The organism is Rheinheimera mesophila (assembly GCF_000986865.1).
Lineage (GTDB): Bacteria > Pseudomonadota > Gammaproteobacteria > Enterobacterales > Alteromonadaceae > Pararheinheimera > Pararheinheimera mesophila.
Genome location: NZ_LAVS01000025.1, coordinates 1 through 41,998, shown reverse-complemented (window position 1 = coordinate 41,998; position 41,998 = coordinate 1). Strand labels below are relative to the sequence as shown.

Here is a 41,998-nt window from a genome sequence, read left to right as displayed (position 1 = left end):
TTGAGAGAACGGAAAACAGTACAATTCTTTTTTTATGTGTCGGAATGTTGGTGCTATCAATTTCAGTTATTTATGGATGGAATAAGTCTAAAAAATAACTCCCCAAAGCCCTACTGGTGAAGTGGGGCTTTTTTATAACTGCTGATTTGGGTTATAAGTCGAGCTTCGGTGTTTTAAAATCATGCCCTCACGCAATGATTTAATCGCAAGTGTCGCAACAATCACGCTTTTTAATATGGGCAACTAGGACACTGAATTATTCAGTGCTTTTGGGAGTATAAAACTGCACAAAACCACCAGTAGCCTGGTCAGTCATTTCCAGTAGAACCGATCAGTAGTCACCAGCAGGTCTGTCATTTAGGTGCAGCGCCTACAAAGGGCATCATCACTCTCTGCTTTCCTTACTTGAATGACACTGGTAACTTATCGCTCTTTGTACTCTGGGGTGAGTTATGGAAAAAAGTCTGTCGTATCTTAATTGGAGCCTTGGGCAGTTAAAGTGGACCAGCTTAGGCAGTTTTGTGTTAGCGGCTGCTGCAGTGGCTGTGTTTGTATTTTTCCCAAAATACACAGTACAGAGCGATGGCTCCGACTTATTGCAGGTGCCAGCGGTGCTCAGTGGCATGAACTGTGATGCTGATTTGGGTGGCAAAGGCACTATTTATTTAAAAAGTAGCTTGTCGACTGAATGGTTGCCGCTACAGGGCAGGCAGGATTGCGACAATACGCAGCAGTTATATGGGTTTTTAAACAGAGAAAATCAGTTGATATTTTTTGTTGAAAATAAAGTGGGTGACTTTCTGATCCATGGGGTGCGCACTGCAGCGACCAATAAAAAACTATTGTGGCCTGACAATAACATCATAGTGATGAATAAATGGAACAGTCTGCCCCTGGTGCTGGCTTTTGTGTTCTTCGTCTGTGGCGTAATGTTTTGGCGGGCTTATGCACAGCGCACCGGGTTTTAGCCAGACGCTGGTTGTAGTTGTTCTGTCAGCCACTGAATAAAATGAGCCACAGCAGTACTTTGCACACTATCGGTTTTGTAATGCAACTGATATTGCCCCCAGGGTAGCTGATAGCTGAACTGGCGTAATGCCACCAACTGACCGCTGGCTAAAGCTGGCCCTGCGATAAAGTCATTCGACAAGGCAAAGCCGCTGCCTGCTGTGACAGCCTTTGTTGCCAATAACGCCAGATTGACATAACGCAGTTGCATAGCTGCCGGGCTGCGTAACTGTTGGTGCTGGCACCACAACTGCCAATCTTCGCCAGTTTCCGAGCTGTACAGCGGGTAGTGCAATAATTCTGCAGCATCAGCGCTGGTTAACAACTGAAACTGAGCTGGAGCACAGACTGGATACCAGAACTCGGTGCGCAGTTGCCGGCTGACAAAACCAGCCGGAGCAGGCCAGGTGCCTAGTATTATGTCGTACTGCTCCGGGTCGGCATTATTGGCCATCGAAGCCATATCCAATAAGGTATCCAACTCTGGATGTTGTTGTTTAAACAGCTCCAGACGAGGGGCCAGCCATTCTACTGCGATAGAGGTTTGTGCCAGAATTTTGAGTTGTACAGGCGGCTGATTGAGTAAATGTTGAGTGACAGAATTCAGTCGGACAAAACAGTCCCGCACCACTGAATACAACATATCGCCATACTGCGTCAGCTCCACACTTTTGTTTTGTCTTAGCAACAAAGGCTGACCAATAAAATCCTCCAGCAATTTCACCTGATGACTGACGGCGCTTTGCGTAACATAAAGTTGCTCTGCCGCTTTACTGAAACTTTTCAGTCGTGCCGTCGCTTCGAAGGCTTGTAATGCTTTGAGTGGAGGTAACATGGATGAATCCAATTCATGATGTGTTGAATTTATATCATTTTAATTCATGTAGGCAGGGTTGCATACTTTGAACTATGAACAGCAGAGTGGAGCAAAGAATGAGTCAGATCGGCGGTAAAACCAAACAACAGGCGCTGGATAGCTTAGAACCTATGACCGCAGGTGTCGAGGTCATCAGCGCCGCTGAGTACCAAGCCCGAATTAACAAAGCACAGCAGTTGATGCGGCAGCAGGGGATTGATGCCTTGTATCTGAATGCCGGTACCAATTTAGCTTACTTCACCGGTACAGTCTGGTACGCCAGCGAACGTTTAGTCGGCGCTTTGCTGCCAGCTACTGGCGAGTTAGTCTATATCAGTCCAGTGTTTGAGATCCCTACGCTCAGTGGTTTTCAGGTGATCCAGGGGGAGGTTTTGGGCTGGCATGAGCACGAAAACCCTTATGAGCTATTGCTGAGTGCGTTAAAACAACGCTGCACTGAAGCCAAACCGGTATTGGCGCTGGATGACAGCAGTGCATTTTTTATTTTTGAAGGCTTGCGTCAGGCGGATCCACAGCAGCAGATCGTCAGTGGTAAAGTCATTACACAAGGTTGCAGGGCACAAAAATCGGCGGCTGAATTAGCCATTATGCAGCGTGCTATGGACATGACGCTGGCCGTGCACAAAGCTGCAGCCAGTATTTTGTATGACGGCATCAGTACTGCGGAAGTGGAAGCTTTTATCGATGAAGCCCATCGTAAAGTCGGCGCCAGCGGTTCCTATTTCTGCATCGTTTTATTTGGGCCAGATTCGGCGTTTCCGCATGGGGTGAAAACGCCGAAAAACCTTGAAAAAGGTGATATGGTGCTGATTGATACGGGATGTCGTCTATTGGGGTATGTCTCTGATATCACCCGAAGTTATGTCTTTGGTGAGCCGACAGCCCGTCAACGTGAAATCTGGTCCGCAGAAAAGGCCGCGCAGGCGGCAGCTTTCGCTGCGGCACAACCTGGCGTAGCTTGTGGTCTGGTGGATGCTGCGGCGCGGGAAGTGCTTGAGTCTTATGGCTTAGGACCAGAGTATGCTTTGCCTGGTTTACCACACAGAACAGGCCATGGCATCGGCATGGATATCCACGAGGGGCCTTATTTAGTGCGAAATGAACAGACACTATTATCTGAGGGGATGTGTTTTAGTAACGAACCTATGATCTGCGTACCAGGTGAATTTGGCGTACGGCTTGAAGATCATTTTTATATGACAGCCAGCGGTCCACGCTGGTTTACTGAACCCGCCATCAGCTTAGAGCAACCCTTCCCACTTTAATCCATCGCGGACCACTCTTTCTCGAACCAGCCACTTTGTGTGGCTGGTTTTACCTTTTCCTGATATTCGGTAACTTTTGTCAACCGAACCATTACAAATGGTCACAGGGTTTTTCCTCGTTGCTCTTAGACTAGGCATAACTGAAGGAGATCTGTGATGAAGCATTTGGCTTTAGTGATAGGCTTGAGTGGTGTGCTGCTGTCTGGATGCAATATGGAGTTGCTCAGCGCTGATAAGGCTTTTAATTTTGATTTCAATACAGGCAGTCATGGCTGGACTGCAGGCTTTTCAGATTACCCGGCAGATAATGCAGAGATTTATCAGTTAGAGTCGGGGCTGCGTGTTCTGCCAGGGAATGCCGGTAAAAAAGCTTTTTATCTGTCTGGAATGAATCGCAGTGACGATTTATTTATGTATATCAAGAACCAGTTCTCTGGGCTTGAACCCTCGACTAAATATTACGCCAGAGTCAGGCTGACGTTTTTATCCAATGCCGGAGTAGGTTGCGCCGGAGTGGGAGGCGCGCCGGGAGAAAGTGTGTATCTGAAGTTTGGTTATGGTGATAAAGAACCTAAGCAAGAAGGTTACTACCTGAATCTGGATAAAGGACAGCAATCCCAATCCGGCACTCAGGCCAAAGTGATCGGCAATGTCGCTACTACGGGGGCAGCCTGCGATGGCTCTAACTTTGCTGAAAAAACAGTACAAACCACCACCAGTGAACGTGTTCCTGTCTACAGTGACGGTCAGGGACGAGTCTGGGTGTTTATTGGCACCGACTCAGGTTATGAAGGTTTAACCTCCTTGTATTACAAAAATATAGAAATAGCTCTGGAAAGCTTGTAAGACTACCGATTAATTTCCTGCCGGCCTGATGTGTCGATGTGGCATCTGGCCGGTTTTTTTAAAGTCAGGAATGGCACATTCCTGCTTATTCCATATTCAGCTCTTTGAGTTTACGCGTCAGCGTATTACGACCCCAGCCTAAACGCTTCGCTGCGTCCTGTTTATGCCCATGGGTGTAATGCAACGCCTGTTGCAACACTATTTTTTCAAACTCCGGCCCGGCTTCGGCCAGGATATTTTCTTCACCGGCATTAAGCTTTTGACTAACCCAGGCGGCTAACGCCTCCTGCCAGCTTTGTTGACCACCGGCCGTAGCGCTCACCACCACTTTAGGTGCTGTGGTGAGTTCTGGCGGTAAGTCCGATAACAGAATTTGTTTGCCACTGGCCATCACGGTCAGCCAACGACAGCTATTTTCCAGTTGGCGCACATTACCGGGCCAGTCGAGCTGAGCTAAAAATTTTTCGGTTTCAGGCGCCAGATTTTTCGCTTCCACATTCAGCTCGCGAGCCGCCTGTTGCAGGAAATGTTGTGCCAGTTTCGGAATATCTTGCTTGCGATCTTTCAGTGCCGGAATTTGAATGCGGATCACGTTCAGGCGGTGGAATAAATCTTCACGGAATTTACCTTCCGCCACCAAAATCTCCAGATTCTGGTGCGTCGCGGCAATAATACGCACATCGACACTGATACCCTGATGACCACCGACCCGATAAAACTGACCGTCCGCCAATACCCTTAATAAACGGGTTTGCACATCCAGCGGCATATCGCCAATTTCATCGAGGAACAAAGTGCCGCCATCGGCTTGTTCAAAACGACCTTTACGCAAATTGGCTGCGCCGGTAAAGGCGCCTTTTTCATGACCAAACAGCTCTGATTCGATTAAATCTTTTGGAATAGCGGCCATATTCAGCGCAATAAAAGGCTGCTCCGAACGAGGACTGTGTTTGTGCAGTGCATGAGCCACTAACTCTTTGCCCGTGCCGGATTGACCATTGATCAGCACACTGATACTGGAACGCGATAAACGGCCAATAGCCCGAAACACTTCCTGCATGGCAGGGGCTTCGCCGATAATTTCCGGCACTTCGGTTTGCGCTACAGTTTGCTGTTTCGGTTGTTTGGCCTGACTATGGGCCAAAGCACGCTGAATAAGCGATACCGCCTCGTTGACATCAAAAGGTTTGGGCAGGTATTCAAAAGCGCCTTTTTTAAAGGCATTGACGGCGCTGTCCAGATCTGAATGGGCTGTCATGATAATGACTGGCAGCTCAGGCGATAATTCCTGCAACTTGGTCAGCAAAGCCATACCGTCAGTGCCCGGCATCCGGATATCGGACACTACAACAGTCGGCTGTTCATACTGCAGGCGCTGCAACATTAAATCGGCCGAAGCATAACTTTCGCAGGCAATATCAGCCCGGGCTAATGCTTTTTCCAACACCCAGCGGATCGAATTGTCATCATCAATAATCCAGACTACTTGCTGCATTGTTCTTCTCCAGAGTTATTGAGCGGTAAATACAAAGTAAAAGCGGTTTGCCCGGGCCAGCTTTCGCAGTCAATCCAGCCACCATGCTGGTGAATTAAGGTTTGAGCGATAGACAACCCCAAACCTGTACCACCGGGTTTGCCTGTGACCATAGGGAAAAATAAGGTGTCTTTAATTTCTGGCGGAATACCAGGGCCGTTATCTGTCACTTTAACGGCTGCCACTAAACGGTGACGACGGCCATGAATGGTATGCTGATTTAAAATCCGGGTCTGCAAGGTGATTTGCCCCCCTTCTGTCAGTACCTGTTGGGCATTACCTACAATGTTCAGCAGGGCCTGTTCTATCAGCTCAGGGTCAAAGGAAAAATCCGGAATACTGGGGTCGTAGTCCCTGACAAACTGCACCTGAGTCGGGTTGTCCATTTGTGCCAGTTGGCTGACTCTTTCCAGCACCTGATGCACATTGGATGGTTTTTTATTCGGCGCTTTGTAAGGGCCTAATAAGCGATCCACCAGATTTCGTAGTCTGTCTGCCTGGGCAATAATTAACTGAGTGTATTCTTTTTGATCGTCATTTAAAGACTCCTCCAACAACTGAGCTGCGCCCCGCAGGCCACCTAAAGGATTTTTAATTTCATGAGCTAAACCACGGATCAGTTCCCGTGCTGCTAAATGCTGGTGCTGCTGCAAACTTTCCAGACTGATTTTGCGCTGTTGATCGACCTGACGTAATTCCAGCATCAGGGCTAAATGGGGTTGTTCAATCAGGTTAACGGTTACGTCCAGCAAAATATGCCGGCCATCCAGCAATACCGCCTGCACGTCGCTGATGCCAAACCCCTGCCGGTTTTGCAGGGCGGTTAAAAAGAAACTGGAGGTTAAATCTGTGTATTGAAACAAGGTAAAAAAATACTGCTGCGCCAGTCGTTTTTCGCCCACACCAAACATCGCCGAACTGGCGGTATTAAAATACTGCACCTGTAACTGGCTATCGAGCACCAAAATAGCGGTGCTGAGTTGATCGGTAAAGTCGGTGGTGGAAAAATCCATCGTCTTTGATTGTTGGGTCACTGCGCTCACCTATTGCACCAAAATGGTGCCCTGTTTTCACAGTGTACTGTAAAACAGGACGGACTACCGTCAAATTGCACTATTTTGGTGAAGCTATTGTCGTTTTACGTAAATAAAAGGTTGTGACAGGACTTTCTGCAATTAGCTTGCCGTTTTGATCGAGCGCTTGTAACTGCAATTGATGTTCTCCCCGTTCCACACCAAGCAGACGGAAGTTGCCTTGGCGCTGCAGTGGGCTTTGCTGACTATTGTTCAGTACTAAACGCAGTTTGTGTTGTTCTGCCAGCGCCGGGCTGACTTCGGTTTGGATGATCACTTCGCCCTGATTGGAGATCACTGTATCGTCCATTGCCGGGGTGACGATGCTCAGTTGGTAGGGAATAGCCGTTTCAGTAGGGGCAGCTAAGGGTTGAATGGGTGTCACTTGTGGTGGGGACTGACTTTGCTGCGACACCTTAAGTTCCAACTTTTTGGCACCGGCAACAGGTTGGTCTGAGTACAGAGGCACACCATTTTTATCGATGCTGAGATAAACCTGCTGTGCCTGCAATGAGCTGCAGAACAATGCAAAACAACAAAGCAGTCTAGTCATATCGGCCTTGTGCTGACGACAGGGATGTTATTACTCTAATCCGTCCTGCGCCTGATCTCAAATAGCCAAAAAGAAAAACCCGCGGCAAGCGCGGGTTTTCAGGCATTTTACAGGCGATGTTATACGCTGTAGTACAGTTCGTATTCCAGTGGGTGAACTGCGATAGAAACACGTTTGGCTTCAGCACGTTTCAGTTCGATGTACGCATCGATCATCGCATCAGACATGACGCCACCTTTCGTGAAGATAGCGCGGTTTGCATCCAGTGCATCCAGAGCTTCGTCTAAAGAACCACAGACCTGAGGGATCAGTGCTTCTTCTTCTGGTGGCAGGTCATACAAGTCTTTATCCATCGCATCGCCTGGGTGGATCTTGTTCTGAATACCATCTAAACCAGCCATTAACTGAGCTACGAAAGCTAAGTACGGGTTCGCTGCCGGATCCGGGAAACGCACTTCGATACGACGTGCTTTTGCACTTGGTACCAGTGGGATACGGATAGAGGCTGAACGGTTACGGGCTGAGTAAGCCAGCATTACAGGAGCTTCGAAGTGTGGCACTAAACGCTTGTACGAGTTAGTCGACGGGTTAGTGAAGGCATTGATTGCCTTCGCGTGTTTAATGATACCGCCGATGTAGTACAGAGCAGTTTCTGACAAACCCGCATATTTATCACCAGCAAACAGGTTTACACCGTCTTTTGCTAGGGACTGGTGACAGTGCATACCTGAACCGTTATCGCCAACCAATGGTTTTGGCATAAAGGTGACAGTTTTGCCGTACAGGTTAGCTACGTTGTGAACCACGTATTTCAGAACCTGAATTTCGTCAGCTTTCTTAGTTAAGGTGTTGAAACGGGTAGCGATTTCGTTCTGACCCGCAGTAGCTACTTCATGGTGGTGAGCTTCAACCACCTGACCCATTTCTTCCAACACGACACACATAGCGCTACGGATATCGTGGTGTTGATCGACTGGTGGTACCGGGAAGTAACCGCCTTTCACGCCAGGACGGTGCGCTTTGTTACCGCCTTCATAGACTTTGTCTGAGTTCCAGGCTGCTTCAGCAGAATCAATAGCAAAGAAAGCAGTAGACATTGTGTTTTTGAAACGCACGTCGTCAAACATGAACCACTCTGGTTCAGGTCCAAACAAGACAGTGTCAGCAATACCGGTAGACTTCAGGTACTCTTCAGCGCGTTTAGCGATAGAACGCGGGCAACGCTCATAACCTTGCATTGTGCTTGGTTCGATTACGTCACAGGTAATGTTAACAGTGGTCTCTTCAGAGAACGGGTCCAGCAGCATAGTGTCTGCTTGAGGCATCAGGATCATGTCTGAGTCGTTAATACCTTTCCAGCCGGCGATGGAAGAACCGTCGAACATTTTGCCATCTTCAAAGAAATCTTCGTTGATTTGACTGGCTGGAATAGTCACGTGTTGTTCTTTACCTTTGGTATCTGTAAAGCGTAAATCAACGAATCTTACGTCGTTCTCTTTGATAAAACTCAGTACTGTAGATGCAGACATGCATTCCTCCGGTTTGTGCTGTTGACGGGTGCGGTCAGGCACCTGTTTTTATAATGCTGGCTTAGGCCAAAGCTTTGCGCATTCCAATGCGATTCCTGTGCCAAAGATTTAGTGTATTGATTTATATGGTTTTTTTGTAAAGGGGCCTCATGGTGATGCAGGGTTTTGCATTCATTTGGTGCAATGCTGCCTCATTATGAGGCAAAAGCCCCAGCTTGGTGCTTTTTTTAGCTGCACCGCAGTTAAAATAGCAAGTTTCATCACGCTGTCACTGAAAAACGATGAAATAAGCGGGCCGGTGGTCAGGATGTAAAAATAAGCTGCTTTTGATCACAGTTAATTTTTCTTTCTGCGTAAAAACAGAGTAGAATACGCGCCCTTGAATTCGAGCAACTTTTAGTCAATGCCTAGTGGTCAGGTTTATGGTCAGCTAGTGCCACAGAGGAAATACAAATGAGCGGAACCGCTTCAGCAATAGAAAAACTGCGTAATATCGCCATTATCGCGCACGTTGACCATGGTAAAACAACTTTGGTTGATAAGTTACTGCAACAATCAGGTACTTTTGACTCCCGTGCCAAGTTGCAGGAACGCGTGATGGACTCCAACGCTCAGGAATCCGAGCGTGGTATCACTATTTTGGCAAAAAACACTTCAGTTCGCTGGAACGGTTACCACATCAACATTCTGGATACGCCAGGCCACGCCGATTTCGGTGGTGAAGTTGAACGTGTATTGTCTATGGCTGACTCTGTATTGTTATTGGTTGATGCGGTTGAAGGCCCTATGCCTCAAACTCGTTTCGTTACGCAAAAAGCCTTCGCCCACGGTTTAAAGCCTATCGTTGTGGTGAACAAAATTGACCGTCCAGGCGCACGTCCTGATTGGGTGATTGACCAGGTATTCGACCTGTTTGACAACCTGGGTGCCACTGACGAGCAGCTAGATTTCCCAATCGTTTATGCATCAGCCATTAATGGCTGGGCAACTCTGGATTACAACGAACCTAAATCAGATATCAACGATCTGTTTGCTGCTATCGTAGAGCACGTTGCTCCTCCTGCGGTTGAACTGGATGGTGATACTCAGTTACAAGTATCTCAGTTGGATTACTCCAGTTACTTAGGCATTATCGGTATTGGCCGGATCAAACGTGGTACCTTAAAGCCAAACCAACAAGTGACTATCTTAGGTGCTGATGGCTCGAAGCGTAACGGTAAAGTCGGTCAGGTTTTTGGTTATTTAGGTTTGGAGCGTATTGAAGCGACTGAAGCCAACGCGGGTGACATCGTTGCCTTCACTGGTTTAGGTGAGCTGAAAATCTCTGATACCATTTGTGCCCCGACGAACCTGGAAGCATTGCCAGCCCTTCAGGTTGACGAGCCAACAGTGACTATGACTTTCCAGGTCAACACCTCTCCGTTTGCTGGTAAAGAAGGTAAATTTGTTACTTCACGTCAGATTTTAGAGCGTCTGAACAACGAACTGAAGCACAACGTTGCATTACGTGTTGAAGAAACTGAAGATGGTGACAAGTTCAAAGTATCAGGCCGCGGTGAACTGCACTTAGGTGTTCTGATTGAAAACATGCGCCGTGAAGGTTTCGAACTGGCTGTATCTCGTCCTGAAGTGATCATGAAAGTGATTGATGGCGAAAAAATGGAGCCGATGGAAAACGTGACCATCGACGTGGAAGAGCAGCACCAGGGCTCTATCATGGAGAAAATGGGCGAGCGTAAAGCTGAAATGACCAATATGCAACCAGATGGCAAGGGCCGTATTCGTATGGACTTTCTGATGCCAAGCCGTGGTTTGATCGGTTTCCGTACTGAGTTCATGACTATTACTTCTGGTACAGGTCTGATGTACAACAGCTTCGATCACTATGGTCCTTACAAAGGCGGCACTATAGGTCAGCGCACCAATGGCGTATTGATTTCTAATGCGATGGGCAAAGCTGCTGGTTATGCAATTTTCTCTCTGCAGGAGCGCGGTCGCATGTTTATCGGTCACGCAGAAGAAGTGTATGAAGGTCAGGTGATTGGTATTCACAGCCGCAGCAACGACTTAACTGTAAACTGCTTAAAAGGTAAACAGTTAACTAACGTTCGTGCGTCTGGTACTGACGAAGCGATCAACCTGGTTCCGCCTATCCGCTACACTCTGGAGCAGGCTCTGGAATTTATCGATGACGATGAACTGGTTGAAGTGACGCCATTGTCTATCCGTATTCGTAAGCGTCATTTAACAGAAAACGATCGTAAACGCGCCAGCCGCGCTTAATGGTCTGTATGACAATAAAAAAACCGCCGCAAGGCGGTTTTTTTATTGCGGGAAGAGCAAGGATGGCCGCGATACTCTGTAAAGCAACGTCAGGAGCGCATTACATCTGCATACGTCTACACACAATTAATCACTTCAGACAAGGCAACTTACTGAGCTATAGTGATGTCTGTAGGAGTAACATAACTACTGTGTTCCGGATGAGTTAAGAGCAATGGCATTGCTCTGGTGGCTGATCGCAATAAGAAGAGGTGAATGATGCGTTTTGTAAAAACTAGTGTGCTGATGCTTTCTCTGTTGCTCGCTGGAGTAGCCGCAGCGGCAGAAGTGAAGGTGGAATACAAAGACTATAAAAAGTTTACGGATATGAAACCAGCCAATGAACCTCGTGGCAGCTTTGAAAAACGCACTATGGCTAACTTTGATAAGATTTTTGCGGATTTAGCGAAAAAGTTACCGGAGGGCTATAGCTGGAATGTTGTGGTCACCGATATAGATTTGGCAGGTGATGTGAATCATATGTTTACGCAGACAGGCCAGCAGATCCGCGTGATTAAAGACATCTTCATCCCACGTATTCATTTTAGCTATACCCTGGTGGACCAAAACAAAGCTGTGGTTGCGGAAGAAAAAGATCTGAAACTCAAAGATATGGGCTTTATGAGCAGGATCAGTAATACCAGAGCAGATCAACCTCTGGAACATGAGAAGATTATGTTAGAGCGTTGGTTCAAGGATAGCTTAGCGCCAGCGGTCGTCGCACATCAACAGGCTCAGGTTAAAGCAGGTTAGCGATCTCCCTGTAGATGGCAACCGCTTCCTCCCGACTCAACTGACCACTGGATGCTGCTTTTCCGATAGTGCTGGTAACCCGGATAGAATCTTGCCGTACTTCTTCTTTTGGTGGTGTTGATTGCGGCAGGTTCTCCAGCACTTGCTGCTGTTTACTTTGTTGTACCGCAGGCTCCAATTCCCGGGCTAATGCAGTTCCGGGGTTCGAACGAACAGAAGCGCCTGACAAGGCAAATTGTCGCGCTTCTGATCTGATACTGTCGAGTGAAGTGGTTAAGCTGGCCATGGCGTACTCCTTGTGTTTAGTTAGAGTAGTGCAACCGACCTTTGTCGTTAGAATAATTTTCTATAAGAAGCTTAAAAAATAAGCTATTTAGTGATGGCCTGACGAAAATTTGCCAGGGTTTTATGCAATAACTGGATTTGTTTGACCACCCGCTGCAAGGTTGCTGTATTAAACTGCTGCGTTTGACGCATAGCCGCTACTTGCTCTGCCACTTCACTTAAATAAGGCATAAATCTGTCACTGCTGACCTGAAAGCTTTTGCCGTTGACGAAAATAGTCTGATATTTGCCATGGCCTTGCTGCTGGAGCTGTTCCAGAATGGCGTCGGCATCCAAAGCTTTGCGATACAAATCTTTTAAGTTTTGATCCAACTGTTCCAGTAATTGATCCACGTTTTTGTCTCCCGAAAGTTTTCAGCATTATGCCACAGCCCGGTGCAGATGCCGATGAAGCGTCAGCGCTTTTTGTTCCTTGTGGCAAAACAATCAATAGGGCGGTTTGCTTTTCTTTTGATTTGTTATATTATCTCACCCCTCAAAAAACCGGAGTGTCTGTTCGTGCTGAGTCAGGTTCGTAATACATTAGATAAAGTGGGCATAGCCATCACATCGTTGTGTGCTATTCACTGCATTATGTTGCCTGTGTTATTACCTGTGTTGCCATTGCTGGGGTTAAGTGCCTGGCATAATCATGCCTTTGAACGAATTATTTTGTTGATCACTATGGTGCTTGGATTTATTACCTTGTTTGCCGGATTCCACCGTTACCATAAAAAGATTTACCCTTTTTATTCGCTGTTTTTAGGCGGCTTCATCTATTGGCAAAAAGACATTTTTGGCCATGACTACGAGCACTATATTTTGATTGTGGGCGCCTCTTTCGTTGTTTTGGCTCACGTCTTGAATATTCGTCTGTGTAACAAATGCCATAGCTGCGACAGCCACAAGCATTAAGCGACACTCAATAGCTACCAGCTTCTGGCCTGCAGCGGATAATTACAAAAAATTCCATCCACACCCAACTGTTGCAGTTTTTGGGCTGTAGCTGCATCGTTCACAGTGTAGACCCATACCTGTAAACCACGTTGATGCGCGTCCTGTATCATCTGCTGGTCAATAAAACCTTTGTCACAGTGTACCGACCAGGCCCCTAGTTCTGATGCAAAAGCTGCATAATCCAGCGGTAACGAGGCCGTTAAAGCGCCGAGTTTTATGTCAGGCCTTTGTTTTTTGATCTGTTTCAGCAGATGATGATTAAAAGAGGAGAGCAGTAATTTCTCTGGTTCTGTGCCCAATTCGGTTTCAGCTTTTTTAAGCAGTTCTAATAAAGGCTCTGCGGTATCAGCACCTTTGAGTTCGATATTGAGTAAGGTTTGGTTATTCACCAATTGCAGCACCTGCCATAACGTAGGCACCTGCTGGCCTGAACCTGCATCCAGTTGTTGTACTTGTTGTAGCGTCAAATTTTGCAATAAGCCGGTGCCATTGGTGGTGCGGCTGACATCCTCGTCGTGGATCACCACTAAGGTGTTATCAACACAAAACACATCAATTTCAATCCCATCGGCTTTGGCCAGCAAGGCCTGCTCTATAGCTAGCAAGGTGTTTTCCGGGTAAAAGCCACTGGCACCACGATGAGCAATAATCTGCATCGGCATTCTCCGCGTTCCGGCACTCACAATTGTGGGGAATAAAAAAGCAGAGCCAGGCTCTGCTTGATGTCATCAATCTTTCGATACGATTTCGGCAAAAGGTTCGCCCATACGGGTGACTGCTGTTGGGTATTGCTTGTCGGTAAATTCAATCTGACCGGCCTGGAATGCCAGGATCACGGTCGACCCCAATTTAAAGCGACCCATTTCAGCGCCTTTGTCTAAAGTGACAGCTTGGGGTCCTGTAGCTGGGTAAGTCCAGCGGAATACATCTTTACCTGCAGGTGGCGTTACAGTGCCAGCCCACACAGTTTCTATACTGGCCACTATAGTTGCGCCTACTAATACCAAAGCCATAGGGCCCAGTTCGGTGTCAAAGATTGTGACCACTCGCTCGTTACGGGCAAATAAATCCGGCACGTTTTCTGCGGTTAACGGGTTGACTGAAAACAGATCACCAGGCACATAAATCATCTCACGTAAGGTACCGGCTATCGGCATATGGATACGGTGATAATCTTTGGGGGCTAAATAAATAGTGGCAAACTTACCACCAGCATAAGGGGCTGCGGTCGCGGCATCACCACCTAACAAAGCCTGCAAGGAATAGTTATGGTTCTTCGCCTGAATTAGCTTACCGTCGACAATATCACCCAACTGACTGATCGCACCGTCGACCGGCTGGCAAACCACATCTGCATCAGTAGCAATAGGACGTATGCCATCCTTTAATGGTCGGGTGAAAAACTCGTTGAAGCTGGCATAGTCTGACGCTTTTTCGAACTTCGCCTCAGCCATATTAATTTTGTAGGCTTTGATAAACAGGTTAATCAGTGCATGGCTGATAAAACCTAAACGGGCGGCCGCCAAATAACCAACAAGACGGGACAATAAATGCTTTGGCATGACGTATTGCAATGCGATTTTGACTTTATCCATAGTGGATTTAAACCTCAGGGTTGAAAATAATTCGGTTTGTCCTGCGCCATACTCAGCAGGATTTTATGGTAATTAGCAAAACGCTCCGGGTGAATTTCACCAATGCTGACGGCGTGTTGTAAAGCACAGCCCGGATCGTTCAAATGCTTACAGTCGCGGAATTTACAGCGGCCCAGCCAGTCTTTAAATTCAGGATAACCTAAAGCAATTTGTTCTGGTTCCAAATGCCACAAGGCAAATTCGCGAATACCGGGCGAATCTATTAAATCGCCGCCATCCGGCAAGTGATACAAGCGTGCTGTGGTAGTGGTATGTTGGCCTAAACCTGAGTTTTCGGAGACTTCGCGTGTTTCAGCAGAAATATCCGGCAGCAGGTTATTCACTAAAGAAGATTTGCCAACGCCAGACTGACCGACAAAAATACTGACGCCTTGTTTCAGATAAGCGTCCAACTGAGCTGTACCTTCACCTGTTTTGGCACTCAATAATAAAAACTCGTAACCAATCTTCTGATAAATCGCCAGTTGCTGATCAACTTCTGCTCGCTGTTCTTTGGTTAACAAATCGATTTTATTGAGTAATAACAGAGGCTTGATATGCATGGCCTCGGCCGCTATTAAATAGCGGTCGACTATATTCAGTGAAAACGCAGGTAGAACGGCAGAGACAATAATCATCAAATCTATATTAGCCGCTACAGGTTTTAAGCCATCGTAAAAGTCGGGGCGTAGTAATACAGATTCACGCTCCGCGACCGCTTCGACTACACCCTCAGGGCCACCACCCGGTACTTTAGTGCGGCGAAACACCACTTTGTCTCCTGTCACTAAGGAGTTGACAGTGCGGCGGATATTGCAGCGAAAAATCTGGCCTGAGCTATCTTCAATATCGGCATGTTGACCAAAACGACTGATCACCAACCCATGTTCAGCTTCCGCTAATAAGTCAGAATCCAGCTCTGGTTTGCTGGCTTTCGTCTGAGCGCGGGCTAAACGACGATCCTGATTGGCGGCTATACGTTGATGCTGGCGTTGATTGAGGTGCTTTTTTTTGGTCACTGTGGCCTTGTGCCTTTACTGTCGCCTGACTGCGGCGGTTTTTACTTTGCTTAAGGCATAGTATGATACCGCTATTCGGGCAAGTTACAAAGCAGCAAAACTGGCTGCATCTAACCAAAGGTATAAAGCATGGCAAGTAACGACAATAATCTGGTGTGGATCGATCTGGAAATGACTGGCCTGGATCCGGAAAAAGACGTAATTTTAGAAATGGCCACTATAGTGACCGACAGCCAGTTAAATATTCTTGCGGAAGGCCCGGTTTTCGCCATTAAAACACCAAAAGCAGTGTTAGATGCGATGGACGAGTGGTGTACTGAAACTCATGGTAAAAGTGGTCTGACGAAACGTTGTCTGGACAGTGAAACGGATTTGGCCGAAGCTGTGGCGCAAACCATCAATTTCCTGTCTGCCTATGTTTCCGCAGGCAAGTCTCCGATGTGTGGTAACAGCATTGGTCAGGACAGACGTTTTTTAGTCAAGTATGCGCCGGAATTTGAAGCCTTTTTCCACTACCGTAATCTGGATGTCAGCACGGTAAAAGAGTTAGCCAGAAGATGGTATCCTGAAGTGACTAAGCTGGTTAAAAAGTCATCAAGTCACTTGGCGCTTGATGATATCCGGGAATCTATTGCGGAATTAGCAGTTTATAAAAAACATTTTTTCAAAATTCCTGAATAAAATCTCTTGCAAAGGCCAAGGAATTTTGTAAAATGCGCGCCGCTTCGAACGAAAAATCGATTGAAGCGGTGTTTTTAGTACTCTTCTTTAGAACCAAGATAAAGAGCACAGAGTACTAACACAGGAAGCGGGCATAGCTCAGTTGGTAGAGCGCGACCTTGCCAAGGTCGAGGTCACGAGTTCGAGCCTCGTTGCCCGCTCCAAATTAAAACTTGTTAACCAACAACAAGTTTTATCAAAGAACACATCCATGCGGGCATAGCTCAGTTGGTAGAGCGCGACCTTGCCAAGGTCGAGGTCACGAGTTCGAGCCTCGTTGCCCGCTCCAAATTTATATTTCCCAAGTAATAAACTTAATCTAATCAATACAAACCCATGCGGGCATAGTTGTGTTGGTAGAGCGCGACCTTGCCAAGGTCGAAGTCACGAGTTCGAGCCTCGTTGCCCGCTCCAAAATTTCTGCTTATGTGTAAAACTCCTGTTTTGATTTTATTCTTGATAACAGCTTTTTTTGCCCTGAAGCCAACTTGCTGCCTGATTTTATTACTGCTATCTTTGCCGAAATAAGTTATGAGGTAAGACCAGTATGAAAGCCATCAATAAACTTGGCCGTTATGTCGCCAAAATTAATAACTACTCGCCCTGGCTCCACTCGCCTTTATTGAGCTTGTTATTTGGTAAAGCGGTGAAGTTTGCCGGTACGGCTTCGGTCAAAGTTGATCTGTTAAATTTTCAACAGGCGCAGTTAAGTCTGGCCAATAAAACCAAGGTGCAAAATCATATTGGGTCTGTGCATGCTGCGGCTATGGCCTTGCTGGGCGAGTCAGCCAGCGGCTTTTTAGTGGGTTTGCATGTACCAGACGATCGTATTCCGCTGTTAAAGTCGATGCAGTTGAATTACGTCAAACGAGCAACGGGCAAGTTGGTGGCAACCACTGCACTGACAGATGAGCAAATTCAGTTTATTCGCGACACCGAAAAAGGCGATATCAGGATTTTGGTTACGATCACCGATGAGCTGAATGTGGAGCCTGTGATCGCAGAGTTTGTCTGGGCCTGGGTACCTAAGCAAAGAAAATAAAGTGTGGAATCGTTGTGGCAGGCTATGATTAACCCAATAACGGAGACTTCTATGCCTGCATCACCCTGTAACCGCATATGCTGTTTAAATCACGCGGATGTTTGTTTGGGCTGTGGCCGTACTTTGCAGGAAATTAAAGACTGGCACACTGCGAGCCACAGTCAGAAGCTGCAGATTTTACAGGAGGCACAGCGGCGTTTGGCAGCTAAGCCACAGTTTGACCTCAGGCATCCCGTGGTAACCCCTTCTGAATAACCCGAATTAATCGGTCGGTCTGACGGTTTAAGAGATTGTTTTGCAACAGGCTTTTTTTCTGCTGTTGTCCCAAAGCCCACCGAATATGCTCCGCCACCAATTCAGAGCTCTGCGCCAGTTGTTGCTCTAACGCATCGACAATCACAGGATCAAAAGGTGCATTGCCCAAGGCCACGGCAATGTTACGTTGCCAACGCTGATAGCCGATCCGGCGAATGGCAGAACCCTCGGTATAACGCAGAAATTCAGCTTCGCTCCAGCGCCATAACTCCAGCAAAGATGTATTCAGCCACTGTGGCCTGCGCTGAAAGTCTTGCTCTTGGGTGGTTTTGGCTGCTCTGTTGACTGGGCAAACCAGTTGGCAATCATCACAACCGTAAATACGGTTGCCCAATAAAGGCCGGAACTCTTCCGGAATAGCACCTTGCAGCTCAATCGTCAGATAAGAGATACAGCGTCTGGCGTCCACTGTGTAAGGTGCAACTATGGCTTGAGTTGGGCAGATAGTCAGGCAAGCGACACAAGTGCCGCAGTCCCCTGTATGCACAGGATCAACAGGCAGCGGAATATCAACCAGCAATTCGCCGAGGAAAAACCAGGAACCAGCCTCCTGATTCAACACCAGACTATGTTTACCTTGCCAGCCTAAACCAGCTTTCACCGCCAAAGGCCGCTCCAGAATAGGGGCTGAATCGACAAAAGGCCGGAAACCCAAAGCCCCCAATTCTTTTTCTATCCGCTCGCCTAACTGTTTTAGGCGGTTGCGGATCAGTTTATGGTAATCCCGTCCCAAAGCATAACGGCTGATATAAGCCATCGAAGGATCGGCTAGATTCGCAGCAAACTGCGCATGCTCTGGTAAGTAATCCATCCGTGCACTGATCACCCGGATAGTGCCAGGGTGCAACTCGGCAGGCCGTGCTCTTTTCATGCCATGAGCGGCCATATAGTCCATTTCACCGTGAAAACCAGCATCCAGCCATTGCTGCAATTTAGGCTCTTCCGAGGTTAAATCTGTATCGGTAATACCTATCTGCTGGAAGCCAAGTTGTTGGCCCCAGACTTTAATTTGTTCTGCAAGCTGCTGCCAATTAATGGTGCTGGTCATACTGAGATCCACTGAGTTTCGCCGCGCACTTTAGCATAAAAGCCGATCCGGTTTTACTTTGTCCCGTGTGTAGAGCCAAATTAATTCAAGCTGCAGCTTCAAAGACAAAGGACATAGAAAGAAACTGGCTGCACTGCGCTGTTTTTGTTAGCATAACGCTCAATTCTTCTGCTGGATTAAAACAGCACGTGCGCTTAAAAAATTGTGACGACTGAGAACACTCAGCTTAGGTACAGATGACAGCTCAAAGCTACATTTTTCATTTAGCGGATGAAGCCGCTACTTTGGCATTAGCCGCCTTATTTGCCCCCCATTTACGCCACGGAGCAGTAGTGTATTTGCAGGGCGATTTAGGGGCAGGTAAAACCACCTTTAGCCGTGGTTTATTGCAGGCTATGGGGCATCAGGGCAATGTGAAAAGCCCGACTTACACCTTAGTCGAACCCTACACTATTGCTGATCAGCACATCTTCCATTTTGACTTGTATCGGCTGCGCGATCCGGAAGAGCTGGAATTTATGGGCATTCGTGACTATTTCTCTAAAGGCAACTTGTGCCTGATTGAATGGCCTGAGCGAGGTTATGGGTTATTGGCAGACGCTGACCTGGAGCTGCAGTTACAGATTGAGCAAAATCAACGCCAGTTGCAGGTCAGAGCGAACCATGCTGAGGCTGAGTCCTGGTTAACTGCAATAAAGCAATGCTGGGAGCAGGCTCAATGAGTCTGATGCTGAGGGCTGTTGTACTGATGCTGCTGCTTGCCTCTAGCCAGAGCTGGGCAGTGAACAGTGTCAAAGGTGTGCGGATCTGGCATGCGCCTGATAATACCCGACTGGTATTGGATTTGGCCAATGCCCCCTCCCACAAAGTGAAACGCTTAAGTAATCCGAGTCGTTTGGAAATAGAGCTGGCAGGTGTAAATAGCCTGAATATTGGTACCATCAGTGGTGACTCGCCTTTAGTGAAGCGTGTGTATGCCAGCAGAACACCCAGTGCTGCCACTGCTGTGGTGATAGAACTGGCGTTTCCGGTCAATGACAGTATTTTTTCTTTACCTCCGTCACCGCCATACGGTCATAGGTTGGTGGTAGATTTAAAAGCTCAGGCGGCGCTATCCTCTGGCAAGCAGGCGGCGCCAGTGGCTGCAATCACTTCATCGGCTGCAGCTCCTGTTGTTTCTCCGCCAGTTCAGTCGGCATCACCAGGGGCTCTGAGCAGCAGAGCTACAGGCCGGGATATTATCATCGCTATTGATGCAGGTCATGGTGGCCAAGACCCAGGCGCTGTTGGACCCAAAGGCACCCATGAAAAAGTGATTACTCAGTCAGTATCACGGCAGTTAGCAGCGATGATTAATCAACAGCCTGGTTTAAAAGCTGTGCTGACCCGTACTGGTGACTATTATATCCATCCAAATAAAAGACCTGAGATCGCACGGCAAAAACAGGCTGATTTATTAATCTCTATTCACGCAGATGCAGTGCAAAACCGTAAAGCTCATGGTGCTTCTGTCTGGGTCTTGTCGATGCGCCGGGCAACTACTGAAGTGGGGCGGATGCTGGAACAAACCGAACAACATTCGGAGTTATTAGGCGGCGTCGCTGAGGTGATTAAAGACTCTGCGAATGAGCGTTATCTGGCACAAACCGTATTGGATTTGTCGATGAATCATTCGATGGTTACAGGGTTTGAAGTAGCCAAAGAAGTTCTGCGTGAAATGTCGACTGTGGCGCATTTGCATAAAAAAGAGCCGCAAGCGGCCAGTCTGGCTGTGTTAAAAGCGCCTGATATTCCGTCTATTTTGGTAGAAACTGGTTTTATCTCCAACTATAACGAAGAACGTTTACTGAAAGATCCGAATCATCAGCACAAACTGGCGCAGGCGATTTTCAGAGCCGTGAAACGATATTTCGAAAAATCGCCTCCTGCTGACTCGTTGTTTGCCGCCCACAAAACTAATGGACGCACTTTGCCTACCGTATTACCGGTTCAGCAAAATAGCACGGCCGTTACCAGCAGTAGTAGGGGTCGTACCCACAAGGTCAAACGGGGAGAGTCGTTATCCAAAGTAGCCAAGCAGTATGGCGTCAGCATGGCTGAACTTCGTCGGCATAATAATCTGAAAAGTGACAACATCCTGATTGGCCAGACACTTCGGATCCCCTGATGCCTATTCGAATTTTACCCGCTCAACTGGCCAACCAGATCGCCGCAGGCGAAGTGGTAGAACGTCCTGCCTCTGTCGTCAAAGAGCTGGTTGAAAACAGCCTGGATGCGGGTGCTGATCAAATTTTGATTGAGATTGAGCGTGGTGGCAGTAAAAAAATCCTGATTCGGGACAATGGCTCTGGTATCCCGGAAGCGGAGTTAGCCCTGGCATTAAGCCGGCATGCCACCAGTAAAATCAGCTCTCTGGATGATTTGGAGCAAATTGTTAGTCTTGGCTTTCGCGGTGAAGCTTTAGCCTCTATCAGTTCGGTTTCCCGTCTGACCTTAACCTCTAAACCTGCCTCTCAGGATAAAGCCTGGCAAGCCTATGCTGAAGGCCGTGATATGCAGGTACAAATTAAACCTGCAGCGCATCCGGATGGCAGTAGCATCGAAGTGCTGGACTTGTTTTTTAATACACCGGCGCGGCGTAAGTTTTTGCGCAGCGATAAAACTGAGTTTGCGCATATTGATGAGTTAGTGAAACGGCTGGCACTCAGCCGCTTTGATGTCAGTTGGACCTTAAGCCATAACGGTCAAACAGTCCGGCAACTGAAAAAAGCCGATAGCCGCGAAGCGCAGCAAAAACGTGTAGCCGCTTTATGTGGCAAGAACTTTTTAGAACAAGCTGCTTTTGTTGAAGTGGCTTATGACGACTTAAAACTTTGGGGCTGGCTGTTGCAACCTTCAGCCTGCAAAGAACAATTGCAATGCCAGTACAGCTATGTCAATGGCCGTATGATGAAAGACAAGTTGCTCAATCATGCGATCCGTCAGGCGTATGGCTCTATGTTAAGCGCTGAACAGCAGCCCGCTTTTGTGTTGTATCTGGACATTAACCCCCGGCAGGTTGATGTCAACGTACATCCGGCCAAACACGAAGTCCGCTTTCATCAGGCCCGATTAGTACACGACTTTGTCGCATCAGCATTAACCAATGCGCTGTTGCAGTTAGAACCACAGCAACAGAGGATTGAGGCTGTTGCACCAGCAGCATCGTCGGATTTCTCTATGCCGGAAGCTCCGGCGCTTAAACCTGCATCAGGCTATAGCCCGCCTTCAGCTTATGCCGCCCGACCTTCGGCTTATGTTGGCCAGCCTTACCGGCCTGCAGTGGCACAGCCTGCAGCACAAAGTTGGCCGGTTTTTGCGGAAAAAGTTCAGAGTCCGGAGCCTGCAGCTTCTGCCCTGCAAGACAATGCTCTAATCAGTCAGAATCGTTATCTGCTTTGTTCTGGTTCAGATCAAGTATGGGTGGTTGATATTGCAGCAAGCGCGGCCAGATTGTGGCTGGAGCAGGGCGCCTCGCCTTTGCCTTTGTTAATGCCAGTACGACTGGCGTTGCAACAGCCAGAACAGGAGTTTTTGCTCAGCAACGCCGATTTATTAAGCCATTTAGGTTTTGATTTTTTAGTCAATAATCAAACCTTGATTGTCAGGGCTGTGCCCGCCTGGTTGCGGCAAAGTGCCGTAGCGCAGTGGTTGCCTCTATGGTGGCAAGACTGGTTACAGCAGCAAGATGCACAACTGTTAAGCTCATTACTACGCCAGTTGCTACACTCTGGAGTACTGCAGGCTGCTGTTTTAAAGAAACATTTTCCGCTATTAAGTCAACAGGGACCGCACTGGCACGCTGTGCCGCTGGACTTAACAGCCGCTATTCAGCTATTACAGGACTCAGATGGATCCTAAAGTTATTTTTTTAATGGGGCCGACCGCCAGTGGTAAAACTGCCTTGGCTATCGAGCTGTATAAAAGCATCCCGTCTGAGTTGATTAGTGTCGACAGCGCTTTGATTTATCAAGGCATGGATATAGGCACAGCCAAACCTACAGCGGCAGAGCTGTCAGAGGCACCCCATCACCTTATTGATATTCTTGACCCTGCGTTAGCCTATTCAGCCGCAGATTTTCGCACCGATGCATTACGACTTATTGCTGATATCCACAGCAAGGGGAAAACCGCTATTTTGGTGGGCGGCACTATGTTGTACTTCCGTACCTTGTTGCAGGGTATATCGCCTTTGCCTGAAGCCGATCCACAAATACGGCAGCAGATAGAGGCTGAAGCAGCAGAGCATGGCTGGGGCTATTTGCATCAGCAACTGGCAGAATTTGATCCGGTGTCGGCGGCTCGTATTCATCCGAACGATCCGCAGCGGGTCAACCGGGCTGTGGAGGTGTATCGATTAACCGGCAAGAGTCTGACTGAGCTGACAGAGCAAAAAGGTGAGCCTTTTCCATATCAGGTGCAACAATTTGCTATCAATCCAACAGATCGCTCTGAACTTCATCAGCGTATAGCTGTCAGATTCCGGCAAATGCTGGACGCTGGTTTTGCAGAGGAAGTCAAAACGCTGATGCAAAGACCCGACCTGCATTTGGATTTACCCTCGATGCGTTGTGTGGGTTATCGTCAGATGTGGTTGCATCTGCAAGGACAATTGTCTGAGCAGGAGATGATTGATCAGGGCATCGCGGCCACTCGTCAACTGGCGAAACGGCAACTGACCTGGTTACGTAGTTGGCCTGAACTGAATTGGTTAAAAACTGAAGACAAACAGGCCGAAAACTTGCAAGCCATTTTAACTTCGCTAAGCTAGTTAAAGATAATTGAAAAAAAGTTGTTATTTAACGACTTGAAAATAATATAATAATCCACATATTGAGAAACATAATTAGAAATAAGGAAAGCGAAAATGGCAAAGGGCCAATCGTTACAAGACCCGTTTTTAAATACTTTAAGACGCGAGCGTATCCCAGTGTCGATTTATTTGGTGAACGGTATTAAATTGCAGGGGCAAATCGAGTCTTTCGATCAATTTGTGATCCTTCTGAAAAACACAGTCAGCCAAATGGTCTACAAACATGCCATTTCTACTGTAGTGCCAGCTCGTGCTGTCAATACTATGGCCAGCCATGGTACTGGTGCAGGCGAAATGGACGAGATGGAATAACCGGGAATTTTTCAGCTTGTTTGACAGCGAAATGGTGGCCGAGCAAGCGATCCTTGTGCATATCTATCTTTCACAAGACAGCGCCAGTGAAGATTTGCAGGAACTGGAGATGCTTGTGGCCTCGGCTGGAGTTCAATCACGTGCTGTGATGACGGCCAACCGCAGTACAATCGATGCTAAGTTTTTTCTTGGCAGTGGCAAAGCGGCAGAACTAGCGCAAGCTGTCGCTGAGCTTCAGGTCGATCTGATTATCTTTAATCACGCTCTAACCCCGGCTCAAACCCGTAACCTGGAACTGCTGTGTCAGTGCCGGGTTATTGACCGTACCACACTGATCCTGGATATTTTCGCCCAGCGTGCCCGTAGCTACGAAGGTAAGTTGCAGGTCGAACTGGCGCAGCTTAAGCACCTGTCATCTCGTCTGGTTCGCGGCTGGGATAATGCGGAGCGGCAAAAGGGCGGTATAGGGATGAGAGGTCCGGGTGAAACCCGTCTTGAAACCGACAGGCGTTTAGTGCGGGAGAAAATCACCGCTTTGTTAGTGAAGCTGGATAAAGTCAGTAAGCAGCGAGAGCAAGGCCGCAAAGCCCGCCAACGTGCCGAAATTCCTGTGGTGTCTTTGGTGGGGTACACCAACGCCGGTAAATCGACTTTGTTTAACCGTCTGACCAGTGCCGATGTGTACGCTGCTGACCAGCTATTTGCCACATTAGACCCGACATTGCGACAAGTGAAACTGCCTGAGTTTGGCTCTGTTATTTTTGCCGATACAGTAGGTTTTATCCGGCATTTACCTCATGATCTGGTTGCAGCCTTTAAATCCACCTTGCAGGAAAGCCGCGATGCAGATTTGCAACTGCATGTGATAGATGTAGCCGACCAGCGCATGGCTGATAACATCAAACAAGTACAACTGGTGTTGCATGAAATTGACGCCGATCAGGTGCCACAGTTATTGGTTTTTAATAAAATTGACCAGACTGAGCAGCAAGCCCGTATAGAGTACAATGAGCGGGCGGAGCCTGTGGCTGTTTATGTCTCAGCGAAACAGGGCCTTGGTATCGAGTTGCTGCTGCAAGTGATCCGTGAACGACTGGCGGATGACTTTACGCAGTTAGATTTGAAGCTCCCTGCTGATGCGGCCATATGGCGCGCTCGCTTACACGAGCTCTCTGCGGTGCAGACAGAATCTTTTACTGAACTGGGCGAAACTCAGCTCAGAATCGCCTTATCCAAAGCGGAGTGGGCACGTTTACTGAAACAAAGTGATGGACTGTTACAAAACTATATCGTCAACCCTTAGTTTTTTATCGTCAGTACCGCGCTTTTTTTGTTACATTAGTTTCAATATCACAACTAGAGATGGAGTGAAGCATGGCTTGGAACGAGCCGGGCAATAATGGCAAAGATAACGACCCCTGGAAACAAGGTGGTCGTGATCAGGGCCCGCCCGATTTAGATGAAGTCTTCCGTAACTTAAGCAAAAAGTTCGGTGGTATCTTTGGTGGCAATAAAAACACCGGCAGCAGCAACAATAGTGGTGGCTCCGCCGCACTGCTGTTGATCGCTGTGGTTGCTTTACTGGTCTGGGCTTTTAGTGGTTTTTACACTATCAAAGAATCAGAACGGGGGTTGATCTTACGTTTTGGTCAGTATCACTCTGAAGTGATGCCAGGTATTCACTGGAAACCAACCTTTATCGATACAGTGACTCCAGTGGATGTGACCAGTGTGCGTTCATTACGTACCGATGGTTTTATGCTGACTCAGGACCAAAATCTGGTTCGTGTCACCTTTGAAATCCAGTATCGGGTGTTTGATGCCCGTGCTTACAAGTTCTCTGTGGTAGATGCGGACAGCAGTTTACGTGAAGCCACAGATGCAGCTCTGCGTTACGTGGTTGGTCACTCCATCATGGATGACGTGCTGACCAAAGGCCGCGAAGTGATCCGTCAAAATACCAGAACTGAGCTGGAGCAAATTATTTCTCCTTACGCTATGGGCTTAGAGTTGGTGGATGTCAACTTCCGTGATGCTCGTCCGCCAGAAGAAGTGAAAGAAGCTTTTGATGATGCGATAGCGGCGCAGGAAGATGAACAACGTTATATCCGTGAAGCGGAAGCTTATGCCCGTGAAATTGAACCTCGCGCCCGTGGCCAGGTGAATCGGATGATGCAGGAAGCTGAAGCCTACAAACAACAGACCTTGTTAAAAGCCCAGGGTGAAGTGGCTCGTTTTGAGAAACTGTTACCTGAATATTTGGCTGCGCCACAAGTGACCCGCGATCGTATGTACTTAGAGACGATGGAGCAGGTGTATGGCAACAGCTCCAAAGTCCTGGTTGATGTGAAAAATGGTAATAATATTATGTATTTACCTTTGGATAAAATGATCAATAACAGCAGCGATACCAAGGCTCCTGCGATCAATCCATTAGCACCAAACAGAACGAATGGCAGTGATGGCAGAACTCCGGATCTGCGTCCTGAAACAAACCGTGCTGACAGCACCAGAACAGGCAGAGGTTAAATGATGAAAAATTTAGTATTAGCCTTAATTGCTATCCTGGGTATTGGTGTGGTGTCTTCGGTGTTTGTAGTACCTGAAGGCGAACGCGGTATAGTGATTCGTTTTGGTAAGATCCAGCGTGATGATGCAGAACAGGTGCGGGTGTTTGAACCTGGCCTGCACTTTAAAGTACCGCTGATTGAAAATGTGCGCAAACTGGATGCCCGTATTCAAACCTTAGCCGACCCGTCATCTGACCGTTTTGTCACGGCGGAGAAAAAAGACTTGTTGGTCGACAGCTATGTGAAGTGGCGTATTGCCGACTTTGGTAAGTATTTCTTGTCCACAGGCGGTAATTTGTCTCAAGCTGAAGTGCTGTTAAAGCAGTACATCAACAACGGTTTACGGACTGAGTTTGGTAGCCGTACTATTCAGGAAATAGTCTCAGGTGAGCGTACTCAATTGATGCAACGTGCGATGGAACAAGCAGCAGCAGGCTCAAAAGAGTTAGGTATTGATATCCTTGACGTGCGCGTGAAGAAAATCAATTTACCGGATGAAATCAGCAACTCTATTTTCCAGCGTATGCGTGCTGAACGCACTGCGGTAGCGAAAGAACACCGTAGCCGTGGTATGGAGCAAGCAGAAATTATCAAAGCCGACGTCGACGCCCGTGTGACTATTATGGTGGCTGACGCTGAGCGTAACTCCCGCACTGTTCGTGGTGAAGGTGACGCGGCGGCTGCAAAAGTGTATGCAGATGTCTACAGCAGAAATGGTGAGTTCTACAGTTTTGTTCGTAGTTTAGAAGCCTATAAAAACAGCTTCCAAAACAAAAACGACGTGCTGGTTGTGCAACCGGATAATGATTTCTTCAGATACATGAAGTCGGATAAAGTGCAAAACTAAGCGGACAGCAGCATTGTTTTTCACTAGTTAGAAAAGGCCCGGCAGGGCCTTTTCTATGTAAACTACTTTCGGTTACTCTGCTTCTGTCTCTCGTAAGGATAGTCCTATGTATCAGCAGTTTTATCAGCACTTTTTAAACGCCAACCCAGGTAAACAGCATTTCGCTTGCCACTCCCATCACTACTGGCCTGATGTCACCCGTGACGCTACGTTAGCTTACTGGGATGATAGTGCCAGGTTGGTGGATGCTAAATGGGATCTGGTGTTTGGTGAAAAAGTACCTGCGGTCCAACAGCATATAGCCGGTCTGTTAAAGTTACCTGCACCAGAGCAGATTGTATTTGCACCCAATACGCACGAATTTGTCATGCGTTTATTAAGCTGCTTTGACTGGTCAAAACCTCTGACCGTGGTGACGACAGACAGCGAATTTCATAGTTTTCATCGCCAAATCAATCGCTTATCTGAATTAGAAGGCGTCAGGGTGATCCGGGTGCCAACTGAACCTTTTGCCACTTTCCCAGAGCGTTTTGGAGAAGCTGCCGCAGCTCAACCAACAGACTTAGTGTTTTTTAGTCAGGTGTTTTTTAACTCTGGCGTAGGCGTTAAAGATTTAACGGGCCTGGTACAGGCGCTGGATAAAGTCACGGATGCGATGATAGTGGTCGATGGTTATCACGGTTTTATGGCGGTACCGACGGATTTATCGGCAATAGCAGAGCGCATCTTTTATCTGGCTGGCAGCTATAAATACGCTCAGGGTGGCGAAGGCTGCTGTTTCCTCGCTGTGCCACAAGGCAGTGAACATAGGCCGGTTTATACGGGCTGGTTTGCAGAATTTGGCGAGCTAGCCCATGCCAAACAAGGCCAGGTGCAATACGCCAATAACGGCTATCGTTTTGCCGGTGCTACTATGGATTGTTCCGCTTTATACCGGGTATTGGCGGTCTTTGAGTTCTACCAACAGCAAGGACTGACGGTTGAAACAGTGCAGACCTACGTACAGAAGCTGCAACAGGCTTTTCTGGCGATGCTAGATGAGATCCAACATCCGCTGTTAAATCGTCAGCACTTAGTGGATAAACAAACTCAGCAACAAGGCCAGTTTTTAACCTTTCGGTTTGCCGCTGAAGAGGTGGCGCGCATAGCGGCTGCACTGAAACAGCAGGGCATTATCACGGATTACCGTGGCGATCGACTGCGTTTTGGTTTTGCTTTGTACCACAATGCGGCAGATTATAATTTGTCTTGCCTGAAGGATATTCGCTAAATGGCCGATTACTGGTGGGCAGTGTTAGGGCTGGTGCTGATCATTGAAGGAGTGGCACCGCTGTTATTTCCAAATAGATGGCGTTCTTACCTTAAAAAAATCGCCGAACAGCCCACGGCGCAAATGCAGCAGTTGGGTGGAATACTGGTCATAGCAGGAGTTTTGTTGCTGATTTTCTTTGCACCATAAAGCCTTTTAGGCAGCCTTAGTTATTGAAAAAGAACCAGAAAGAAAATATCTGGTTTTTTTTTCTGGATCGCGCTGAACTTTGGTTGTTAATTTGGTAGAATCCCCGCCTAATTTTTCTCCATGATGTAGGAACCATGGCCAAAAACGTTGTCGTGCTCGGCACCCAATGGGGTGACGAAGGAAAAGGTAAAATCGTTGATTTATTAACTGACAAAGCCAGCTATGTGGTGCGCTATCAGGGCGGCCATAACGCAGGTCATACCTTAGTAATTGACGGTGAAAAAACGGTATTGCATTTGATCCCATCAGGCATTTTGCGCTCCAACGTAAAATGTGTGATAGGTAACGGTGTGGTGTTATCCCCTGAAGCTTTATTAAAAGAGATGGCGATGCTGGAACAAAAAGGTGTTCCGGTCAAAGAGCGTCTGTTGTTAAGCGAAGCTTGTCCGTTAATCCTGCCTTTCCATGTGGCGTTGGATAAAGCGCGCGAAGTAGCCCGTGGTGATAAGCCAATTGGTACTACAGGTCGTGGTATTGGCCCAGCCTATGAAGACAAAGTAGCGCGCCGTGGTCTGCGTGTAGGTGATTTGTTTAATCCTGAACTGTTCGCTGAAAAGCTGAAAGTGCTGATGGATTTACACAACTTCACTTTAACTCAGTATTACAAAGTGGATGCGATTGATTTCCAAAGCACCTTAGACAGCGCTTTAGCTATCGCTGAAGTGTTAAAGCCTATGGTGGTAGACGTGACCGATTTACTGGATAAAGCCCGTAAAGCCGGTAAAGAAATCATGTTTGAAGGTGCCCAGGGTACTTTATTAGATATTGACCACGGTACTTACCCTTACGTGACGTCGTCGAATACCACTGCTGGTGGCGTAGCGACCGGCGCAGGTTTTGGCCCACGTTACTTAGACTATGTGTTAGGTATTGTGAAGGCGTACACCACCCGTGTGGGTTCAGGTCCGTTCCCAACAGAACTGAACTGCGAAGTCGGTGAACACTTAGGTGTCAAAGGTCATGAATTTGGCGCCACCACTGGCCGTAAACGTCGTTGTGGTTGGTTTGATGCTGTGGCAGTCAAACGTGCTGTGCAGTTAAACAGTATCTCTGGTTTCTGCTTAACTAAGCTCGACGTTTTAGATGGCTTAAGTGTTGTCAAAATTTGTGTCGGTTATAAAGCCGCTGACGGATCTGTGACTGACGTACCGCCAATGGCGGCCGAAGGTTATGAAGTGGTTACTCCGGTATTTGAAGAAATGCCAGGTTGGACTCAGAGTACTTTTGGGGTACAAAAACTGGAAGACTTGCCAGTGGAAGCCCGTAACTACATCACTCGTCTGGAACAAGTGACAGGTGTACCTATTGATATTATTTCAACAGGCCCGGATCGTATTCAGACCATTACGCTGCGTCATCCATTTGCCGTTTAATCTGCGGTAAATCGAAAAAACGCTGCCTGGTGCAGCGTTTTTTACATTTTACTATCCTGTAAAATGCCTTCCAGGCCAACGCTGGCGCGTTGTTCAAAAAACGGCAGGATAGCCGTTTTGCACAGTTTTAGCTGCCGAAGGCGAACATCATGGATGATGTGAGTGATAAAACGGCAGGATAGCCGTTTTGCACAGTTTTAGCTGCCGAAGGCGAACATCATGGATGATGTGAGTGAAAAAGGTTCCCGACCTTTTTGTTATCCGTGGCAGGAGCTATTTTGCTCTGCGAACTAAACAGGATATGCTGGTGTCAGAACACCGTCTTTTGTGATGGCCTGATTTTTGTATGTTTTTTATCTAAGTGTATAAATATCGATGGCCCGGGGTAACTATGAAGTTTTGTTTTTTTGTCTTAAGTTCAGTGCTTGTGCTGCTTAGTTTTTCTGCCAAAACGCAGGAAGTGGCGGTAGTGCAGCTTTATACTCAGGATGAACTACTGGATTTAATTAAACAAAACACCCATTTACAGCGGGTGCAAAAAGACGAATGCCAACTGGTCAGTGATATTCAGGCCAGAGCCGATGTGATGAAAGTACCGGCTTATCAGTTTTTGTATGGCGATATGCTGGCCTTTGGTGTGTGTGTGAAAAAAGATGTCGAGCGCGGCTGGGATTTAATGCAACAAGCAGCGTCTCAGGGCTTGCCGGAAGCGCTAGAGCAAGTTGGGCGTTATTATCATACCGGCCGTTTTGTACAGCAGGATAATGCAAAAGCTGTGGTTTATCTACGTGAAGCGGCAGGTTTGGGTAATTTAAAAGCACAGATACGCTTTGCTCAAATGTTAATTCAAGGCGACGCCAGTCCTTTGGATATGGAAGATTGTTACCGTTGGCTGCATCACTCTGTGATCGCCGACACTAAAACGCACCAAGAGGTGCAACAGCTATTAGCTCAGCTAGCGACTAAAATGCCGGGTGCTGCGCTAACGAGGGCTAAAAAGCCATTGTAGTGAAAAATTCACCTGCGACTGCTACACTGCAGGCTGAATGAGTAAAAAAGAGAAAACATGACGGTCAAAGATCCGCATCTTGCGCGTGAGCAAGAAAAATATGAAAACCCCATCCCAAGCCGGGAATTTATCCTCGAACACTTAAAGCAGCGGCAACAACCTGCCTACTTTGAAGAGTTGGCCGCTGAATTAAAGCTGACAGACGATGAAGCGCTGTTTGCGCTGAAAAAACGTCTGCGCGCTATGGAGCGTGACGGCCAATTGCTGTTTAACAAAAGCAAACGTTATGGTCTGGTCGACGACCTGGATTTAGTCAAAGGTACTGTGTTAGGGCACCGTGATGGTTTTGGCTTCTTAAAGCTGGAACAAGGGGGCCCGGACTGGTTTATTCCGAATTTTGAAATGAAACGTCTGCTGCATGGCGACGTGGTGCTGGCCTCAAAAAGTGATTTTTCCAGCCGCGACAAAATCGAAGCCCGTATAGTCCGCATTTTAGAAGCCCGCAATGAGCCTATAGTAGGCCGCTACTTTAAAGATTTTGCCTTAGGTGTAGTGGTGCCAGACGACCCTCGTCTGAGCCAGGACATAGTGATACCACCAGGTGAAGAAGGTGCAGCCCGTCACGGTCAGGTGGTGTTGGTTGAAATCAGCCAGCGACCAAGCAAAAGAGTTAATGCGGTAGGTAAAGTGATTGAAGTGCTGGGCGAACATATGGCGCCCGGGATGGAAATCGAAATCGCTATTCGTAACCACCAGATCCCCCATGAGTTTTCTAAAGCTGTTGAGCAGCAAGTGGCAGGTTATGGCACTGAAGTGCCGGAAGAAGCTAAAGCGGGCAGGGTGGATCTGACAGAGCTGGGGTTAATTACCATAGATGGTGAAGATGCTCGAGACTTTGATGATGCGGTGTACTGTGAGCGCAAAGCCGATGGCGGCTGGCATTTATGGGTCGCCATTGCGGATGTCAGCGCTTATGTGCAGCCCGATACGCCGCTGGATAAAGAAGCGCTGGAGCGTGGTAACTCGGTGTATTTCCCCGATCACGTGGTGCCTATGCTGCCTGAGGTGTTATCCAATGGTTTATGTTCACTGAATCCACATACAGATCGGCTGTGTTTTGTTGCTGAAATGCATATCAGCAAACAAGGTAAACTGGATGGTTATCAGTTTTATGAAGCTGTGATGCACTCCAGTGCCCGTCTGACCTATAACAAGGTACACGCCATCTTAGAAGGCGATCCGAAGTTACGTCAGCAGTACGAAGCTAACTTAACTAATATCGACAACCTGTATTCGCTGTACAAACAAATGGCGAAAGTACGGGCTGAGCGGGGCGCTATTGAATTTGAGACGGTTGAAACCCGTTTTATCTTTAACAGCCACCGTAAAATCGAACAAATCGTACCGATTCACCGCAACGAAGCGCATAAGATCATTGAAGAATGTATGATTTTAGCCAACGTGTCGGCCGCTAAGCTGATTGAAAAACATGAAGCTTTTGCGCTGTTTCGTGTGCATGAACGGCCAGATGGCGACCGTTTTGCTAACTTCAGACGGTTTCTGGCGGAATTAGGTATTGAAGCCAATCTACCGCCAGAGCCGACCCCTTTGGATCTGATGCTGACCTTGCAAAAACTGCAGGACAGACCGGATAAAGAGCTGATTGAAACCACTATGCTGCGCTCGATGAAGCAGGCTGTGTATCAGGGCGACAACCTAGGCCACTTTGGTCTGGCATTAGAAGCTTATGCGCACTTTACCTCGCCTATCCGGCGTTATCCGGATCTGGTGTTGCACCGGGCTATTAAAGCCATTTTGCAGACTCAGGGCCAGAAAGTTACGGGCGCTAAAGCCTACACTGAAAAACAAATTCATCCTTTGGGTGAACAATGTTCAATGACAGAACGTCGTGCTGACGATGCCACCCGTGAAGTAGCGGACTGGCTGAAATGTGAGTATATGCAGGATCATATTGGCGACAGCTTTAAAGGTGTGGTCTCTACTGTGACTAACTTTGGCTTGTTTGTCCGGATCACCGACTTGTATATCGAAGGTTTAGTGCATGTCACTTCCTTGCAAAATGACTATTACCACTTTGATACCGAGCGTCAGGTACTGCGTGGTGAGCACAGCAATGTGCAATACCGCATGGGCGACTTAATCGAAGTCAAAGTGCTGGCGGTCAATCTGGAAGCGCGCAAAATTGATTTAGGCATAGTGGGTATGGAAAAACGCACGACGTCGAATCGTAAAATCAGCGCCAGTAAAAAAGCCGCTATGACGCCAGCGGAAGAAAAAGCCTCAATGCGTAAGAAAGGTGCCCGTAAAGCTGGTGTTGAACAAACGCCTCCTCAGAAGGCGGGTAAAAAGCAAGCCGGCAGAAAACCTGCAGCGAAAAAGCCTGCGGGTAGCAAACCCGCAGCAAAAGGTTCTGCTGGTCCACGGCCTGGTAAAGCACCACGTAAGCGTAAGTAGCAAAAGCAATAGGCTGGTGTTTTTGCTACACTAGCGTCAAGTTTAACTGAGCCCGGTACTGCCGGGCTCGGTCATTTTCAAAGAGGTTGCGATGAGCGCAGATTTTGTATTTGGTATTCATGCGGTAAGTGCGTTATTTGAACGGGCGCCGGAAGATGTTCTTGAGCTTTTTATCTTAAAAGACAAAGACGATCAGCGTTTACAGCCTTTGCTGAAATTCGCCCGTGATTTTGGTGTGTCAGTGCAGTACTGCAACCGCAGGGCTTTGGATGAAAAGGTGAATGGTGCGCAGCATCAGGGCGTGGTCGCCAAAGCCCGGGCTCAGCAGTCCGGCAACGAGCAGGATTTAGCCCGTATTGTTTCTGAACAATCTAGTCCTTTCATTCTGATTTTAGATGGCATTACCGACCCACATAATTTAGGGGCTATTTTACGTAGTGCTGATGCCGCCGGAGTGCATGCCGTGGTGGCCGCCAAAGACCGCTCAGTCAAAGTGACCCCAGTGGTGCGTAAAGTGGCCTGTGGTGCGGCAGAAGTAGTACCTTTTATTACAGTCACTAACTTAGCCCGTACTATCCGTGAGTTAAAAGATGCTGGTATTTGGGTGGTAGGCGCTGCAGGTGAAACTGAAACGACCATTTATCAAACCAAACTAAATGGCCCACTGGCCATAGCTATGGGCGCTGAAGGCGATGGTTTACGTCGTCTGACCCGTGAGCTCTGTGATTCACTGATGAAAATTCCGATGTTTGGCTCAGTGTCGAGCTTAAACGTGTCGGTCGCGACAGGTATCTGTTTATTTGAAGCCGTGCGTCAGCGCCAGTAATCTGTTGGGGGGCAGACCTTGCAGACTGCCCCCAGCCTTTAACCCTGACTTAAAAGGGCTGGGTCTAGTAACTTTTCTAATTCTTCTCTGCTATAACTGGTTTGCTCCACTGCCACATCAATCACGGGCCGTTTTTCTTTGTACGCTTGTTTGGCAATATCTGCGGCTTTTAAATACCCAATCAATGGATTCAAAGCTGTTACCAAAATAGGGTTGCGCGACAAGGCCTCGTTTATTTTGTCCTCCTGTACCCTAAATCCCGCTATGGCTTTTTCGCCTAAAGCAGAGCTTGCTGAACTTAACAGCTCCAGGCTTTGTAAGATGTTATGGGCTATCACAGGCAACATCACATTCAGCTCAAAGTTACCGGACTGGCCAGCCACTGTAATAGTGGCATCGTTGCCTATCGCCTGTGCCGCTACCATGGCTACAGCCTCTGGGATCACCGGATTGACTTTGCCAGGCATAATGGACGATCCAGGTTGCAATGCCGGCAGGGCAATTTCGCCTAACCCAGCCAAGGGGCCTGAATTCATCCAGCGTAAGTCATTGGCTATTTTCATCAGGGCTACAGCCAGTACCTTGCTGGCGCTTGATAAAGCCACAATAGCGTCTTGTGAGCCTAAGCTGAAAAAGAAATTAGCACTGGGTTTGAAGTTTAAACCTGTTTGCTGACTGAGCTTCTGACAAAACAAGGCGGCAAAATCAGGGTGAGCATTCACACCAGTACCCACAGCAGTGCCACCTTGAGCCAAGGCCACTACCTGTTGCTGGGCGAACTCCAGTTGCTGCCGGGCATGGGCAATTTGCGCTTGCCAGCCGGATAACACCTGCGCAAAAGTCACAGGCATCGCATCCATTAAATGAGTGCGGCCTGTTTTGACCAGGTGTCCAATCTCCTTTGCTTTAGTGGCTATCACAGCTTCCAACTGAGTCAGCGTCTCCATCAACTGATGATTGGCCAAAGCGGCGCTTAAATGAATAGCGGTTGGAATAACATCATTGCTGCTTTGCCCCAGATTAATATGATCGTTGGGGCTGATATGAAGGCCGGAACTTTTGCTGGCTAAAGTCGCCAGTACTTCGTTCACATTCATATTGGTGCTGGTGCCCGAGCCGGTTTGAAACAGGTCAATAGGGTAGTGCGACATATCTAGTTCAAGCAGTTGTTGCTCGGCTGCAGAAGTGATAGCCGAAGCAATCTCTGGCTGCAGTAGCTTCAGCTCCAGATTGGCGGCTGCTGCCGCTTGTTTGATTCTAAGTACCGCTTTAATAAAGGCCGGAGGCATAGTCAAAGCGCTGATCTGAAAATTATCTAAAGCCCGTTGTGTTTGCGCCTGATACAAGACCTCTGCAGGTAATTGCACTTCACCCATACTGTCGCGTTCTGTTCTGAAACTCATGACCTGACCTCTGCTGCTTTTCTAACCCGGTAGCAAGGTTATGAGGCCGTTTCAGATAAAAAGCAACATCAAGGCTAAATTGCTGCTCTGGCCTGATAAAAATCTGTATTGCTGCTTGTTTTAACAGCAAGAAACCCCTAGAATAGCGCCCCTTCGGCCATCCAGAACGTTCCTTGCCTCTATGCGAGTCTGGCCGAGCTCACCCGAGGCTAACTAACCGTAAGGAGCTACAATGCGTCATTACGAAATCGTGTTTATGGTTCACCCAGATCAAAGTGAACAAGTTCCAGGAATGATCGAGCGTTACACTGGCGCGATCAAAGAAGCTGGTGGTTCAATTCACCGCTTAGAAGACTGGGGCCGTCGTCAATTAGCTTATCCAATCGAAAAGCTGCACAAAGCTCACTATGTTCTGATGAACGTAGAAGCGCCACAGGCAGTAATTGACGAGCTGGAAACTAACTTCCGCTTCAACGACGCTGTATTGCGTAACCTGATCATGCGCACTAACACTGCAGTGACTGAGCCATCACCAATGGCCAAGGTACGTGAAGAACGTCGTGACCGTGCTCCTCGTGATTCAGATGAGCTGGTAGCAAACGACGAGTAATTTGCAGATGGACAATAGCCTGGTCGTGACTGGCACTATCTGCCGTCAGGTCGACCACAGCGAAAGTCCGGCCGGTATTCCTCACAGTTATTTCGTGATTGAGCACCAATCGGTGCAGCAGGAAGCCGGTTTTAACCGTCAGGCTTATGTCAGACTCCAAGTGGTCTGTGCCGGAGTCGGGTTAGCGCAACAAACTCACAATTTGAAACTGGGAAACAAAGTTCGGGTGTCAGGTTTTTTAAACCGCCATCAGAGCCGCAGCGGTCAGTCTAAACTGGTGCTGCATGCCCAACAGATTGAAATATTAAGTTAGGAGAAATTTCATGGCTCGTTATTTCCGTCGCCGTAAATTCTGCCGTTTCTCTGCAGAAGGCGTGATTGAGATCGATTACAAAGATACAGCTACGTTAAAAAATTATGTCACTGAAAGTGGCAAAATTGTCCCAAGCCGTATCACTGGTACCAGCGCTAAGTATCAACGTCAATTAGCCCGCGCTATCAAACGCGCCCGCTACCTGGCCTTGTTACCATACAGCGATTCACACAGCTAAGCAGCGACTGGTTAAACCGTATACAGAGAGGGTATTACAATGGAAATTATTCTGTTGGACAAAGTTGCTAACCTGGGTGGTTTAGGCGACAACGTAACTGTTAAATCTGGTTATGCTCGTAACTTCTTATTCCCACAAGGAAAAGCAGTTCCAGCGACCAAAGCTAACATCGAAAAATTTGAACAGCGTCGCGCTGAGTTAGAAGCCAAACTGGCCGAAACTTTAGCAGCTTCTCAAGCTCGTGCTGAGAAGATCGCTGCTTTAGGTGAAGTGACTTTAGCTTCTAAAGCGGGTGACGAAGGCAAGTTGTTCGGTTCAGTGGGTACACGTGATATCGCTGACGCTATCACTGCTGCAGGTGTTGCAGTAGCGAAAGCTGAAGTGAAGTTACCTAACGGTACTATCCGTGAAACTGGCGAATTCAACATCGCTCTGCAGTTACACGCAGAAGTAACAGCTACTATCAAAGTAGTAGTGGTTGCTGAGGCTTAATCAGCCTTTTGGGCACACAAATTTGTGTGCCCAATCCTTTCCTGTTTGACCTTCAATTCGTATTAAAAATTTTCCGCTTTACTGATTTTTCCACCCCCTGAATCATGCTTTAATGTTAGGCTATCGCTCCCATGCAGAGCTGTACTACCCCAGGTATTAGCCTGTCGCAATTTCTAGAACTTCTGGTGTTATGGACAATAAGCAAAGAGACAAACAAGTTGCTGCGGTAAAAATGCCGCCACATTCCATTGAAGCCGAGCAATCCGTGTTGGGCGGCTTGATGCTGGACAACGAAGCCTGGGACAAAGTCTCAGAAAAAGTGGTCGAGCAGGATTTTTATTTGCGCTCACACCGCTTTATTTTTTCTGCGATGTCTCGTGTGGCAGAGGCCAACCAGCCGATCGATTTAATTACGGTGTCTGAAGATCTGGAACGTAATCAGCAGTTAGCGGACGTTGGTGGTTTTGCTTATTTAGGTGAAATAGCAAAAAACACCCCCAGCGCAGCCAATATTCTGGCCTATGCCGAGATAGTGCGTGAACGCGCTGTAGTGCGGGATATGATAGCGGTAGCGCATGATATTGCCGATGCAGGTTACGATCCACAAGGCCGCAACAGTGCAGAGCTTTTAGATTTTGCTGAAACCAAAGTCTTTAAAATTGCGGAGCAAAGAGCCAATGCCAATGAAGGCCCAGAGCCTATTAACAGCATTTTGTCGAAAACGATCGACAAAATAGACGAGCTGTTTCGTAACCCCAGTTCCGGCGGTTTAACCGGTGTTTCTACAGGTTACGTAGATCTGGATAAAATGACCAACGGCATGCAGCCTTCGGATCTGATCATCGTAGCGGCCCGCCCTTCTATGGGTAAAACCACTTTTGCGATGAACTTGTGTGAACACGCTGCCATTACCAGCGACAAGCCTGTGCTTATTTTCAGTTTAGAGATGCCGTCCGAACAAATTATGATGAGGATGTTGGCGTCTTTAGGTCGTATTGATCAGACCAAAGTGCGGACTGGTCAGCTAGACGATGAAGATTGGGCGCGTTTATCTTCGGCCATCGAGCTGCTGAACAGCAAAGGCAAAATGTATATAGACGACGCTTCTGGTTTAACACCAACCGAAGTGCGTTCCCGTGCCCGTCGTGTGGCGCGTGAGCATGGTGGTCTGAGTATGATCATGGTCGACTACCTGCAGCTAATGACAGTGCCAGGCTTATCGGAAAACCGGACTTTAGAAATTGCCGAAATTTCGCGCTCACTCAAAGCCTTAGCCAAAGAGTTGAAAGTGCCGGTCATAGCGCTGTCGCAGCTTAACCGTAGTCTGGAACAGCGTGCAGACAAGCGCCCGGTGAACTCCGACTTACGTGAATCTGGTTCTATCGAGCAGGATGCCGACTTAATTATGTTTATCTACCGTGACGAGGTGTATCACGATGACAGCCCGGACAAAGGCACCGCAGAAGTCATTATAGGCAAACAGCGGAACGGTCCGATAGGCCGTATTCGCTTGACCTTCCATGGCCGTTATTCACGTTTTGACAACTATGCCGGAACAGCACGTTTTGAGGACGAGTATTAATGAGTCGTCGTCCCCAGGCCCGTATTGATTTAGCGGCCTTATTGCATAATTTACAACAGTTGCGCGCTGCAGCTCCCAACAGCAAAGTGTTGGCAGTACTCAAAGCCAATGCCTATGGTCATGGTTTACTGAACGTGGCGGAACAACTGAAAGATGCCAGTGCTTTTGGTGTGGCCCGTATCGACGAAGCCTTGATGTTACGCGCTGGTGGCATAGTCAAACCTATAGTGCTGCTAGAAGGTTTTTTTCATGCCGACGAATTACCACAGGTGGTGGCCAGTAACTTACAAGTGGTGGTGCATCATCCAAGTCAGGTTGAAGCATTAGTGGCGGCAGAGCTGGATTCGCCCGTCCATGTTTGGCTGAAAATGGACAGTGGTATGCACCGCTTAGGTTTATTACCGGAGCAGTTTCTGCAGGCCTATCAGCAGTTGTGCCAAAGTCCGAATGTGATCCAGCCGATGCGCCTGATGACGCATTTTGCCAGCGCGGATGAACTGGCTGTTGATAGCACCCAGCAGCAAATCGATCTTTTTATGAACACGGTTGCAGGCCTGGCTGGCGAGCTTTGTCTGGCCAATTCTGCAGGCACCCTGGCCTGGCCACAAAGCCATGGCCATTGGATCCGTCCTGGCTTAGCTTTATATGGGGTTTCGCCTATGGAGCAGGGCAGAGCAGAGCACCATCAGTTAAAAGCCGTGATGAGCTTTAGCAGCAGTGTGATTGCCGTGCGTGAGGTAAAAAAGGGCGACAAAGTGGGGTATGGCGGTACCTGGACAGCGCCAGCAGATACCCGTTTAGCTGTAGTAGCAGTAGGTTATGGTGATGGTTACCCGAGAGCGGCCAGTAATGGCTGCCCTGTGCTGATTAAAGGTGAGCGCTATCCCATTGTTGGTCGGGTCTCTATGGATATGACCTCAGTGGATATTGGCAAGGCTGACGTGCAGATTGGTGACGAAGTGCTGTTATGGGGCGCTGATTTACCTGTCGAGGAAATTGCGGAGCATGTACAGACTATTCCTTACGAGTTGCTCTGTAATATTACCAGCAGGGTCGAATTCAGATATATAAATGCAGAACAGCAAAAAGCCGACTGAAAAGTCGGCTTTTGTACATTCAGTCCAGATTACTCGTCGAAGCTGACTTCAATAAATACTTTGCCGAAATCTGAATCGAAAGGCATCAGAATTTTTGCACCCGTAGTTTTATGAGTGATGGTATGGCCTTTACCTGATACCACAACTGGTGTTGCCATACTGAATTCATGACCTTTTTCGCCTAAAATCCGCTTGGCTCCGCCTGTCACCATGTTGGTGATTTCACCCACCATATCTGTGACTTCTTCATTAATCTTATCAGGTCTTTCGCCCAGCATTCTGGCCATGATTTCCAGTGCTAACGACTCTTCAAAAGTGACAGAAAACGACCCTTTGGTGGTGGGGCCTATCATGCCGATCAAACCTGATACTTCACCGCGAGCCTGTTCGTCTTTCTTTAATCGTGGCTGTCCCGGCACAATCTTCGTATTGGCCATGGTACCTAACACATTGACTAACGAAGAGAGAAACGGATTTACATACTCAACATTCATTTAATTAGCCTGTTCGGAGTCTGGACCTGATTACATCGCCAACTTCAAGATTAGGTGGCTATGTTGCATAACACAAGTCTAGCTTATTGTTTTGGTATGAATTTTTCTAAAATATTTACAATTTTATGCTGTTCTGGTCACTAAAATAGCCATTATAACCAAAAGGCGTCAAGCGGATTCAGTCGTTTGACGCTTTTTTCAGACAGCTTTGGCAACTGCCATGAGCTTCCACTGTTTGCCGTTGAATTAAAAAGCCTTTTTCAGAAGCTAGTTTGACAAATTCTTGCTGCAATGGCGATGAATGCAGTTCTTCCACGTGACCACATTGATCACAGATCAGCAGTTGTGCAGGATGATGCTGTTCAAAGTGATGACAGAGTAAAAATGCATTGGTCGATTCAATTTTGTGAATAAAACCCTGCTCGGTCAGAAAATCCAGAGCCCGATAAATAGTGGCAGGTTTTGCCGCCGGCTCACTGGCTTTTAATTGTTCCAGTAATTCATATGCACCAATACCACCGTGAGTATCCGCCAACAAACGAAATACTTTTTCACGAATAGTGGTAAAGCGCGCACCATTCACATCGCAAATATGGCGGGCCCTGGTGACCAAAGATTCAATCGACATAACTTAGCTCACTCTCGTAGCAATGGAGGCAGTTTATCACATAAGTCTGTTCGCTCCAGCTTTTGAGTTGGGATTTCCTGATACAAAACAAGAGTAAATCAACTTGATGCCGACTGGGCCTCTGCTGCACGCACTGTCATTCGCTTATTCTTGCCTGTTAATTTAAGGTTAATAATGTCTTGTTATTCTGAAGCAAAAAAACTAGTATGCCGCGCCGTCCAAGCTCTGTTTGTTACCAAAGAGTTACAAATGATTACAGTCAGCGTTGGGCAGAAGCATAAACTAACGAGCAAAGTCGCATGTTAAATCAGTGTCCTATGGCTAATCCAAAAGTTATTCCAAAAATTATTCATTATGTTTGGGTAGGTACAGCCCCGAAAACAGAGCTGGCTTTGCGTTGTATTGCCAGTTGGAAAAAATTTTTGCCGGACTATGAAATCATTGAATGGAATAATGAGCGTTTTGCTACTTTAAACAACAGGTACGCTAAAGAGGCTTTTGCTGCAAAAAAATGGGCTTTTGTGTCGGATTATTTGCGT

General features: G+C 47.6%; 44 protein-coding genes and 3 tRNA genes. 33 read left to right on the top strand and 14 right to left on the bottom strand.

Annotated features, from left to right (window positions below):
* Positions 1-452: 452 nt before the first annotated feature.
* The gene (locus SD53_RS10190) at positions 453-968 is read left to right on the top strand and encodes a hypothetical protein (protein WP_046520135.1); all 516 of its coding nucleotides are present in this window, start codon (positions 453-455) and stop codon (positions 966-968) included.
* Here SD53_RS10190 and SD53_RS10185 read toward each other — a convergent pair.
* Positions 965-1,843, bottom strand: a complete 879-nt coding sequence (locus SD53_RS10185; protein WP_046520134.1) for a LysR substrate-binding domain-containing protein — start codon at positions 1,841-1,843, stop codon at positions 965-967. The genes SD53_RS10190 and SD53_RS10185 overlap by 4 nt on opposite strands.
* Before the next feature lie 98 nt (positions 1,844-1,941).
* Between SD53_RS10185 and SD53_RS10180 the strand changes: the two genes are divergently transcribed.
* Both SD53_RS10180 and SD53_RS10175 read left to right on the top strand, forming a co-directional pair.
* On the top strand, positions 1,942-3,150 hold the full coding sequence (locus tag SD53_RS10180) for a M24 family metallopeptidase (RefSeq protein WP_046520133.1): 1,209 nt from the start codon (positions 1,942-1,944) through the stop codon (positions 3,148-3,150).
* A 156-nt stretch (positions 3,151-3,306) separates the two neighbouring features.
* On the top strand, positions 3,307-3,996 hold the full coding sequence (locus SD53_RS10175; protein ID WP_046520132.1) for a hypothetical protein: 690 nt from the start codon (positions 3,307-3,309) through the stop codon (positions 3,994-3,996).
* Positions 3,997-4,081: 85 nt separating this feature from the next.
* On the opposite strand, the gene glnG is transcribed toward SD53_RS10175, so the two are convergent.
* From glnG to glnA, 4 genes are all read right to left on the bottom strand, one after another.
* The gene (gene glnG / locus SD53_RS10170) at positions 4,082-5,491 is read right to left on the bottom strand and encodes a nitrogen regulation protein NR(I) (RefSeq protein WP_046520131.1); all 1,410 of its coding nucleotides are present in this window, start codon (positions 5,489-5,491) and stop codon (positions 4,082-4,084) included.
* A complete protein-coding gene (gene glnL / locus SD53_RS10165) occupies positions 5,479-6,564 on the bottom strand; it encodes a nitrogen regulation protein NR(II) (RefSeq protein ID WP_241481784.1) in 1,086 nt (361 codons plus the stop codon). The genes glnG and glnL overlap by 13 nt, the downstream gene beginning before the upstream one ends.
* A 79-nt stretch (positions 6,565-6,643) precedes the next feature.
* The gene (locus SD53_RS10160) at positions 6,644-7,156 is read right to left on the bottom strand and encodes a DUF4124 domain-containing protein (RefSeq protein WP_082101845.1); all 513 of its coding nucleotides are present in this window, start codon (positions 7,154-7,156) and stop codon (positions 6,644-6,646) included.
* 119 nt (positions 7,157-7,275) lie between these two features.
* The gene (gene glnA, locus SD53_RS10155) at positions 7,276-8,685 is read right to left on the bottom strand and encodes a glutamate--ammonia ligase (RefSeq protein WP_046520128.1); all 1,410 of its coding nucleotides are present in this window, start codon (positions 8,683-8,685) and stop codon (positions 7,276-7,278) included.
* A gap of 453 nt (positions 8,686-9,138) precedes the next feature.
* Here glnA and typA point away from each other — a divergent pair, with 453 nt between their 5' ends.
* Together typA and SD53_RS10145 are read left to right on the top strand one after the other, a co-directional pair.
* Positions 9,139-10,968, top strand: a complete 1,830-nt coding sequence (typA, locus tag SD53_RS10150; protein WP_046520127.1) for a translational GTPase TypA — start codon at positions 9,139-9,141, stop codon at positions 10,966-10,968.
* A 255-nt stretch (positions 10,969-11,223) separates the two neighbouring features.
* On the top strand, positions 11,224-11,760 hold the full coding sequence (locus SD53_RS10145) for a DUF3016 domain-containing protein (protein ID WP_052749340.1): 537 nt from the start codon (positions 11,224-11,226) through the stop codon (positions 11,758-11,760).
* Here the strand turns inward: SD53_RS10145 and SD53_RS10140 are convergent.
* The gene (locus tag SD53_RS10140; protein ID WP_046520126.1) at positions 11,747-12,046 is read right to left on the bottom strand and encodes a hypothetical protein; all 300 of its coding nucleotides are present in this window, start codon (positions 12,044-12,046) and stop codon (positions 11,747-11,749) included. The genes SD53_RS10145 and SD53_RS10140 overlap by 14 nt on opposite strands.
* A gap of 83 nt (positions 12,047-12,129) precedes the next feature.
* On the bottom strand, positions 12,130-12,438 hold the full coding sequence (locus SD53_RS10135) for a hypothetical protein (RefSeq protein ID WP_046520125.1): 309 nt from the start codon (positions 12,436-12,438) through the stop codon (positions 12,130-12,132).
* A gap of 165 nt (positions 12,439-12,603) precedes the next feature.
* Between SD53_RS10135 and SD53_RS10130 the strand changes: the two genes are divergently transcribed.
* Positions 12,604-12,999 (top strand): MerC domain-containing protein, encoded by a 396-nt coding sequence (locus SD53_RS10130; protein ID WP_046520139.1) that lies wholly within the window; start codon positions 12,604-12,606, stop codon positions 12,997-12,999.
* 14 nt (positions 13,000-13,013) lie between these two features.
* On the opposite strand, the gene SD53_RS10125 is transcribed toward SD53_RS10130, so the two are convergent.
* From SD53_RS10125 to rsgA, 3 genes are all read right to left on the bottom strand, one after another.
* Entirely contained in the window at positions 13,014-13,697 is a 684-nt protein-coding gene (locus SD53_RS10125; RefSeq protein WP_046520138.1) for a glycerophosphodiester phosphodiesterase, read from the bottom strand.
* Between the two features lie 72 nt (positions 13,698-13,769).
* Entirely contained in the window at positions 13,770-14,636 is an 867-nt protein-coding gene (asd, locus tag SD53_RS10120) for an archaetidylserine decarboxylase (RefSeq protein ID WP_046520124.1), read from the bottom strand.
* Positions 14,637-14,650: 14 nt separating this feature from the next.
* Positions 14,651-15,694: a small ribosomal subunit biogenesis GTPase RsgA gene (rsgA, locus tag SD53_RS10115; RefSeq protein WP_046520123.1), complete on the bottom strand. Its 1,044-nt coding sequence runs from the start codon at positions 15,692-15,694 to the stop codon at positions 14,651-14,653.
* A 129-nt stretch (positions 15,695-15,823) separates the two neighbouring features.
* Here rsgA and orn point away from each other — a divergent pair, with 129 nt between their 5' ends.
* The 6 genes from orn to SD53_RS10085 all read left to right on the top strand — a co-directional run bounded on the left by orn (position 15,824) and on the right by SD53_RS10085 (position 17,711).
* Positions 15,824-16,375, top strand: a complete 552-nt coding sequence (orn, locus tag SD53_RS10110) for an oligoribonuclease (RefSeq protein ID WP_046520122.1) — start codon at positions 15,824-15,826, stop codon at positions 16,373-16,375.
* A gap of 127 nt (positions 16,376-16,502) precedes the next feature.
* Positions 16,503-16,578: transfer RNA gene (locus SD53_RS10105), tRNA-Gly, on the top strand.
* Positions 16,579-16,627: 49 nt separating this feature from the next.
* Positions 16,628-16,703 (top strand) — tRNA-Gly (locus SD53_RS10100).
* A gap of 49 nt (positions 16,704-16,752) precedes the next feature.
* Positions 16,753-16,828 (top strand) — tRNA-Gly (locus SD53_RS10095).
* A gap of 133 nt (positions 16,829-16,961) precedes the next feature.
* On the top strand, positions 16,962-17,456 hold the full coding sequence (locus SD53_RS10090) for a DUF4442 domain-containing protein (protein ID WP_046520121.1): 495 nt from the start codon (positions 16,962-16,964) through the stop codon (positions 17,454-17,456).
* Positions 17,457-17,480: 24 nt separating this feature from the next.
* On the top strand, positions 17,481-17,711 hold the full coding sequence (locus SD53_RS10085; protein ID WP_366246853.1) for a DUF1289 domain-containing protein: 231 nt from the start codon (positions 17,481-17,483) through the stop codon (positions 17,709-17,711).
* Here the strand turns inward: SD53_RS10085 and queG are convergent.
* The gene (gene queG, locus SD53_RS10080) at positions 17,680-18,819 is read right to left on the bottom strand and encodes a tRNA epoxyqueuosine(34) reductase QueG (protein ID WP_046520119.1); all 1,140 of its coding nucleotides are present in this window, start codon (positions 18,817-18,819) and stop codon (positions 17,680-17,682) included. The two genes, SD53_RS10085 and queG, sit on opposite strands and share 32 nt — an antisense overlap.
* A gap of 236 nt (positions 18,820-19,055) precedes the next feature.
* Here queG and tsaE point away from each other — a divergent pair, with 236 nt between their 5' ends.
* The 14 genes from tsaE to rlmB all read left to right on the top strand — a co-directional run bounded on the left by tsaE (position 19,056) and on the right by rlmB (position 34,602).
* A complete protein-coding gene (gene tsaE, locus SD53_RS10075) occupies positions 19,056-19,541 on the top strand; it encodes a tRNA (adenosine(37)-N6)-threonylcarbamoyltransferase complex ATPase subunit type 1 TsaE (protein ID WP_046520118.1) in 486 nt (161 codons plus the stop codon).
* A complete protein-coding gene (locus SD53_RS10070; RefSeq protein ID WP_106693146.1) occupies positions 19,538-20,986 on the top strand; it encodes an N-acetylmuramoyl-L-alanine amidase in 1,449 nt (482 codons plus the stop codon). The genes tsaE and SD53_RS10070 overlap by 4 nt, the downstream gene beginning before the upstream one ends.
* Complete coding sequence (gene mutL / locus SD53_RS10065) at positions 20,986-22,719, top strand: DNA mismatch repair endonuclease MutL (RefSeq protein ID WP_046520116.1); 1,734 nt, start codon at positions 20,986-20,988, stop codon at positions 22,717-22,719. Before SD53_RS10070 ends, mutL begins: the two co-directional genes overlap by 1 nt.
* Entirely contained in the window at positions 22,709-23,629 is a 921-nt protein-coding gene (miaA, locus tag SD53_RS10060; RefSeq protein WP_046520115.1) for a tRNA (adenosine(37)-N6)-dimethylallyltransferase MiaA, read from the top strand. Before mutL ends, miaA begins: the two co-directional genes overlap by 11 nt.
* Positions 23,630-23,725: 96 nt before the next feature.
* Positions 23,726-23,983, top strand: coding sequence for an RNA chaperone Hfq (gene hfq, locus SD53_RS10055; RefSeq protein WP_046520114.1), 258 nt, complete (start codon positions 23,726-23,728; stop codon positions 23,981-23,983).
* Positions 23,984-23,999: 16 nt separating this feature from the next.
* Positions 24,000-25,286, top strand: a complete 1,287-nt coding sequence (hflX, locus tag SD53_RS10050; protein WP_046520113.1) for a ribosome rescue GTPase HflX — start codon at positions 24,000-24,002, stop codon at positions 25,284-25,286.
* Positions 25,287-25,357: 71 nt separating this feature from the next.
* Positions 25,358-26,512 carry an FtsH protease activity modulator HflK gene (hflK, locus tag SD53_RS10045; protein WP_046520112.1) on the top strand — a complete coding sequence of 385 codons (1,155 nt, stop codon included), beginning with the start codon at positions 25,358-25,360 and terminating at the stop codon, positions 26,510-26,512.
* Positions 26,513-27,400 carry a protease modulator HflC gene (gene hflC, locus SD53_RS10040; protein WP_241481783.1) on the top strand — a complete coding sequence of 296 codons (888 nt, stop codon included), beginning with the start codon at positions 26,513-26,515 and terminating at the stop codon, positions 27,398-27,400.
* A gap of 106 nt (positions 27,401-27,506) precedes the next feature.
* Entirely contained in the window at positions 27,507-28,670 is a 1,164-nt protein-coding gene (locus tag SD53_RS10035; protein WP_046520111.1) for an aminotransferase class V-fold PLP-dependent enzyme, read from the top strand.
* Complete coding sequence (locus SD53_RS10030) at positions 28,671-28,859, top strand: DUF2065 domain-containing protein (protein ID WP_046520110.1); 189 nt, start codon at positions 28,671-28,673, stop codon at positions 28,857-28,859. It begins immediately after the preceding gene.
* 134 nt (positions 28,860-28,993) lie between these two features.
* Positions 28,994-30,292 (top strand): adenylosuccinate synthase, encoded by a 1,299-nt coding sequence (locus SD53_RS10025; RefSeq protein ID WP_046520109.1) that lies wholly within the window; start codon positions 28,994-28,996, stop codon positions 30,290-30,292.
* Between the two features lie 391 nt (positions 30,293-30,683).
* Positions 30,684-31,301, top strand: coding sequence for a tetratricopeptide repeat protein (locus SD53_RS10020; RefSeq protein ID WP_046520108.1), 618 nt, complete (start codon positions 30,684-30,686; stop codon positions 31,299-31,301).
* A 57-nt stretch (positions 31,302-31,358) separates the two neighbouring features.
* Positions 31,359-33,776 carry a ribonuclease R gene (gene rnr, locus SD53_RS10015; RefSeq protein ID WP_046520107.1) on the top strand — a complete coding sequence of 806 codons (2,418 nt, stop codon included), beginning with the start codon at positions 31,359-31,361 and terminating at the stop codon, positions 33,774-33,776.
* 91 nt (positions 33,777-33,867) lie between these two features.
* The gene (rlmB, locus tag SD53_RS10010) at positions 33,868-34,602 is read left to right on the top strand and encodes a 23S rRNA (guanosine(2251)-2'-O)-methyltransferase RlmB (RefSeq protein WP_046520106.1); all 735 of its coding nucleotides are present in this window, start codon (positions 33,868-33,870) and stop codon (positions 34,600-34,602) included.
* 38 nt (positions 34,603-34,640) lie between these two features.
* Here rlmB and SD53_RS10005 read toward each other — a convergent pair whose 3' ends face one another.
* Positions 34,641-36,005: a class II fumarate hydratase gene (locus tag SD53_RS10005; protein ID WP_046520105.1), complete on the bottom strand. Its 1,365-nt coding sequence runs from the start codon at positions 36,003-36,005 to the stop codon at positions 34,641-34,643.
* Between the two features lie 232 nt (positions 36,006-36,237).
* Here SD53_RS10005 and rpsF point away from each other — a divergent pair, with 232 nt between their 5' ends.
* The 6 genes from rpsF to alr all read left to right on the top strand — a co-directional run bounded on the left by rpsF (position 36,238) and on the right by alr (position 40,337).
* Positions 36,238-36,615 (top strand): 30S ribosomal protein S6, encoded by a 378-nt coding sequence (gene rpsF, locus SD53_RS10000; protein ID WP_046520104.1) that lies wholly within the window; start codon positions 36,238-36,240, stop codon positions 36,613-36,615.
* A 7-nt stretch (positions 36,616-36,622) separates the two neighbouring features.
* A complete protein-coding gene (gene priB / locus SD53_RS09995) occupies positions 36,623-36,928 on the top strand; it encodes a primosomal replication protein N (protein ID WP_046520103.1) in 306 nt (101 codons plus the stop codon).
* Positions 36,929-36,938: 10 nt separating this feature from the next.
* The gene (gene rpsR / locus SD53_RS09990) at positions 36,939-37,166 is read left to right on the top strand and encodes a 30S ribosomal protein S18 (RefSeq protein WP_008899548.1); all 228 of its coding nucleotides are present in this window, start codon (positions 36,939-36,941) and stop codon (positions 37,164-37,166) included.
* Between the two features lie 39 nt (positions 37,167-37,205).
* Positions 37,206-37,658 (top strand): 50S ribosomal protein L9, encoded by a 453-nt coding sequence (rplI, locus tag SD53_RS09985; protein WP_046520102.1) that lies wholly within the window; start codon positions 37,206-37,208, stop codon positions 37,656-37,658.
* A 190-nt stretch (positions 37,659-37,848) separates the two neighbouring features.
* Positions 37,849-39,240, top strand: coding sequence for a replicative DNA helicase (gene dnaB / locus SD53_RS09980; RefSeq protein ID WP_046520101.1), 1,392 nt, complete (start codon positions 37,849-37,851; stop codon positions 39,238-39,240).
* Positions 39,240-40,337: an alanine racemase gene (alr, locus tag SD53_RS09975; protein WP_046520100.1), complete on the top strand. Its 1,098-nt coding sequence runs from the start codon at positions 39,240-39,242 to the stop codon at positions 40,335-40,337. The genes dnaB and alr overlap by 1 nt, the downstream gene beginning before the upstream one ends.
* 29 nt (positions 40,338-40,366) lie before the next feature.
* Here alr and SD53_RS09970 read toward each other — a convergent pair whose 3' ends face one another.
* The gene (locus tag SD53_RS09970; RefSeq protein WP_046520099.1) at positions 40,367-40,831 is read right to left on the bottom strand and encodes a chemotaxis protein CheX; all 465 of its coding nucleotides are present in this window, start codon (positions 40,829-40,831) and stop codon (positions 40,367-40,369) included.
* 178 nt (positions 40,832-41,009) lie between these two features.
* Positions 41,010-41,459, bottom strand: a complete 450-nt coding sequence (locus SD53_RS09965) for a transcriptional repressor (RefSeq protein ID WP_046520098.1) — start codon at positions 41,457-41,459, stop codon at positions 41,010-41,012.
* 299 nt (positions 41,460-41,758) lie between these two features.
* Between SD53_RS09965 and SD53_RS09960 the strand changes: the two genes are divergently transcribed.
* Positions 41,759-41,998, top strand: a 240-nt coding sequence (locus SD53_RS09960) for a glycosyltransferase family 32 protein (RefSeq protein ID WP_436197673.1), incomplete at its 3' end; no start/stop codon positions are given.

Excerpts from the sequence above, each read along its gene's own strand:
- SD53_RS10190 (WP_046520135.1), top strand. The coding sequence starts at position 453 with ATGGAAAAAAGTCTGTCGTATCTTAATTGGAGCCTTGGGCAGTTAAAG.
- SD53_RS10185 (WP_046520134.1), bottom strand. The coding sequence starts at position 1,843 with ATGTTACCTCCACTCAAAGCATTACAAGCCTTCGAAGCGACGGCACGA.
- SD53_RS10180 (WP_046520133.1), top strand. The coding sequence starts at position 1,942 with ATGAGTCAGATCGGCGGTAAAACCAAACAACAGGCGCTGGATAGCTTA.
- SD53_RS10175 (WP_046520132.1), top strand. The coding sequence starts at position 3,307 with ATGAAGCATTTGGCTTTAGTGATAGGCTTGAGTGGTGTGCTGCTGTCT.
- glnG (WP_046520131.1), bottom strand. The coding sequence starts at position 5,491 with ATGCAGCAAGTAGTCTGGATTATTGATGATGACAATTCGATCCGCTGG.
- SD53_RS10160 (WP_082101845.1), bottom strand. The coding sequence starts at position 7,156 with ATGACTAGACTGCTTTGTTGTTTTGCATTGTTCTGCAGCTCATTGCAG.
- glnA (WP_046520128.1), bottom strand. The coding sequence starts at position 8,685 with ATGTCTGCATCTACAGTACTGAGTTTTATCAAAGAGAACGACGTAAGA.
- typA (WP_046520127.1), top strand. The coding sequence starts at position 9,139 with ATGAGCGGAACCGCTTCAGCAATAGAAAAACTGCGTAATATCGCCATT.
- SD53_RS10145 (WP_052749340.1), top strand. The coding sequence starts at position 11,224 with ATGATGCGTTTTGTAAAAACTAGTGTGCTGATGCTTTCTCTGTTGCTC.
- SD53_RS10140 (WP_046520126.1), bottom strand. The coding sequence starts at position 12,046 with ATGGCCAGCTTAACCACTTCACTCGACAGTATCAGATCAGAAGCGCGA.
- SD53_RS10125 (WP_046520138.1), bottom strand. The coding sequence starts at position 13,697 with ATGCAGATTATTGCTCATCGTGGTGCCAGTGGCTTTTACCCGGAAAAC.
- asd (WP_046520124.1), bottom strand. The coding sequence starts at position 14,636 with ATGGATAAAGTCAAAATCGCATTGCAATACGTCATGCCAAAGCATTTA.
- orn (WP_046520122.1), top strand. The coding sequence starts at position 15,824 with ATGGCAAGTAACGACAATAATCTGGTGTGGATCGATCTGGAAATGACT.
- SD53_RS10090 (WP_046520121.1), top strand. The coding sequence starts at position 16,962 with ATGAAAGCCATCAATAAACTTGGCCGTTATGTCGCCAAAATTAATAAC.
- SD53_RS10085 (WP_366246853.1), top strand. The coding sequence starts at position 17,481 with ATGATTAACCCAATAACGGAGACTTCTATGCCTGCATCACCCTGTAAC.
- queG (WP_046520119.1), bottom strand. The coding sequence starts at position 18,819 with ATGACCAGCACCATTAATTGGCAGCAGCTTGCAGAACAAATTAAAGTC.
- tsaE (WP_046520118.1), top strand. The coding sequence starts at position 19,056 with ATGACAGCTCAAAGCTACATTTTTCATTTAGCGGATGAAGCCGCTACT.
- SD53_RS10070 (WP_106693146.1), top strand. The coding sequence starts at position 19,538 with ATGAGTCTGATGCTGAGGGCTGTTGTACTGATGCTGCTGCTTGCCTCT.
- mutL (WP_046520116.1), top strand. The coding sequence starts at position 20,986 with ATGCCTATTCGAATTTTACCCGCTCAACTGGCCAACCAGATCGCCGCA.
- miaA (WP_046520115.1), top strand. The coding sequence starts at position 22,709 with ATGGATCCTAAAGTTATTTTTTTAATGGGGCCGACCGCCAGTGGTAAA.
- hfq (WP_046520114.1), top strand. The coding sequence starts at position 23,726 with ATGGCAAAGGGCCAATCGTTACAAGACCCGTTTTTAAATACTTTAAGA.
- hflK (WP_046520112.1), top strand. The coding sequence starts at position 25,358 with ATGGCTTGGAACGAGCCGGGCAATAATGGCAAAGATAACGACCCCTGG.
- hflC (WP_241481783.1), top strand. The coding sequence starts at position 26,513 with ATGATGAAAAATTTAGTATTAGCCTTAATTGCTATCCTGGGTATTGGT.
- SD53_RS10035 (WP_046520111.1), top strand. The coding sequence starts at position 27,507 with ATGTATCAGCAGTTTTATCAGCACTTTTTAAACGCCAACCCAGGTAAA.
- SD53_RS10030 (WP_046520110.1), top strand. The coding sequence starts at position 28,671 with ATGGCCGATTACTGGTGGGCAGTGTTAGGGCTGGTGCTGATCATTGAA.
- SD53_RS10025 (WP_046520109.1), top strand. The coding sequence starts at position 28,994 with ATGGCCAAAAACGTTGTCGTGCTCGGCACCCAATGGGGTGACGAAGGA.
- SD53_RS10020 (WP_046520108.1), top strand. The coding sequence starts at position 30,684 with ATGAAGTTTTGTTTTTTTGTCTTAAGTTCAGTGCTTGTGCTGCTTAGT.
- rnr (WP_046520107.1), top strand. The coding sequence starts at position 31,359 with ATGACGGTCAAAGATCCGCATCTTGCGCGTGAGCAAGAAAAATATGAA.
- rlmB (WP_046520106.1), top strand. The coding sequence starts at position 33,868 with ATGAGCGCAGATTTTGTATTTGGTATTCATGCGGTAAGTGCGTTATTT.
- SD53_RS10005 (WP_046520105.1), bottom strand. The coding sequence starts at position 36,005 with ATGAGTTTCAGAACAGAACGCGACAGTATGGGTGAAGTGCAATTACCT.
- rpsF (WP_046520104.1), top strand. The coding sequence starts at position 36,238 with ATGCGTCATTACGAAATCGTGTTTATGGTTCACCCAGATCAAAGTGAA.
- priB (WP_046520103.1), top strand. The coding sequence starts at position 36,623 with ATGGACAATAGCCTGGTCGTGACTGGCACTATCTGCCGTCAGGTCGAC.
- rpsR (WP_008899548.1), top strand. The coding sequence starts at position 36,939 with ATGGCTCGTTATTTCCGTCGCCGTAAATTCTGCCGTTTCTCTGCAGAA.
- rplI (WP_046520102.1), top strand. The coding sequence starts at position 37,206 with ATGGAAATTATTCTGTTGGACAAAGTTGCTAACCTGGGTGGTTTAGGC.
- dnaB (WP_046520101.1), top strand. The coding sequence starts at position 37,849 with ATGGACAATAAGCAAAGAGACAAACAAGTTGCTGCGGTAAAAATGCCG.
- alr (WP_046520100.1), top strand. The coding sequence starts at position 39,240 with ATGAGTCGTCGTCCCCAGGCCCGTATTGATTTAGCGGCCTTATTGCAT.
- SD53_RS09970 (WP_046520099.1), bottom strand. The coding sequence starts at position 40,831 with ATGAATGTTGAGTATGTAAATCCGTTTCTCTCTTCGTTAGTCAATGTG.
- SD53_RS09965 (WP_046520098.1), bottom strand. The coding sequence starts at position 41,459 with ATGTCGATTGAATCTTTGGTCACCAGGGCCCGCCATATTTGCGATGTG.